The organism is Limnothrix redekei LRLZ20PSL1 (assembly GCF_043235035.1).
Lineage (GTDB): Bacteria > Cyanobacteriota > Cyanobacteriia > CACIAM-69d > CACIAM-69d > CACIAM-69d.
In genome coordinates this window covers 1-56836 of the sequence record NZ_JAZAQF010000016.1, presented here as the reverse complement: position 1 = coordinate 56836, position 56836 = coordinate 1, and the positions used below count along the sequence as shown (strand labels likewise).

The following is a 56836-nucleotide window of genomic DNA, read 5'->3' as shown; positions in this document are numbered from 1 at the left end:
GCTGGAGGAATGAAATGGAGGCGATCCGTTGGGTGACCCGATCGCGGTAGGGTAAGGGGCGATCGCCGCAAGCACGACCTTAAAAATCAGCAAGCAATTAGACAACCATTGGTGTTGAAACCCACCCCGATCGACCCCGCAGAGTTCAGTGCCGCCGTGTTGCGCGAAACGGCGCGACTCGGTGTTCGGTTGCCCAGGTTGCAGGTGCTAGCGGAGACCGGCTCCACCAATCAGGTGGCCTGGGAGCTGGCCCAAGCGGGGGCCCAGCCAGGGACGATCGTGATTGCGCTGCAACAGTCGGCAGGGCGGGGGCAGTGGGGCCGCCAATGGTCGTCGCCCTTGGGCGGGTTGTACCTCTCGCGCTATTTTGCACCCCAGTTGCTACCGGAGGACGGGGCTCAACTGACCTTGGCGGCCGCTTGGGGCCTGGGGCAAACCCTGCGAGATCGGGGTGTGCCGGTGGCGCTGAAGTGGCCCAATGATTTGGTGGTTCGGGGGCGCAAGTGGGGCGGGTTGCTGACGGAAACCCGATTGGTGGGTGGCAAGATTGCCCGCGCGGTTACGGGGTTGGGGTTGAATTGGGCTAATCCGGTTCCCGAGACGGGGATCAATGCCACGGAGTTGTTTTCAAAATTGGAGTTTCCAGAATTAGGGTCTCCAGAACGATTGCATGATCAATCAGATCAATCATCAGATCAATTAGTAGATCGCCCAGGTCTTTTAGATCCTTCAAGTCACTTAGATCCTTTAGGTCATTGGGCCGATCGCTCATCGAACTCGTCCAAGATCTCTGATGGCTCTAATTCGCTGCATGGGGCCAGTGCATTGGCGAATCAGGCGAGTCAACTGCCCCCCCCGCCCCTGTTGCCGCCGACTGATTTCCCTGCGGAGGGTGGGCCACCGATTCGATCGCTGGCGGAGTTGGCGGCCCTGGCGATCGCGGGTTTAGACCGGGGCGATCGACAGCTCCAAACGGGCGGCATCGAAAGTTTTCTGGCGGATTATTTAGAACTGCTGGAAACCTGCGGGCGATCGGTGCAAGTGGGCGATCGCACCGGAATCGCCGTGGGCATTACCTCGCGCGGAGAACTCCGGGTCAAGTTTTCCGATCAACTGGCTGCGGAATTACATCTCTCCCCCGGCGCGGTGCGCTTAGGCTACGCCCGATCGCCCCAATCGCCTGAATCCCCTGGCCCAGACGGTGGACAGGTTACGGGTTTTTTAAAGAATCCTTGAATAGTCTTTTCGATTTCCGCGAGGTTGTGTTAAGCGCTTTTGCTTTTTCCCTTGCTATCATGACTGAGGACTGAGCCAGAACCCCCTGACCCGTCATTGCCATTCCTGAAGAGAGCAGTAACGTCCTCAGGCTTTGGCAACTGTCCTGGCTCCAAAGCCCCGGTCAAAGGGTGCGCCAGCCGTTTTTGGCTGTGATTTCAGACCGTGGCTCAACATTTTCTGAACATTTTGGGCGATCGCGCCGTCTAAGGCTCAGTGGCGCTTCCCCAACGGCTCGTCCGCCCGAAGCCCACTGCGCTCCCTCTGGAACAAGGTCTTTCACGCTGCTTTTGCTGTCCCCGTCCCATTACGCCATGCATTGCGCTCCCAACCGCGCCATGAACCACCGCCCCAACTTTCCCACCCGTCTCCAACGCCGTCGCCGTCGCATTTTGCAAGGTCTCGGGTGGGTTGGCGCAATGACCAGCTTGCTCGGCGGACTGGCAACCCCAATCCGGGCGATCGACGCGGCCCCCAGCGGCGGTTCCGCAGACTTGGCCCCGGAAGCACCCGCTGCACCGCCGGAACCGAAGCCCGCCGCCAATCCCGATCGACCAGCCCGAATTGAGCGGCCCGCACCGGCCGTGGAGCGGACTCCCCAACGGGAACTGCCGAACGTTCCTCGCCTGGCCCCTTCCCCGGAAGAGCGCTCTACCAGCCGCGGCCCGATCGACCAGTCCAATGATTTCAACTTGGGAGCCACCCAACGCCAGGCCCCACCCAGCGAAATTCAATTCACAGAACGCTCCACCGGTTGCGCCAGTGTGGGCGGCCGCCTCAGCGCCGGTTGCACCGTGACCCGATCGCCTGGGCAACCCGGCCAAGCCGGCCACCCCGGAATTGTGGCCATTCCCACGGGCGATCGGGGTTCCCAGCTACAAATGGGCAGCCCCATGCGCCTTGGTTCCGTGGGCAGCGCCCTGCCTGCCCAATCGCCCATTTCCGTCAAAATCGGCCCCCTAACCGTGGGCTTAAACGGCGTGAACTTCGATGCCAACAGCTACTATTTCCGCAGCAGTCGCCCCAAGGGCCTGTTGGGCAATGGCAACCTGAAAATGCTGTTTCCGCTCACCAGCTTGGCTCCAATTTCCTCCTCCTTTGGCTGGCGGGTGCATCCGATCTTGGGCTACAGCCGCTTTCATGCGGGCACTGACCTTTCGGCTCCCTTGGGCACACCCGTGGTGGCGGTGTTGGATGGCAAGGTCTCGATCGGGGGCTTTTTGGGGGGCTATGGGCTAACGGTGGTGTTGGATCATGGCGACACGCAAAAGACCCTTTACGGTCACCTATCAGAAATTTTTGTGAAGCCGGGAGCTACGGTCAAGCAAGGGGAAGTGATCGGTCGGGTGGGCAGCACGGGCATGTCCACGGGGCCGCACTTGCACTTTGAAGTTCGTCAGCTCACGGCCCAAGGTTGGGTGGTGACGGATCCGGCGAAGTTCCTGGCAGGCGCAAGCAGCCCGATCGCCGCTGCTGACAAACCTAAAGATCCCTTTGAAGCGTTGATGGCCGCCACGATCGAGGCGGTGAAGTCTTCCTACAAAGTCCAATACGCCGTGATCGACGAAACCAAGGCCGCTGCTCAAGTGCAATAGCCTGGCGATCGAGCGATCGAGTGGCAGACCAAGCAGCCCAGCCCCACCCAGACAACTCGCGCAGAAAATATAACCTATCAGTAAATTTGAAGTGCCTCAGGTTTACTGATAAGTCATGTCAATTTTCAGCATCACGACTACAAACGATCGCCCCGCCCGATCGCCCGGTATTTCTGTATCCCTTGTGTCAAGATAGGTAAAACAACTTAACAAATTCCTCATCCAGATCGGTCAAGCCCAGGAGGTGCGAGCATGGTTGTCGCCACAGAACGTCCGCAAACCGAGAAGCGGTTGACGATTCAAACCGCCGAGATTGCCGCCCAAACCCTGACGATTCGATCGCTGGACTGGGATCGCGATCGCTTTGATATTGAATTTGGCCTGCAAAACGGCACAACCTATAACTCCTTCCTGATTCGTGGGGACAAAGTGGCCCTGGTGGACACCTCCCACGCCAAATTTCGCCAACTCTATCTGGATACCCTGAAGGGCGCGATCGACCCGGCCCAGATTGATTACTTGGTGGTGAGCCACACGGAACCGGATCACAGCGGCTTGGTGGCGGATCTGCTGGCCCTGAATCCTAATATCACCGTGGTGGCTTCCAAGGTAGCGATTCAGTTTCTGGAAAATCTGATTCACCAGCCCTTCAGCAAGCTGCTGGTGAAAAGCGGCGAGAGCCTGGATTTGGGCCAAGGGCATGTGCTGGAGTTTTTGAATGCACCCAATCTCCATTGGCCAGACACGATCTTTACCTACGACCATGGAACGCAGACCCTCTACACCTGCGATGCCTTTGGGATGCACTATTGCAGCGATGACCTGTTTGATGCGGATTTGGGGGCGATCGAGCCAGATTTTCGGTTCTATTACGAATGCCTGATGGCCCCGAATGCCCGATCGGTCTTGGGAGCCATGAAGCGGATGGATGCCCTCCCCGGCTACCACACGATCGCCACCGGCCACGGCCCCCTGTTGCGCCACAACGTGGTTGAACTCACCGGTCGCTATCGACACTGGAGCCAAACCAAGGCCGAAGCGGAAACCACTGCCGCCGTGTTCTATGTGTCCGACTATGGCTACAGCGATCGGCTGTCCCAGTCGATCGCCAAGGGGATCACCAAAACCGGCGTGGCGGTGGAAATGATGGATCTGAAAGCGGCTGATCCTCAGGAGTTGCGGGAGTTGGTGGAGCGATCGGTGGCGCTGGTTTTGGCTGCACCGCCCCAAGGGGAATGCGAAGCGGCGATCGGCACTATCTTGACCGTGGCCAACAACAAGCAGCGGATTGGTGTGTTTGAGTCTGGCGGTGGCCAAGACGAGCCGAGCTATCCCCTGTTCAACCGCTTCCGGGATTTGGGTCTGAAGCCAGCCTTTGACGTAATTCGGATTAGCACCAAGCCCCAAGCCTTCACCTACCAACTTTGCGAAGAAGCGGGCACGGACTTGGGCCAGGCATTGATGGTTAAAGAGACCGTCAAGCAAATGAAGTCCCTAGATTCCGATTTGGATAAGGCCTTGGGCCGCTTGAGCGGCGGCTTGTATATCATCACGGCCAAGAAGGGTGATGTGGCCAGCGCCATGTTGGCCTCTTGGGTGGTGCAAGCCAGCTTCCAGCCCCTGGGAATCACGATCGCGGTGGCCAAAGACCGGGCGATCGAGTCGCTGATGCAAGTGGGCGATCGCTTCGTGCTGAACATCTTGGAAGAGGGCAACTACGGCCACCTGATGCGGCACTTCCTGAAGCGGTTTGGCCCCGGTGAAGACCGTTTTGCCGGTGTGGAAACCCAGCAAGCCACTAACGGCTCCCCCATCCTCAGCGACGCGCTGGCCTATCTGGAATGCCAGGTCAGCAGCCGGATGGATTGCGGGGATCACTGGCTGGTCTACAGCGCCGTCGATAACGGTCGGGTCTCGAAGGAAGATGCCCTCACGGCCGTTCACCACCGCAAAGTGGGCAACCACTACTAACCACCAGGACTCCGGGGCGCGATCGGGTCAAGGGTTAATCAACAGCCGGTAGGGTGGGCAATGCCCACCTGACCCGTAGACCACTGGCTAATTCAACCACTCTCCTTAAACGGTGTTGCCCGTGCGATAGGGCGATGAATCGACCCGGCGCACCATGCCAATCACGCCCGGTTCGCCGGAAAAGTGAATCCGCTCACCGTACAAGTCGAGGCCAATCAACCGCCCCGATCGATGCAGTCCCGGCAGCAAGCAACTTAAGGGGCGCTGGTTGTCGCGAATGCAGTCTTCCAGCTTGTGAACCAGCATGGCTTGATAGTCCACGGGAATTAAATCCAGGATGGATTCAACCCGCGCCAATTCGCGCCGCCGATAGCCAAAAATTTGAGCAAAGCAGCGGTTAACGTAACGCAATCGCCCTTCAGCGGTGGTGATGTAAAGGCCGGTTTCTTCGAGGCCGCGGGCTTCGCTGGCATTGACCGCACTTTGGATGCTGCTGGGGAGAATGTTGGAGCTGGCGATCGAGTCTTCAAAGGGGTTCGCCAAGGAGGGCAAGGCGTTGGACTCGCCCCCAAAGGACGGCGCTTCGTGACTAAGAAGATCCTCTTTGCTTTCGTTTAGGGTGCTGGTGAGTTGGTCATAGAGCAAGGCGTTTTCTAAATTGAGGGCGATCGCATCGGCGGCAAATTGGGCCTGCTCCACACGCAAAGGAGTGAAGTGGTGCGGTTGGCTATGCATGAGAGTGGCCAGCGCCAACAGCCGTTTTCCGCGCTGGATGGGGATGCAAAGGGCCGATCGCACCGTGTAGGGTTGGTTGGGCAGTTGCAACCACCGCTCATCGGTCATGGTGTCCATCACGATCGCGATTTGTCGATGCTGAATCGTCCAGGCCGCCAGCCCTTCTTTCAGAATTTGGTTAACGATTTCTCGCTTTTGCTCCCGAATGGTGGAGCCTCGGGCCAACAAACATTCCGTGGCTTGCAGGTGCTCATCGAGGAGAAAAATACTGCCCTGTTCTGCCTGGCACAGGGATTGCAGGGCTTCCAAGATCTGTTGAGTCAGGGCCCGCAACACCAAGCCGGTGGCGGTGGTCATTCGGGCTGTCACGATCCAACTGCCCAACAGTTCCTGCTGAAGACGAAGGGCAGCGTTGTGGGCATTAAGGCGATCGATTTCAGCATTGAGTCTGGAAACCTCGGGACTGGCCAAGATGCCGGACCCATCGCGATCGCTCATAACCTTGCTCTCCCAACTCGCCGCCGTGAATGCCAACTCTAGCCAAGGTATCACTCATCCCGAATTGCGGGGCCCCGATCGCGGAACTGGCCGCTTTTCGCCACTGGGCATCACCACCAGCGGCTGCCAAGGGACGATCGGGCAGCGGATTGGGCAGGGTGCGCGGGGGTTGGCGGATGCTGGAGATGAGCCGATCGGGAAATGCCAAGCTTGGAAACGGCAAACTAACCCTATTGTGCTTTGGCTGAGAATCTAGCGCTTGAGAGTCTAGCGCCTGAGAGTCTCGCCGCTGAGGGGCTAATTTGCTGGCCGATCGCGATCCTTGGCGGGGGCGATCGTGTTTTCCATTCCCATTTTGGGTGAATTCTGGCAAAGGTGCTTGAACTTTTTCAGCATCTTTGGCAATATAAACAAGCTTGACCCACAAGCAACCAGGGTGACTGGCGCAACGGCAGCGCATCGGACTCTTAATCCGCTGGTTCTGGGTTCGAATCCCAGGTCACCCATTTTCTGAAGCAACATCCTGAGCCGCGTCTTGAATCGCTCATTCTGTTGCGTTATTTAAAGTGAAGGCCGATGGCGGCCCAGAGTCGATCGAGATTGATATTGACCGCCACATCGTCGGCCAGTGAGTCCAGCAACATATCCCGGTGCTCCCGGTAGTCGGGAATTCCCGTGGGCAAGGAAGACAGACCCCGTTGATGACGCAAACGATTGAGCCAAGCTCGCCGCCACGGACTGCTATCAAAAATGTCCGTGAGATAGGTTCCCCAAACCAGTTGGCTGCTGGACACCACGCCCAGTTTGGAATCATCAAAGAGGGATTGCACACTTTGGCTGTCCAAAATTTGGGTGTAGCTTTGGCGAAATTCGCGGCTGGTGACCGGTAAGCCCGCTTGGGGATAGTTGGAGGTGGCCTGGCGTTCTCGATCAATCCAGTCGCCCGTGGTGATGCTGGAGATGGGTAACAGATCCAGCCCCATCAGTTCTTGGGAAGCGGTGTCTAGCCCTTGCAGTTGCACCACCTGGCGACCCAGCATCTGGAATCCTTCGCCAATGCCCAAAATAGTGCCGCCCGCGATCGCGTATTGCTGAAGATCTTCCGCAAAGCCGGATTGGTGCAGGGCCTGGAGATCTTCGGCCAGGTTGTTCGATCGCGGCAAAACCACCGCGTCGGGATAGCCCAATTCTTGACCCAAATCAATGTAGCGCAGGGAAACCGTTGGCTCGGCCGACAACGGATCCAAGTCGCTGAAGCTGGCGATGTGGGGCAAGCGCACAGCGGCGATCGTGGTTTCAATGTCCGATTGACGACGACGGCGAGCAAACAGGTCGATCGACTCAGGCGAAGGGAAGAGGTTCTGGAGCCAAGGCATGACTCCCACCACGGGAATTCCGGTGCGCTGTTCCAACCAATCGCGACCGGGCTTGAGCCGATCGGGATTCCCCCGATATTTGTTGATGATGATCGCCCGTACCAGTGCTTTTTCGGTTGGATCCATCAGCTCCAATGTCCCGATCGCGCTGGCCAACCAGCCCCCCCGATCGGCATCCACCACCAACACCACAGGCGCATTCAGGGTTTGCGCCAAGTGCAAGTTACAAACATCCTGCCCCGTCAAATACGCATCGGCCGGACTGCCCACCCCGTCAGCCACCAACACATCAAAGGACTGAGTTAACCGCTCAAGGGATTGTTTGAGCACCGCCCAGACCCGTTCCGGAGACTGATCACCAGGACAGCGGGGATTGAAATCCGCTTGGGGTTCCGTGCGGGCCGCCCAGGCTTGCACCGCCTGAAAATAGGCGATTTGTTCCCCTTGGTTGGTGGTGTAGAGCATCGAGGAGGTGCTTTGGGCTTGGAAGGGAGCCACCTTCAGGCCCCGTCGATACAGCAGCCGACCGAGCGCTGAAGCCAACAGCGACTTCCCGGCCGCGCTACCTGTGCCGATGAGCAAAATTGCGTTGAGAGCCTGTGTGTCCATAACCGTTGATTAACCTTCAACTTCGGAACCGATAGACAATCGGTTATCCCAAATACTGCGATTACTGAAATGTTTTAAGGGGCAAGAGCCTTCGCCACGGCGGGGAAGGATTCATGCCGAGGTCTGCGTCGAAATCCGGGCCGCAACCGGAGGACAGAACTGAAAGATGAAACTGAGCAATGAAACGAGAGAGCGGAGCTTAGAGGGGCCACCGTCCCCAGCGCCACAAACCATTCCGCAGGCGATCGCCCCATCGGCCCTGAGTCCAGGCGACGGGATTCGCTTGCCACTGATCGAGCAATAAAAAACCTAGGGGCGTGAGTCGGAATCGATCGGTCAAACCTTGACCATCAACCTCCCGTCGTAACATCCCCACCTGAATCAACCACATCAGTTCGTTTTCTGCGGCCAATTCGCTCAAGGGCGATCGGGTCATTGATTGTTGCACAGCCGCCGCACCCACCAACTCCGCAATCGCCACACTGCGACTGCGCATGGACTCGTAGAACTTCACCCCAAACGGTGCACAACGGACAGCACGCGCGGCTCGATGCACCGTTTTCTCAGGATAGGTGATTTGGATTGGGTTCACCTGCTGATTTGCTCGCTCCGCTGTTTCCACGCCAATACCTCAATCCTTGCCTAGCTGTTGGTTAACCCTTGTGTTGGAAATGCTAAATCCTGGAAATGCTGAATCCTGGGAGTTTTAAATGCTGAAGAGTGTTGGAAATGCTGAAGGTGGGAAATGTTGGCGATGGGAATGGTTAAACTTGGACAATTTCGACCGTTGATGAACCCCTGCTGATTTCTATCTCCAAAGTACAGTGTCGTTGGATCTTGAGAATGAGAAATTCCGTCATTTAGAGCAGCCTAGTTAAGGATTGGTCGATCGCGTCAGTGGCCGATCGAATCCCGCAGTTTTCAGGCATCCCGGTCAATGATAGATGGGAAAAGGGATCGGCAAAGGAACTGAAGCTATGACTTTCCTCACCTCCGGGCGATCGCGCCGCTGGATTTACGGTTTGCTGGCCCTTTGTGCGGCCGTGATCACCACCCTCAGCACGCCACCGATCGTCCAAGCAGTCGATTGGTTAGACCTGCTCCGACGCGGCTTTGAAGTTTATCAACTCTCGAATCTTTCCGATGCCCAAGAAGTGGATTTAGGGCGACAGATCGATCGGGAACTGAGCCGCCAATTGCGATTGGTGAATAACAGTCCCCTCAATCGGCTGGTGGACTCGATCGGGCAGCGCCTCGCCGCCGTCAGCAGCCGCCCCAACATTCCCTACACCTTTCGGGTGGTCAACAGCCGCGATATCAACGCCTTTGCCACCATGGGCGGTTTTGTTTATGTCAATTTGGGGCTGATGGTTGCGGCCGAAAACGAAGCGGAACTCGCTGGCGTGATGGCCCACGAAATTGGCCACATCACCGAGCGCCATGTGGTTAAAAACCTGCGGAGCCGGGCCCTGTCGGACGGAATTTTGAGCGCCACGGGTCTCGATCGCCGCCGGGCCACCAGCCTGGGTGTGGAGTTGGCGTTAAATTTGCCCCGCAGTCGCCAAGCGGAATTTGAGTCCGATCAAGTGGGGGTGACCCTGCTGCAACGGGCCCAATATGCCCCGATCGGGTTGCCCAGCTTTTTACAAAAACTTCGTAGTCGGCGGGAACCGCCTGCCATCCTCAGTACTCACCCCAACAGCGATGAACGGGTGGCGCGATTGCTGCAACTGATTGGCCCCAATGGTAGCAATGGCATGGGGTTGGACAATGCGGAATATCAAGGATTTGTGCGATCGGCCCTGCGCTAGCGGCCCTGCGCTAAAAACGGGCACTGAAAACAGGCGATCGCCCCTAGAATCGACCCACCACGGCCTCTGGCATGATCGAAATCGTCGCTTCCGCCAGGGGCCGAATTCGGGTTTCACTGCGATAAATATTGACCTGGTAGACCATTTGCTGAGTGAGGTCAACGCCCGTCAACCAACCGCTGCGGGGGTGATAGGCTCCGGTGTCAATGTCCAGCCAGCCGGGCCCCCGAGCCAATTGCCCCGGTTCAATGCCCGGGAGCGTGAAGGTGATGGTGTGGCCCGTCACGATCGTTTTGTCGTTGAAGTAGGGCTGGGGGAAGCTGTGGAACGAGTCACGGATCCAACAAAATTGCTGAATGCCTTGCACATCTAAGGGCAAGGTGGGATCCACCCCCGCGTGGACGATCCAATAGTCACCCCAATCAACGTAAAGGGGGAGCGATCGCATCCAGTCAAAGTGAGCATGGGGAATTCCCGGCTCACCATAAAAATCTTGATAGCTCACCAGGGTCATTTGTCCACCGCTGAAAAGCCAGGCTTGTAGCGGTTGTTGCAGCACTTGACCCTCGTGCAAAATGTCCAGCAACATGCGTTCGTGATTCCCCAGCAAGCATTGGTAGGGGCTATGCATCACGAAATCCACCACCTGGGCACTTTTGGGGCCGCGATCGATTAAATCACCCACAAAGCAGAGCTGATCATCCTGACCAGGTGCAATCAAGCCCAACAAGTGCATTAAGCCATCGTATTGTCCGTGGACATCACCAATGACAATTTTTCGAGTCGCTGAAGTCGCATCCATACCTATTATCTTGACGTGCGATCGCCCCAACATGCCAGTTCACGATCGCGATCTGATGGGGGAGTTCCTCGCAGACCGCCGTTAATTCGACTTACAGCTTAGCGCCATCAGGTTTTGACCGCTTAATACCTGATCCGCGATCACCCGTGAGAATCGTCACAAGTTACGGTGATGGCTGTAGCCGATCAAGCCGATCGCGCTGCTGTTGTTCGATCGCGCTGTCGTTGTTTGATCGCAAGGGACAAGGGGTTTAAACCTCCTGTTTGGATGGGTTGGGGTTCGCAACATTAGCCATCACAGCCGGACTCGATCGAGCCGATAGCTTGTATTCAAACCTGCTTCCCGCTTCCCCTCGTCTTCAATCCGTTGATTAACCCAATGGCAGAAGCCCTAACTGCGGAAGTTCTAGTTGCTGAGGGCCTTCAGGAAATTTTGCAATTGCCCCAGGAAGCCTTGGCGCTGGGCCGCCGCATTTACGGCTGCGTTGGGGCTGTTGGTTTCTTGGCCGCCAGTGGCTTGCAGCAAGATTTCATCCAGGGCCTCGCCAGCAGGCCGTTGGGGACGGGTGGCCACCAATTGATAGTCAGCATTCTCGTCAGCGGGTTCCAGCCACACTTCCCACTGGCCCGGGAAAGCCCGGCGCACGGCTGCTCCTTCGATGGGGCGCAGATAATAGGCCGTGACAATTCGGTTTAAGAACCGATCGCGCAGTTGCCGGCCCGCGTAGCCAATGCCAATGATCGCCAGGTCTTCCATCCGAGGATTCAGGAAAATCACGGGTCGATCGCCCGCCTCTTGGCACAGTTGCTCCACCTGAGTCACTTCCACGGCCGACGGTTCAATGAACAAAAAGATGCCATCCTCCGGTTGCACCTTGCCGGTCATGGGAGTGCGCCCCGATCCCACATCGGTGATCCGAAAAGGGCGATCGCCCCAATCGCGCCGGGCCAAGGCGGCCGCCCCCGCGTCGGGGAAGAAGATTTTGAGCCGATCGCCCCAGGGTTCCAAGGCCGCGAGGAAACTTTCTGCCACAGGCATCACTTTCAGCTCCGGCAAAACCAGTTCCACCTGAATGAGCGTCAGCCCCTCATCCAAAGCGGCAAGGGTGGCACTGCGGGCTTGGGCGATCGCCTCGGCTAAATCCTGGGGAATTCCGCTCATGATAGGGGTTTCTATGAAAAAACTATTAAGCTACAAATACTGTTCTTTATACCGTTTTTGGCCGCTTTGCCACCGCCGCTATGGGAAACATCACGCTCAATCTGGTTGCGGTCGGGGTGTTTGTGGTCACCTTGTCTAGCCTGTTTGGCCCCTTGATTGCGCTCCCGGCGGAAGTGCCAGCCCTGTTCACCGCTGGCTTTTTGGGATTGGCGGCGGTCGATCGCTTTGGGTGGCAAGGTCGGGGCGGCACGTTGCTGGTGGACTGGTTTGCCAACCGATCGACTGCCCACCGCGATCGCATTTTGCACCACGAGGCGGGCCATTTTTTGGTGGCCCACTTGTTGGAAATTCCCGTTTCTGGCTATGCTCTCAACGCTTGGGAAGCATTTCAGCAGGGCTATCCCGGTTCCGGTGGGGTGCAATTTGCCGATCAGGAGCTGGCCCAATGGCTCGATCGCGGTGAAGTGCCGGCCCGCATTCTCAGCCACTACGCCACCGTTTGGATGGCGGGCATTGCTGCTGAACAGTTGGTGTATGGCAACGCGGAAGGCGGCAGTGATGATCGCCAAAAACTCCTGAGCCTTTGGGCCCAACTCAGCACCCAGGGCCAAGGCAACCGCCCCAATGCCACCGCCCAAATGAATTTGTCGATTTTGCGAGCCAAGACGCTGCTGCAACAGAATGAGCGGGCCTATGGTGCTTTGGTGGTGCAACTGCGCGCTCGGGGTTCGATCGACCAATGCAAGGCTGCAATCGACCAACACAAAGTTTCCCCGCACGATCAGCCCTCCCAAGCGGCCTAGGTTGGCTGAATCGCGTGAGTTGCGCAGCGGGATTAGTCTGGGCCGATCGGGAAGGCCCGCAATCGGGGGCTGGTGATCTTGAGATCCACCCGATCGCCCGGTTCCAGCTTGCACCGCCAGTCCGTGACCACTTGCAACCGCTCACCACTGGGCAATTGCACCAGGTAAACATATTCCCGTCCTAGGAATTGTCGCTCCATCAATTGGCCGTGGCCTTGGGGATCGGCTTCCAGGGTCACATCCGTTTGGCGAATCGCCAGCTCCACCCGATCGCCCGGGGGATCATTGCCCAGTTGTTCCGGCAAAATTAGCCCCAATTCCGTTTGCCAACCTTGGGCCGATCGGGTGGCGATCAGGAAGTTAGTTTCTGCCACAAACCCAGCCACAAACCGAGAATCCGGCTCCCAATAGAGACCTTCGGGGCTGTCGATTTGCTCGATTTGGCCCCGACGCATCACGGCCACCCGATCGGCGATTGCCATGGCCTCTTCCCGATCGTGGGTGACAAAAACGGCGGCGGCTCCGGCCCGCTTCAAAATGGCCCGCACTTCCTGGCGCAACCGTTGGCGCACCCGGGCATCCAAATTACTCAGCGGCTCATCCAACAAAATCAGGGACGGCTGCGGGGCGATTGATCGAGCCAGGGCCACCCGTTGCTGTTGACCGCCCGACAGTTCGTGGGGGTAGCGTTTTTCCAGGCCTTCTAATCCCACCAGGGCGATCGCCTCAGCCACCCGATCGTGTAAAGCCTGGGGAGCCTGTTTCCGCAATCGATCTAGCCCAAAACCAACATTTTGAGCCACGGTCAGGTGGGGAAACAGGGCGTAATCCTGAAAGACCATGCCCAGTTGGCGGCGCTCCGGCGGAACCCAACCGCCTGGCCCCGCCACGGGCCGCCCCGATAGCACGATCGCCCCTTCATTCGGCGCTTCCAACCCGGCAATAAGTCGCAGCAAGGTGGTTTTGCCGCAGCCGGAGGGGCCCAACAACGCCAAAAGTTCGCCCTGCATCAGGGTGAGCGTTACCTGATCGACCGCAGCCGGCCCGGTTTGATAGCGACGGGTTACGCAGTCTAAATGCAAAATGGCCAAATCCAAACGGGCGGCAGCGTCGGTCATGGTCGGGCAATCCACAAGGCAAGGGGCAAGGTCAGCCACAGGTCATCCTATGACGTTCGCTTGCTTCTTGCCAATCACTTGCAAGTGTCAGCGCAAAAATGGAGCCTGCGGATCCGATAGGTCTCGTGGAGGTCTCGTGGAGATCTCATGGAGATAGATCTCCACGAGATCTCTTGAATGCCGTGGACTTTAGGGGCGATCGAGTGGATCCAGCTCCTCCAAAATTCGGAACCGCACATGGTTGAGCGCCAAATCGCCCACCTTCAGCTCCGACAATTCCGCCAGGGGTTGCCCACCCACCTGAATTCCTTGGAATCGAGATCCCTTGGCAATTTCCACATGGTTCCAAGGCAGGGCCATGAAATAGCGAGTGGGATAGGGGCCGCCCTCTTGGATGTCGTCGGGGTTGGACTCCATGGGAACCCAACCGAACCCGGGAATGAAGAACTCTAGCCAAACGTGGTTGTAATCGGGGTAGAGTGCCACTTGGGTGCGATCGGCCGGCGGTGGGCACTTGTAGCGACCTACGGTGCGGGTGGCGATGCCGTTGAGCCGAGACAGGGCCAGCAACACGCCCACATATTCGCCACAACAGCCATAGCCGCGATCGAGCACTGCATCGGGCGGTTCAATGCTACGGCGAATTCGATAACCCAGGCGATCGTACACATAATTCCGAATGGCCAGCATTTGCCGCAGCAAGTTGGTTTCGGTGCCGATCGCTTCGCGGGCCGCCGCCTGCACCGAAGGCTGATCCATCGCCAGGCTATCGTTATCGACTAAATATTTTTCGGTGTAGTCTGCGGGCAATTGACAGTCCGCCAGGGAGGGCAACCGTTCCACGTCCGGCGGCGTGAGTTGGTAGCGAATACCTCGCACATCGATGATGGCCTTCCAGCCAAACAACCGTCCTTCACCCCGCTTGATCGAGCCAAATTTGAAGACCGCCACCTGCTGACCGTCGGGCAACCGTTCAATTTCAAAGGGCATCCCCACGGGTTCGACGCTTTGCACCGTTTGCCGATCGGTGTTGGCAGGCAAGGAAATGCGCCACTCCAAATCCTTCAACAGGCTGAAATCCACTCCTTCCAAGGGCGACAGTTCTTCCACATAGAACATCTCAATCCGGTAGCCGTTGGAAAGGGCATAGCCCCGATCGGGATAAAAGCCATAGTCCAGGGGGCCGATCGTCACCCGATCGCGGAACGCCACTTGCAGGGGTTCCGGATCGTTAGGGTTGTCGCGGATGTAGGGTTCTTCGCCCGAGTAGGCCACCCAGAGAGTTCCCGCCTGATCAAAAGCCAAAGCCGTGGGCGATTCGTAGGGGGTGAGAACGCTGAAATTCACCAGCCCCGTCGCCCGATCGAGACAATAAACCGTTTGCTCCAGGCGATCGCACACCCAAAGTTCTTCGCCCCGCGCCACCAAATTTTCTACCCCAATCCCGGGGGCATAGAACCGGGTAATTTCGCGCCCCTTGTTCAAATCCAGCACATAGATGCAGCCCGATCGCTGGGAGGACACGTATAGGGTCGATCGGTAAATCGCCACCCCTTCCACCCACTCGGGCAGAGTGTACATAGGTTTGGGTTCCCACTGGCCCCAATTGCAGGCGAGCACTTCCCGATCGCGCGTGAACCACACCGAGGGCACATCAGCCCCGGCCAACGGCGGCCCAATGGCCAGCCCGATCGCATCCAGAAAATCCCCAACCTGATAAGCATTCAGAACTTCAGTGCAGTCGGTTGCCAAGTCCACCAGCAGCAGATGGCCCCGGGCCGCATCCAAGGCCAGCACCTGATCCTGATGAATCGCCAGGCCACGCAAGGCATAGGTCGCCAAGGGACGACAAAGGCGATGGAGGCGATCGGGCGGGGCCGGGGAGTCGGTGGCCTCGGCGTTGGGGCGATCGGTGTCATGAGGCGATCGAAATGGCGACTGACGAGATTTCGCAAACACGGTTTTTAGGGGGCAGCCTCAACGGCGGCGGCGCGATTAATTTGTACGATAACCCGTTCTCGGAGACTGTATCAATTGCACCGGATTGGAAACCTTCCAATACTGACAGATAGGCTTGGGGTTTGCCATCGACCATTCCCAAAAACACTCCCAAATTTTCAGCAGACTTTTTAGAAAACCTTCAGAATCAATCGCAATCAATCGCTCCACGATTTTTATCATTGCGTGGTTTGTGTCATGCCTTCGCTGACCTTTTGGGGTGATCGAATCTTGAGCTTTGCCCCAGAACCTGCGCTGGAATCTAAATTGGAAGTTTTGCTTGAAAATTTCGCTTAGAAGTCTTGGATTCATGGAAATTTTGTATCAAAAAGATCAAAAAATTAAAAAATAGCCAAAAAAAACCAGCTCCCACGGCTTTTAAAAAAATGCGTTAGACTAACCGCCAGCGCCATTGTGATCGATCGCTCAAATGCTCTTGAGGTACAGATCATGGGACTTTCTCAAACAATCCAAGTGAAGCGACTCGACTCCATGAAGTCGGGAATGGCAGAGTTTTACACGCCCCAATCCTGCCATGAAACAATGTTGGTGCAAGTGCCGGCCATGGCGCGGGATGATTTATTTGTGCATCGGTTTCAGACCGATCAATTGTTGGTGGTGCGGGGCAATTTTGTGATGGTGGTGTTGCACAACCGTCGCTATCAATACATTCCTTTGAGCGATCGTGTGCCGGTGGTTTTAACCATTCCGCCCGGTGTGCCCCATGGTGCTTTGAATTTCAGCCAAGATCCCTGTTTGGTGGTGAATGCTGTGGTGCGTCACGGAGCAGCCCATCGCCTTGACTATCGACCCATGAAACCACCCTTTGCCTACGATTTGGCAGTGGCGGAACAATCCTTGGCAGCTCTGTTGAATTGTGTGGAAGCGGCGGCTTAATCGACCGCTCGAATCGACCGCTCGAATCGCCCGATCGATCGGTCGTTGGCTCGATCGCTTCATCAGGACTGACGCAACAGATAGATCACTTAGATCACTGATTTCAACGGGTAGATCACTGATTTCAACGGGTAGATCACTGATTTCAACGGGGTTCGGCTTCCAATTCCTGAAGCCTGGCTGCAATTCGTTCTCCAAAATCGGGATCGTTGTTCGCCAAGCTCAGGAGTTGCACATATTCCTGGGGTTTCAAACCCGCCTGCTCGATCGCCTCGAAAGCCTCCAGCTCAATTTCCTGCTCCAAGCGGTTGGCTTCCGGTTCGGTTTCCGCTTGGCGCAACTCTCCTTCCCGCCGCTCCAACAGGGCCAGCACTTGCAAATAGGCCCGCACGAATTGGGTCACCTTTTCGGCCGGCACGGCGCTGGCATCGGGTGAAATCGGGGCGGCTTCCACGGGCGCGGCCAGCGGGATCGGTTCCGTGGCGGCCCAGGCGGGGATCAAGGCGCTGCCCCAAAGCCCGCTGACTAAGCAGCCGATCAACCCGATCGAGAGGAAAAGTTTGCCCACCGATCGCCCGGCTTGGCGAAGGCGATCGCCCCAAGGAAGGCGCGAAAACTGGCTCGATCGATTGGCCATGGCTTTGTCTGCGGTTGTGCTGATGGGCTGGAGCTGCCGATTGGTTCTAGCTGATGAAGCTGGGCCGTTTATTTGAGCCGATCGATGGCGCTGAGATTGCTGTTGATCGCCCTATCGATCGACCGGATGTTGGCCATAGTGTGGCAATACCGTAGACCAATGGGGCCGAATGTCCTTTGCCCAATCCTGTTGGGCCAGTTGCAAAAGGGCGATCGCGTCTTGGCCCAAATCTGCCTCCGCCGTCACAGTCAGACAGGGAGCCGGTTGCTGGGCGATCGTGGTTTTCCACTGTTCCGGAGCCAAGACCCGATCGCTCAAATGGGTCACCAAGCCCGCCGCCGTGACCTCATAAATGCCCCCATGCCATTCTCCTCGTCGGGCCGGCATTTGCACCGCCAACCATTCGCCCGGTTGGGCCCGTTGGCGCTGTCGCCAGGCCGCCGCCGCCAGGGTGGAATAGCCAAACAGCGGGAGATCCAACTGTTGCGCAAGGGTGCGGGCCGCCACCACGCCAATGCGGGTGCTGGTGAAACCGCCGGGGCCGATCGCCACCGCCAAAAGCTGCACCGCCGACCAAGGCAGGGGATACACAAACTCCGACAGTCGATCGTGGAAATCGCTGGATAGTTTTGTGCCCAATTCCCAAACCCGCCCCACCATGTCACGGGGCGAGTCTCCCTTGGCCAATCCCAACTGGGCGCTGGCGGTGTGGATAGCGATGCCCCAACGGTTCCCCTCAGTCATGCGGCAATCTTGTGCTCTTGAAATGCTGTTGAAATGCTCTTGAAAGCTGATGTTGAAATGTTGAAAGACTGTTGAAGTTCTAATCTTGCCAGCTTCCGGCAAAGATGCTGCCTGCGGCCCGCGCGATCCGCTCCAAGTCTTCATCCAACAGCGGCGGCCAGCTCACCCCCTGTCGATCACCCTGTTCGTAGGCCTCGCGACTTTCTACCGCAATCCGATAGAGCGGCCCAGCCAACTCCCGGCTGAGGCTGGGGGTTCCTTCCAAAGCGTTGTAGACCATTTTCAGGGCCAACAGAATGGAGGTAACTTGTCCGGGAATTGGGGGTTTGCCTGCCTTCAGCCGATTCAAAAATGCATCGGCATTTTCAGAACTCGCGTTGCCTTGGCCAATCAAAAAGCCGCGGGCGGTTTCGTAATCCATAGACAGGGTTGGGTTGAATCAGTTGAATCAACAGATAGCGTTCATGCCAACAGGGCCAATTGTTAATTAACCCAAGGCACCGAGAAATGGGCCGGGACGATCGAGCAAGGGTAAACCAGCCGATAGAATGGTTGCACCTCAAGATATTACTGAAAACAGCCCCCATCGATCGTGCTAGACCTGAAGCTACTGCGTGCGAATCCTGATGATGTACAAGCACGCCTGAACCACCGTGGCCAATACGATATTGCTCCGATTTTGGAACTCGATCGGGCAGTGCGTGACTTGGAACAGCGGCGCAATGATCTCCAGGCCCGCAGCAACGAAATTGGCAAACTGGTGGGCCAAAAGATGAAGCAAGGGGCCGATCCCCAGGGGGCAGAAGTGGCGGCCCTGAAGGAAGAAGGCAACCAACTGAAGGCCCAATTGGCAGAGCTGGAACCCCAGGAACGGGACTTGAAAGCGCAAATTGAAAGCGCCCTGATGACCATTCCCAACTTGCCCGACCCCACCACCCCGATCGGGAAGGATGAGGACGACAACGTGGAAATTCGGCGGTGGGGCGAGGCATTGATCCCCACGCGATCGGACATTTTGCCCCACTACGAAATTGGCGAAAAGTTGGGTTGGTTGAACTTTGAACGGGCCACCCGCATTGCCCAAAGCCGATTTGTGGCGCTGATTGGCGAAGGGGCCGCCCTGGAGCGAGCGTTGATTAGCTTCATGCTCGATCGCCACATTGCCGCCGGTTATCAGGAAGTGTTGCCCCCCATTCTGATTAACTCCGCCTCGTTAACCGCCTCGGGCCAGTTGCCCAAGTTTGCGGAGGAAAGTTTCAAGTGCGATCGCGATGATCTGTGGCTCGCGCCCACCGCTGAAGTACCGGTCACCAGCCTTTACCGCGATGAAATCTTGACCGATGATCAGTTGCCGATTTACCACTGCGCCTACACGCCCTGTTTCCGGCGCGAGGCCGGCAGCTATGGGCGCGATACTCGCGGACTCATTCGGTTGCACCAGTTCAACAAAGTGGAACTGTTTAAGTTTGTGTCACCGGAAACCTCGGAGGCAGAACACCAACAATTGCTCCAGGATGCAGAGGGCGTGTTGCAGGCCCTGAAGCTGCCCTATCGGGTGTTGCAACTTTGCACGGGTGATATGGGTTTCTCGGCCCAAAAGTGCTACGACTTGGAAGTTTGGCTGCCCTCCCAAAACAAATATCGAGAAATTTCCAGTTGCTCGAACTGTGGCGATTTCCAAGCCCGTCGGGGGAATTTGCGGTTTAAGGAGGCGGGCAAAAAGGGAACCCAATTCCTGCATACCCTCAATGGTTCCGGGCTGGCTGTGGGCCGAACGATGGCGGCAATTTTGGAAAATTACCAACAACCGGATGGGTCGATCGCCGTGCCGGAAGCCCTGCAACCCTACCTGGGCGGCAAAACGGTGCTGGGAGCGGCAACCCGTTAACCGCTCAACACAGCACCACCGCAGCGCCACCGTAGCACCACCGCAGCAAGGGCGGAGAGGCCATCACAGTACAATCAGGAAACCGATCAAACCGGAATCTTGGTTAGCGGCTATTGACCGTTGATTAACCCTGATTCAGCATTGGGTTCATCAAAATTGGGTTCGTCAACTATGGCAGGCGATCGAACGGCACAGTCTGGCTCTCTTGATCCCAAAATGACCTACTACGACCTTTTGGGGCTGCATCCCTCGGCGGATGTGATTGAAATTCGGCGGCAATATCGCGAACTGAGCAAGGCCTATCACCCGGACACAACCGAGTTGCCGCTCCCGATCGCCACGGTCAAATTTCAAGAGTTGAACCAGGCCTATGCGGTGTTGAGCAATCCCGATCGCCGGGAGCAATATGACCTCTCGATCGGCTATTCCCGCTGGACGGTGGTGCAGCCCTGGCAAAATTTGCAGCCCCCCAGTTCCTTCGAGTCTTCCAATTTGTACTTGGATCCGACCGATCGCCCCCTATCCGGCGGGGAACTGTTTGCCCTGTTTACGCTGGGCCTGTCCTTTGTGGGCTGTTTGGCGTTGGTGTTGGTGGTGGGAATTTTGCGGGGAGAAATTTCCCTCACCCAAATTGCTGGATTGTAGGTTTGTTGACATCCTCCCCGTCCTAAAGGAGCGGGGATTCCGGCCCTAGGCAAACAACCGCAGTTGCTCGACTAGACCACGGGTTGACGCTTCATCGACTGCTACCAGCGAACTGGATTTACGCTGGCCTCCACGTCCGTTTTGAGTCTCGGACTGCCCGCCCGCGACTTTGATGTTGATGGCGGCATTCACATCGCGATCGTGAATTGCCCCGCAGTGCATACAGACCCACTCGCGTACATCAAGGGTTTTCTTGCCACCCAATTGGCCACAAGATGAACATCGCTGACTGGTTGGCTCCCATCGGCTAATCACCTGGAAATCCCGCCCGTAGCGGATCGACTTGCCCTCGATCATTTGGCGGAAGCTGTACCAGCCAGCATCAGAAATCGCCCTTGACAATTTGCGATTTTTCACCATGCCCGACACATTCAAATCTTCCAGAACGATCGCTTGGTTCTCGCGAACGATTCGGGTCGATAGCTTGTGCAGGAAGTCAGTTCGTTGATCCTTGATGCGGGCGTGAATCCGGGCCACCTTGCGTCGGGCTAGATATCGGCGCTTGCTGCCCTTAACCTTGCGGCTGAGGGATTTTTGAGCGCGGCGCAATCGCTTCAGGGATTTGGCTAGAGGCTTGGGACTTAGTACCTTTTCACCCGTGGACAGAGTGGCGAAGGTTGTTAATCCTAAGTCGATACCAACTCCATCATTGATAGCCTTCAGAGCGATCAGATCCACTTCACAGACAAACGATGCAAAGTAGCGATCAGCTGCATTCTTGATGATCGTGACTGATGATGGATCCGATGGCAGATCCCGCGACCACTTGACCCGCACACAACCGATCTTGGCTAGGTAAACTGAGTTGGGTTTAACCGAAAAACCGTTAGTTGTGAAGCGAATGGATTGAGTTGAGTGTTTCTTTTTGAACTTCGGAAACCCAATCTTGCGACCTTTCCGCTCACCCTTCAAGCTTTTGAAGAAATTGCGAAAAGCCAGATGGGCATCTTGCAAGGATTGAACTAACGGCACAGATGCAACTTCTGACAACCATTCACGTTCAACGGTTAGCTTGGCTTGGGTGATCACCCGTTTCTGAATTTCAGTATCGCTAACTTTCTCCCCTTGCTAATAGAGTTCTTGACGCAATCGAATTGCATCGTTGTAGACCACACGAGCGCAGCCAAATGTTTTTGCCAGCATTAATCTTTGCAGGCGATTGGGATAAATTCGGTAGCGGAATCGTGCTTTTATAATTAACACTATAAGCGGGGTTGGTCGAAAAAGCCGCCCTAGAAGGGCGGGGCTTGTACCCTTTATTTTGGTCAAGTTCCCAACACCAACCCAGCCCGGGGACTTGCTACGATGATCGGCACGGTATCTCTCGGCGGCCCGATTTGACTGGATGAATCGATCGCCCATCGAGCTGGTGGCGGCCCGAGCTGGGTTGTGAGGGGTGGGTTTCCTGCCCGATCGACCCGCAGCCACGGCCAACTCCAGCCCCCGATCGCTGATTTATTCAGCGGAGATCCGATTGCTGATTTCAGACTTCCCTATGGATAGTGACGGTAGTAGTCGTCCGCTCGAACCGCTTCTGCATTCTGCCTTCCCTCTTTCCCATCCAATCGCAGACCAAAAAGGATCGCCTGCCCTAAAATCGCCCCAAAATTCGGCCTCAGCCTCTGTCCTAAAATCGGCCTCGAAATCTAGCGATCCTCCGTCCCCCGTTCTGTTGTCGCGTCCGGCGATGTTGACGGAACCCCCCTCGGCGGTTTGGGCCCGCTGTTTGGGAACGACGATCGCCCTGTTAACCCTGACCTTGCCTTGGATGGCGGTGGTTTACTCCAATTGGGATGCGATGCCCTCCACTGCCCTGCCAACGCCAGCGGTCTTCCGTGCGGAACAGCTAATGCCTTAATCGCTCAAGCGAGCTTTGGGCCTTGGATAGATTCGCAAATTGGACAGATTCGCAAACTGGACAGATTCGCAAACTGGACAGATTCGCAAACTGGACAGATTCGCAGTGCTCAGGATCCTGAGTGTCGATCGTTCTGAGCGACCAATTCCGCCGCCCGATCGCCGGTTGCTACCCCTGGGGTCGCGCTCCATGCAATTATTGGAGGGCCAAAAGGGGCGCTCCGATCGCGCCCGGTGTCTGTCAGGATCGATGCCCAACCCTTGATCGCCTGAGGGTTAAGAAGCTGGGCCCCAATCCAGCCATTGCAGGGAGTCAATGATGATGGACGATCGGGCGCGATCGACTGGAGTTTGCTCTGGCGCAAGCAAGTATTCAAGCAAGCTTTTAGGATCGAGACCATGGATCTGTCGCGCATTCCTGCCCAACCGAAGCCCGGAATTGTGAACGTGCTGGTGGAAATTCCCGGTGGCAGCAAGAACAAATACGAGTTCGATAAGGATATGCAAGCCTTCGCCCTCGATCGGGTGTTGTATGCCTCGGTGCGCTATCCGTTTGACTATGGCTTTATTCCCAACACCTTGGCGGATGATGGCGATCCCCTCGATGGGATGGTGATTATGGATGAGCCGACCTTCCCCGGTTGCGTGATTGCCGCGCGTCCGATCGGCTTCTTGGAAATGGTGGATGGGGGCGATCGGGACGAAAAGATCCTTTGTGTTCCCGCTGCGGATCCCCGCTATGCCGGTGTGAACTCCCTGAAGGACATTCACCCCCACCGCTTGGAAGAAATTGCTGAATTCTTCCGCACCTACAAGAACCTGGAAAAGAAGGTGACGGAAATTCTTGGTTGGCAAGAGGCGGACAAGGTGGCGGCGCTGGTTGACAAGTGCGTGGCTGCTTACCAGTAATTGCGCAGTTAACCTGGCCTAATTCAAGTGGGTCTAATTCAAGTTGACTGCATTCAAGTTGGCTGAATTCAAGTTGGCTGAATTCAGGTTGACTTAACTGCTGAAGTTGACTCAATTCAAGTTGGTTTGATTTGGCTCAACTCGTGCGGCTCAACTTTGGCTGAACGAGTTGCTCAACAGCTCAACAGTCGTTGTGGACTAGTTGCCATTCAACGGGCGATCGGGGTGATGGAAACGAACGGATGGGCGATCGGGCGGTTGAAATCCTGGGCGAGTCTTTGGACGTTTAGCCTTTTGGGTGCGATCGCCCTGTGGGGCTGCGGGTCGGCGGGCCCTCAGTTTCAAGGGGGATCCTTGCCGCCGGCCGCTGAATTCAACAACTCAGCCGGTTCCGCCGAAAGTCGTCCTTCCCCGATCGCCCAACCGGGCCCCGTGCGGGCATTTTTTAACCACAATCCTGCTAGCCAATATCGCGATCCCTACCGGGGCATTGAGCGATCGGGCGATGACCTTGAAGGGCGAATGGTGCAGTTGGTCGAAAGTGCTCGATCGACCGTGGTGGTGGCCGTGCAGGAATTGCGCTTGCCTCGGTTGGCCCAAGCCTTGGTCGATCGCCACCGGGCCGGCCTGCAAGTCCGGGTAATTTTGGAAAACAGTGCCCGCCGTCCCTGGAGCAGCTACAGCCCGGAGGAGTTGGCGCAACTGAGCGATCGGGAGCGATCGCGCATTGAAGATTATTTCCGACTGGGCGATCGCAACGGCGATGGAACCGTCAGCGAGGCGGAGGTGCTGGCAACCGATGCCATGGTGATGTTGGCCCAGGCCGGCGTGCCCACCCTCGACGACACCGCCGATGGGTCTAAGGGATCGGGCCTGATGCACCACAAGTTCATCGTGGTGGACGGCAATCGATCGATCATCACCTCCGCAAACTTCACCCTCAGCGATGTCCATGGCGACATGGGCCGGCCCGCCAGTCGCGGCAATCCCAATAATCTGTTGGAAATTGACAGCCCCGTGGTGGCCGGTTGGCTGCTGGAGGAATTTGGGCTGATGTGGGGAGATGGGCCGGGCGGCCAGCCCGACAGCCGCTTTGGCACAAACAAGCCCCTGCGCCCCCTGCGATCGACCCAAGTGGGTGATGCCACCATTGGCATTCAGTTTTCACCCATGAAAACCGCCGTTCCCTTTGCCGAACGCACCAATGGAGTGATTGCGGCCACCGTGGGCCCAGCCACCCGATCGATCGATGTGGCCCTGTTTGTCTTTTCTGAGCAGGCGATCGCGGATGCCATGGAAACCGCCCATCGCCGAGGAGCCAAAGTGCGTGTGTTGGTGGATCCCAGCTTTTTGGCGCGGGACTATAGCGAAGCGCTGGATCTGTTGGGGGTGACCCTGCGCCGCAGAACCTGTGAACTGGAACCCAATCAGCGGCCTTGGAACCCGCCGATCACCACCGTTGGTTCCCCGGAGTTGCCCATGGGTGACCTGCTGCACCACAAATTTGGCTTGGTGGATGGGCAAACGGTGGTGACCGGTTCTCACAACTGGTCGGCGGCGGCCGATCGCCTCAATGATGAAACCCTGTTGGTGGTCAAGCACCCGATCGTGGCGACCCTGTTTCAGCGGGAGTTCGATCGCCTCTGGAGCAACGCCACCACCGGCCTCACCCCGAAGCTGAAAGAGCGCCTCGCAGCCGATCGGGCCCGCTGTGGTTCCTAGGGGTTGCCTCAACCCATTCAGTAAATTCAGCCTATTCAGCAAGTTCAGCGCATCCCGAGCTTATTCAGCGCTTGACCCAGCCCGTTGCGGTTCTTGCGGCTTCCTCCATGCCCCGATCGTGACCCATCGAAAACCCGATCGAAAACAATCACGAATTGCGTTTTAGGCGGATTGGGCCAATTCCGCGTGAACTTCAGAAATGGGGAAGACAATCAGAGCTACCAGCAGCCCCAAACCTGAGGCTATGCTCAAAGCACGATTTCTTCCCGGTTTAGTTGATTTCTGATGGCCCCACCCATGAATGCCGTCCCCACTGCATCGATTATTATTCCCGCCTATAACGGGGCAAAAACCATTGCTGAAACGATCGAATCCGTCCTGAATCAGACTTTGCGGGACATCGAAGTGATCGTTGTAAACGATGGTTCCACCGACAACACCTCCGACGTGGTGCGGCAATTCACAGACCCCCGCCTGAAGCTGATTGAACAGGAAAATGCTGGTGTGGCCGCTGCCCGCAATCATGGGGCCATGATGTCCCGAGGGCGATATCTAACCTTTATTGATGCGGATGACTTGTGGACACCGGACAAGGTGGAAGATCAGGTTAATGCCCTTGAAGCCAACCCAGAAGCCGGAGCCGTTTACAGTTGGATTGATTGGGTAGATGAAGAGGGAAATTATATTCGTGACGGGGGCTTTATTGACACGGAATATAACACCTACTTACAGATTTTATTGATTGACATTGTGCAGTCGGGATCAAACACAATGATCCGACGCGATGCCTATTTTGAACTGGGAGGCTACGAAGGATCGCTGCACCCGGCCGAGGATTGGGATTTTTGGTTGCGCTTGGCGGAGTCCTATGAGTTTATTTGTGTGCCGAAATTACAGGTACACTATCGCCAGGTCAGGGGTTCTGCCTCCACCAATGCAATCAAGATGGAGCAGGTGAGCTTGGCGATTATTAACCGAGAGCGCCAACGCCTCAGTCAAAATCCAGCCGATCGCAAGCGTTTTGGCAAGCTGGTGCAAATGACCCTGAATAATCGCTATAAATTTCTGCTTTATAAAGCGATGGATGGGGGAATTCACCGCAACCGCGCTTTTTTGGCCCTGCGCTATTTGGCCTATTGGATTTGGCGCGATAATTGGGAATTTGTGCGGGAAAACCGTGATTGCACAATCAAGATTTTGACCAAGATTTTGGTCTTTATCTTTTTGCCCAATCGGTTAGCTTGGAAGTTTGTTTATCGCTACCGATCGCACTTGGAAATCGAAAAGGCAGTGCTCTGGACAATTAAGGTCAAACTACCCGAGTTCTATGAAAAATTGCCGCCGGAAGATGTGCCGATTCGAGTCAGCCAAAAGCGCTTGGCCCGATCGCGATCGACCGCCATGGACTCTTCTCGACGGTAGGGAGAAGGGGGCATGGTGCGGATGATGTTGTCTAAGTCCACCAGCACCTCCAGGGCCGTTTGGTAGCGATCGGCAACGGCCGGTTGCAAGAGTCGATCGAGCACCAAGCCCAACCCTTCGCTCACCGAGTCAGACACCGGCAAGTGCTTCCGTTGGGACGCATCTAGCGAATCTCCATTGCCCGACAGCTCATCTCGCCATTGGGCCAACTGTTCTCGCCAAGGCCACTGGCCCGTTAGGGGGTTGTATAGCTCCTCCGGTTCCACACCGGTCAGCAGAAATACGCAGATCGCTCCCACGCTGTAGAGATCGCTGGCGGGATAGGCCTGGCCGCCGCGCAATTGCTCATCGGGGGCATAGCCAGCCGTGCCGATTTTCGTGCCGGGGCGGCTTTGGGTGTTGGCTTCCAGCACTTTGGCCACGCCGAAATCGATCGGGACAATTCGCTGATCCCGTTGACGACGAATCAGGTTCAAGGGCTTTAGATCCCGGTGAATCGTGCTGCGATCGTGCACAAATTGCAACACGGGCAGCAAATCTCGCAGGAAAGCCAGCAGCTTGGCTTCGCTGAACGGGCCCGATCGTTGCAATTCCCGATCGATGGTTTCCCCGGCGATGTATTCCTGCACCAGGTAGAGGTAGCCCCCTTCTTCAAAAAATCCCAACAGGGCGGGAATTTGGGGATTGTCGCCCAAATCTCGCAGCCGCAGGGCCTCGCGGGTGAACAGCTCAATCGCCTTGTCGCGGCCAGCGGGGGTTTTGGCACTGGGCAAGAACTGCTTAATGGCGCAGGGGGTATCCAGCCGATCGCGATCGATGCCCAGGTAGGTACGTGCAAATCCACCACGGCCCAGGGGGCGAATGGCGCGGTAGTGCCCCCGCAACAGCAAGGGAGCACCGCAATTGAGGCAAAAATTCCCCTGATCGGGATTGTGCGGGCGATCGCACTGAGGGTTTAGGCAAAAACTCACAGCCAGGGATTCAAGCGAGGAGAGATACGAAAATGATTGATTTGATCAAACTCGATGATTTCGGTGCTTGTCATGATTCTTAACCATAACGTTCAGAAAATCCCGCTAATCTAACGATCGAGTCACCCAGCGATCGAGACAGGATTTTGCTTTGGCCGTCTTTCGCCGTGGTTAAGTGCTGCCCTGTGTCGGCAACCGTCGCAACCTAACTGTTTTCAACCTAACTGTTTTAGGGGCCCGCGTTCGGTAGGGGGTGTGGATTTCTCCCCCGCTGCCTTTGCCCAGGAACCGCACAAAATTGGCAAACTGGTATTCGCAGACTTCTCAACTTCTTTAACATGAGCGTCAATTTAGCAACCAAGCTACGCGAAGGCACGAAAAAATCACACAGCATGGCAGAGAATGTCGGCTTCGTGAAGTGCTTTCTGAAAGGCGTAGTCGAAAAAAGCTCCTATCGCAAACTGGTGGGCAACCTCTACTTTGTCTACACGGCAATGGAAGAGGAAATGACGAAGCACAAAGATCACCCGGTTGTTGCACCGATCAACTTCCAAGAGCTGTATCGCAAGAGCAGCCTGGAGCGCGATTTGGCTTACTATTACGGCTCCAATTGGCGCGAAGAAGTGAAGCCTTCGACCGCCGCCCAAGACTACATTGCTCGGGTGCGGGAAGTGTCGGCCACGGCTCCCGAACTGTTGGTGGCCCATTCCTACACGCGCTATTTGGGTGATTTGTCCGGTGGGCAAATTCTCAAGAACATTGCCGTGAATGCCATGAACTTGACCGATGGCCAAGGAACGGCTTTCTATGAGTTTGAAACCATCTCTGATGAGAAGGCTTTCAAGAACCAATATCGGGCAGCGTTGAACGAATTGCCGATCGATGAAGCCACGGCCGATCGCATTGTGGATGAAGCCAATGATGCGTTTGGCAAGAACATGAAAATGTTCATGGAATTGGAAGGCAATTTGATCAAGGCGATCGGGCAAATGTTGTTTAACACCCTGACCCGCCGCCGCAGCCGGGGCAGCACGGAAGAGCTGGCCACCGCTGAATAGGCTAAGTCAATTGGCTTGATTGGGTAACGGACACTGGGGACAATTTATTACAATTTTCTCAGGAAACCAGCACCCAGATTCAGGGGGCGATCGGGCGATCGTCCCCTGAATTGTTTGAGCGCTTGGCCTGTTGAAGAATGTGCAGACCAGTGGCTATTCCAGCACCTTAGAAGATGTTTGAAAAGAGGATATTTGAAAGGCCTCTTACAGCCCTGATCAAGCCTCAGTCGTCGTGGGGGCAAGGGGCTTAAGCCCCTTGTCTACATTGATCAACTTGTCTACGTGGATCGCTGGGGCAAGCAGTGCATTAATTTTGGCTTTTTAGATATGCTCCTAGGTCGATCGATTTGGCAGTTGCCAGCATCTTGCCTTCAAGGGGCCTGAAATTGCCTTAAAACAATTGCCTCAAAACGGCCTGAGTTTGGGCTGCGGTTTTGGCCCAACTGAACTGACTGGCGCGATCAAGGCTGCGTTGATGTAACTCCTGCCAAAGTCGGTCATCGGTGGCCACCTGCACCATCGCATCGGCAATGGCGCGGGGCTGCTCCGGGTCAATCAACAACGCCGCATCACCCGTCACCTCCGGCAACGAAGCCAGATTGGAGGTGATCACGGGCGTGCCGCAGGCCATGGCTTCCAGGGCCGGAATCCCAAAGCCTTCCCAGCGGGTGGGAAAAACCAGCGCGATTGCCTGGTTCAGCAACACCGGTAATTGCTCGATCGGCACATACCCTAAAAAGCGCACCCGATCGCCCAAACCCAATTCCGCAATTTGGGCCGCCAAGGCCGGTTGATAGCGCGGGTTCATGGGCCCAGCAATCCAAAATTGCCAATCATTGGCCGGAGCCGCCCGCAAAAATTGGGCAAAGGCCGCGATCGCCCCCGGTAAATTTTTGTACGGATCGTTGCGCCCCACATAGAAAAAATAGGAGCGGCGCGGCAGGTTTAAAAATCGATAACGATCGGCATTGTGGGCTAACGGAGTGACAGTAATTTTCTGGGCAGGAATTTGGAAAAAACGGCCCAAATCATCGGCCGTGGCCTGGGAATTACAGAGCAAATGGGTGGCCTGTTCGGCAACGCGGCGCACATAATATTTGCTGTAAAGATGCAGGCGCGATCGGGGCGGAAAAAACCGCAGCGGAATCAAATCATGCACCATCACCAGGGTGCGCAGGGCCCGAGTGCCAAACTGAATTGGGGCCTCGGGAACCGGACAAAACAGCAGCTCAACACCCGATCGACGGCACAGTTGCGGCAAGCGAAATTGCGTCCAAAACAGTCGCCGTAGATGACCCTTTGCGCCTAAATCTGAGGTCATGTTGGCGGGCACAAGCTGGTTACGAAACCCCACCATTTCCCAAGGGCTAAATAGCAAAGGATCCCGCGATCGCAAATAGGGCAACAGTTCGATCGCGTAGGTTGCCAAGCCCGTTGGTTCGGGAATCGCAAAGCTCAAATTAATCGCAAGGGTCATGATGCAAAAACGGGCAAGCGGGAAAATTGCCCCCGGGTTCATTGGGGCCAGAAACCAAAAGCACGCCCCAGAATCGGAGCGTGCCCTTGGTTATACAGTAGTTTGCGGAATTAAAAGAGTGATCGCTAAAAAAAGGCGCGATCGGGCATTCAAGAAAGGAATTGAAAAAGCAATTAAAAGGAAAGAAAAAACAAACAACTGAGTTTTGATTGCGCTTTAAAAACCACTCCGAAGAGCGTTTTTATTCAGATTGTTATGGTTTGTCGGTGGCGAATCACCAAGCCCCTTGATCAAGATGCCTTGACCAAAGCACCTTAGCCCAATTGCCGCGATAGCATTTTCTCGACGGTTTCTTGGGTTTCTCGCAGCAAGCGATCACGGTTTTCTTCCGCTTGGCCCGATGAAGGAACCAGGTTTCGCGCTTGCAAACTCATGTGCAATTGCAATTCGGCTACATAATCGCTGAAGCTTTCACGAACCGGTGCATCGCTTTTGTGGGTCAACATCGCTACTGCCAGAGAAGTAAAACGGCGTGATTCAAGCAGGTTGGCAAGCAGAGCCACTGTCTTCAAGATCTCACCAATTTCTAATTGATGCGGTCAACCAGCTTGATCATTAATTTACGAAATTTACGATCAATAGTTTACCGATCAATTGGCATTACCCATCAGTTTTAGGAAGCGCTCATGATTAATCTGCGATTAAATTGCGATTATCTTGAACTGATCTTCCGATGTTAATTTCAGCAAGCGAATTGACCGAAATTAAGGTTCCGAATGGGTGGGGAGATATTGATGGCGGTTGGCGCTTTGCTAACCGAGAAGAAAGTTATCACGGTGCGTTTCGGGCGGCCTCGTTCGTGCAAGAAACCTTAACTTTAGAGTTAACATTTCGTTGACAACGCTGCTCAAACGCCGCTGGCCAGGGGGCGAAAACTCCCGGCCGTAGCACAATAGCCGTAAACCACTACTCATCCCCGATCGACCAAGGTGGAGCCATCTCAAGACATCAGCCCCAACAGCACCGGCCCTCATGACACCAACGGCGAAGTCATCAACCACACGGAGACCAACCACACGGAGACCAACCACACGGAAACCAACCACACGGAGACCAACCACGCAGAGACCAACCCGGTGACCTCGGCGCTGGCCGCGGCGGACGGGCCCAATTTGCCTCCTTGGTTGGAGCAAGCGGCGGCCCAGTTGCTGACCACCCTGGGGCCCCAGGCCGATTTGCTCGATCGCCAGCCAGAAGCCCTGGCCGCGGCCCTCCAATGGCTGGGGCAACAGGGTTGGTTAGCCCTAAAAGTGCCCATCGAGTGGGGCGGCAAAGGCCTGAACGAAGAGGAATATGGTTGGTTTCGGGAGCAACTGGCTCGCTGTTCCGGTGCTTTGGCCTTTTTGCAAGCCCAGCACCAAACCGCAGCGGCGCTGATTGCCTCCGGAGACAATGACGACCTCAAGGCCCTCTACTTACCGGCGATCGTGCGGGGCGATCGACAATTGGGCATTGCCTTTTCGCATCTGCGGCGGGCGAATGATCCCCCGATCGAGGGGCGTGCCGTGGCCGGTGGCTGGGAAATTACGGGCACGGCTCCTTGGGTGACCGGGGTGGGGCACTTTCCCGAGGCGGTGTTGGCTGTGCCGACGACGGCCGGGGTGCTGTTCGGCATTGTGCCGCTGACGGCGGTGGAATCGGGCGATCGCAACATTCAGCCGAAGCCGCCCATGGTGTTGGGAGCCATGAACGCCACCCACACAGCAGCAGTCATGTTCGATCGCTGGCTCATTCCCGAAGCGGCCGTGATCGGCCTCAAGCCGATCGACTGGATTCAGCAACTCGATCGCCGGAACGCCCTGCAAGGGGTGTACTTCGCCCTCGGTTGCACCCAAGCGGCCCTCGATCGGCTAACGGTGCTGTTTCAGGAAAAACGCCTACTCACGATCGCCGTTGCCCACGACACCTTGCGCCGGGAGTTTGACCAATTGCGGCAACAGGTCTATGGCCACCCGATCGACAAACCCTATGCCCAAAAACTGCAACTGCGGGCCCAGGCGATCGCCCTGATGGGCCGAGCCACCCAAGTCACCCTCGTGGCCCAAGGGGGGCGAGGCATTCTGGCCACCAACCCCGCCTATCGATTGCAGGGCGAGGCTAGCATTTTTGCCACCAGTGGCCAAACGCCCGATATTTTGGCGGCAACGCTGGGGGCGATCGTGGGTAAATCGCCAATGGCCATTGATTAACGGTTATGGATTAATGGGCATTAATTAATAGGCACTGATTAATGGGCATTAATTAATAGGCACTGATTAATCGCCCTTTCATCCATAATCAACCACAATTCAATCGAATGACTGTGGATGAGAGTCATTTTCAGGAGCACTATGGCGCGATCGGGCTACACCTTACCGGTATTTGCGGCGGCAGCAGCCCGGGGGGCCCTGTTGCGGTTGCAAGGCGATCGCCAGGCGGTGGTCACCCTGGATCTGTTGGACGGACAAACCGCAGAAATTGCGCTGGAGTCGATTGCCCCGTTGGATGAACGCACCGCCTTGGCCATCACCCGCAGCGATCCGGGCGATAACCTGGATCTGACCAGAAATACTCCCGTTTGGGCTTGGGTGCAATTGATCGATCGCATCGATCGCGAAGACCTGCCCCTCCGGCTGGAGGGAGGCGAGGGAATTGGGCAAACGGCTGAGGGGCCGGCAATCTATCGCTTTGCCCGATCGCTCCTGGAACATAACCTGTTGCCCCTGGTTCCGCCCGATCGCGTGGCGGTGGTACGGTTGATTTTGCCAGAGGGGCGCGACTTAGCCAAACGCACATCTAACGAGGCTTTTGGGGTTTTGCAGGGGCTGTCGCTCCTGGGAACCAGTGGCATTTCCCAGCCCCACACGGCGACGGATCAACTGGATGCATCGCGCGATCGACTGGCAGCGGTTCTGGCCCACGATCGCCATGTGATTTTCTGCATTGGCAGCAACGGACAGCAGGTGGCCGATCGCCTCGGATTGCCCGCCACCGCCCTTGTGCCCGTAGGGAACTGGATTGGGGTCATGTTGGTGGAAGCAGCCTTGCGGGGAGCAGAATCGGTGTTGCTACTGGGATATCACGGCAAATTGCTGAAGCTAGCTGGGGGAATTTTCAACACCTCCAGCCACATTGCTGACGGCAAATTGGAAATTTTGGCAGCGGCGGCCCTGCGATCGGGAGGAGATGCCACCTTGGGGCGATCGATCCTAGCCAAAAGCACGGTGGCCGAAGCGGTGCAGGATTTGCAGCGGTTGGGCTGGAGCCAGCGCGTTTTGGGGCAACTGGCCGCCGCCATTAGTGAGCGATCGGCCGCCTATGCCCAAAAATACGCCGATCGCCCTTTGGCCGTGGCCGTGGCCCTGTTCGATCGGGCAGGCAACATCCTGGCCACGGGCGGCCCTTGCGATCGCTGGTCGATTCCAACAATTCCAACAACTGATGAGTTGATTAACTGATGAGTTAATTGGTTGATGAGTTAATTGATTAATTGGTTGATGAGCTGATTAGCTGATTAACCGCCCGCTAAGGGGTGGCTTCAAACCAATGGCAACCCGCACAGGGGCCACTGGGATTCACGGCACAACGCAACTGGGGTGATCGGGCATTGAACCGACAGCTCAAATTACCAATGACGTAGCCCGCTCCCGGAATGTGGGTCAGTTCCGGGGGCTGAGGCCCCGAGAAGGACGGCCGGGGCGATCGGGTCGTCAGGCGGGCCCGGGCAACCGTGGTTTGTACCAGGGCTTCATAGCGGCGGACGGCCCGCAGGGACAACAACGGTGGCAGCAGGGCGATCGAGAACAGGATCAATAGCGCCAAAGCAGTAACCATCGATAACGAAGCAAGGGGTGGCACATCATCCGATCGATAGCACGCTTTTGGGAACTTGTCCGGTGGTTGGTTCCTGGCCCTGGCCTCGATCACGCCAGTCTCGATCGCACTGCCGATCAGGCACTGACGATCAAGTGCGGTTTTTTGTCCGCTGGCTCTGGCTAGGGTGTGCGCCAAACTCGCAGCAGCTCATGGCCACCCCGCTGAAATTCGTAGGTGGTGGGCAAAATTTCCACCCGCAGGCCCCGATCGACCAAGTGATCGATCGTGGGTTGCACATGGGGCGATCGGGTCACCTGATAGTTTTCCAGCAACGGAAACACCCGCACTTCCTGCGCCACCCGGGCTAATTCCACGATCGATTGCTGATGAAATTCCAGGGAAAATTGAGCGGAATAGGTAAAGAGCAAATGGGAGCAGAGCGCTAACTCAAACTCCCCATCCCCAAAGGGCAACTCTGGCAAGCAGCGTGGTTGGTAGCGCTGGTCTTGCAATCCAGCGGGAAAATCCGCCAAAAATTCCCCCATTGCTTGCAACCGATAGTCCGCCAAAGCTTCCGGCGTGGGCAATTCCGCAGACCACACAAACCAATCGTGGTTTTCGTGCAATCCCGCCACGATTTTGGGACAGGTTTCCTCAATCCGTTGGGCAATTTCCGCCGCCGAAAACTGATAGATCGGGTCGCAGGAAATCACCCGTTTTCCCAACCGATGCATCGTCGCATTAAAGCTGGCCGGCCCACCGGCACAGTCGAGGATCGATCGCTCCAAATCCTCCCCCGTGAGGGAAAACATTTTCCGATAATCCTCAAACGATCGCCCCCAAGGCACCACCTGCGTCAGTTGAAAGGCCATATTTTGTTCACCTTTTGCTCACCCTTTCCATCACCATTTGCATCATTTCAACGGCCATGATTCAATTTTTAGACCCCAGCTTTTAATAGGCTCGTCGTCACCGCGTTCGGGCCTGTCAGGTTAAACTGTTTGGGTAATCTGCAAGCACGTTGGAGTTGTAGACGCTCTGTGACCGCTCGTTTACCCGTCGTCGAATCCGCCTCAATTGTTGATCCTCGCACGGCCAGTACGGCACAGGTTCCAGCGCCCCCGGGAGGCTGGCGCGGCCTGATCGAAACCTATCGCCGCTACCTCCCCGTTACCGACTCCACGCCCGTTGTCACCCTACACGAGGGTAATACACCGTTAATTCCCGTCCCGTCCGTGGCCGATCGGATTGGGCGTGGCGTGAAGGTTTACGTGAAATATGACGGTCTGAATCCCACCGGCAGCTTCAAAGACCGGGGGATGACCATGGCCGTGACCAAAGCCAAGGAAGCCGGAGCCAAGGCGGTGATTTGTGCCAGCACGGGCAACACCTCCGCCGCTGCTGCTGCTTATGCCCGCCGGGGTGGCCTCAAGGCTTTTGTCTTGATTCCCGATGGCTATGTGGCCTTGGGCAAGCTGGCCCAAGCCCTGCTCTACGGCGCTGAGGTGCTGGCGATTCGGGGCAACTTCGATCGGGCGTTGGAGTTGGTGCGTCAAATGGCCAACGACTATCCGATCACCCTGGTGAACTCCGTGAACCCCTATCGGCTTCAGGGGCAAAAAACCGCCGCCTTCGAGGTGGTGGATGCCCTGGGCGATGCACCGGACTGGCTCTGTGTGCCCGTGGGGAATGCCGGGAACATCACCGCCTATTGGATGGGCTTCTGTGAATATCACCAGGAGCAACGGTGCCAGCGGTTACCCCGGATGATGGGCTTCCAAGCGGCCGGGTCTGCGCCGTTGGTGGTGGGCCGTCCGGTTTTGGATCCACACACAATCGCGACGGCGATTCGCATCGGCAAGCCCGCCAGTTGGGATAAGGCTCTGGCGGTGCGGGATGCCAGCCAAGGCGGTTTTGAGGCGGTCACCGATGAAGAAATTCTGGAGGCCTACCAACTGCTAGCGGGCGAAGAAGGCGTGTTCTGCGAACCGGCTAGCGCGGCTTCCGTGGCGGGGCTGCTGAAGGTGCGCGACCAAGTGCCCGCTGGGGCCACGGTGGTCTGCGTGTTGACGGGAAATGGGTTGAAGGATCCGGACACGGCCCTGAAAACCTCCCAAAACCAGTACCACCAAGGGATTGAACCGGAGTTGGCGGCGGTGGCCCAAGCGATGGGTTTCTAGGACGGGTTTCTAGGGCGAGTCGATCGCCCGGCTTGCCCCTCCCGTGAGTCGTTAGTCTGGCGGGGGGAATTAACCGGGGGCCATATCTTGCGAATCGGCTATTTTTGGGGCGTTGGTCATGGGGCCAGCGCCCTTTGTATTTGGTCAAAAACCGCCGCCCAATCCCCAATTTTGGGCTGGCGAAAGAGTCGGGCCGTGGGATACCAACGAGTGCGATCGGTGTTCAGCAGCCAGCGCCAATCGGGCACGGCCGGCAACAGAATCCAAACCGGTTTGCCGATCGCCCCGGCCAGGTGGGCCGTAGCGGTGTCTACGGTGATCACCCCATCCAGTTGGGCGATCGTGTGGGCCGTGTCCGCAAAATCCGTGAGTCGATCGCCCAAGGCGGGAATGCCCCGATCAGCTAGCCAGGCCCGCTCTTCGGGGCTGGTTTCCGTTTGCAAACTCAAAAACTGATAACCGGGCGATCGTAACAGGGCCGCCCATTGGGCCAAAGCGGTCGATCGCTTGCGGGCTGTGGCTCCTGTTTTGCCGGAAGCCCAAACAAATCCCCACCGTTGACCCGCTGGCGAGGCAATTGGTGAAGGTTCCGGCTCGATCGCCCCCTGGGTTGACGGTGGAAACCCTGGAAACGACTGCGGCGACTGAAGCGATGGGCCTAACTGAAAATAGGGAATATCCGCTGGAATGGTGGCCGGCGTGGTGCCAAAGGCGGCCGGCAAACTCATCAACGGCGACCAATAATCAAACGGCGGTGGCGTTTCCCCCCGGATCACCACCTGCGCCACACCCGCCACCGTCCCAAACAGCCGAGCCAGGGGCCTCGGACATTCCAGCAGCACCCGCGCTCCTCGGGCTGCCAACAGGGGAGCATAGCGCACAAAGTTCAGCGCATCCCCAAAGCCCATATCTGAATAGAGCAGAATGGTTTTGCCCGCCAGCGGTTGCGCTCCCGTCCAAACCGGTTGAGGAAAGGGAACCGGCGGCAGCCCTCGCGCCGTTTCCACACAAAACCAACGGTGCTCATAGTCCACGAGGCCCTGCTCCCATTGGCCGAGGGTCATTTGCACCATGCCCCGATTTGCGATCGCCTCATGGAAATCCGGCTCGATCGCCAAGGCCTGGTTATACTGGGCGATCGCGTCCTCATAGCGCCCCTGTTCCCAAAGGATATTGCCCAAGCTGTGGCGGGCTTTGGCGCATTGGGGCAACGCTGCCACCACCTGCCGAATATGGATTTCGGCGGGAATTAGGTCGCCTAGCTTTTCCAAAGCATTGGCCAGGTTGCGATGGGCATCCCAATGATTGGGATCCAGGGCGATCGCCCGTTCATATTCCGCCACGGCCGCCGGGAGTTGTTGGGCCTGTTTGAGGGCCGCTCCCAGATTGACCCGCAAGCCCGGATCCGCCGGCCGCAGAGAGATCGCCCGTTGATAGCAGTCGATCGACTGGAGCCAATGCCCCGATCGGTAATAGGCAATTCCTAAATTCTTCCAAGTGGCCCCATCGTGGGGGGCCGCCGCCGCCATCTGTTGCCACAGGGCGATCGCTCCCGACCAATCCCCTTGGCGGGCCAAACTCAACGCCCGATCGTGCATCACCGCCCCATGATCAGGAACGCATTGCCATCACCGGCCACCCACAGGCCACCCACCGTCATTTCTCGATCGCCACCCAAACCTTGCAACTATCTCGCAAAAGCCTAGAACCGGCCCATCGCTTGCTAATTAGTAATCGTATTCCACGAAATCCGCCGTCCCCGGTTCCCGGCGCACCGTCTGATCCTGACGGGCCCGAGGTAAATAGGTAGGAACCACTCGGATGGGGTGGAACGGTTGCGGGCTGTGGGGGGGTGCGCCATAGCCCCCTCGATTTTGCCGGGCCATGGTGGAAATTACCCCCGCCATCACAATGCTGCTGACCGTCAACACCATGCCCCCCAGGGCCCAAAGGATGCCGTTGCCCCATTGGCCCGGGGGTTGCTGTTCACCCCGGTTAGCCGCAATTTGCGCCAACTTGTCATCCAGAGCCATGGAAGTGAGGTTTTTTTCCTGGCCCTGCACAGCAGTGCTCAGTTTATCCACTGCCGCCGTTAGACGCTCCCGGTCTTTGCGGTCTTCTCGCAAGTCCGCTTGAATTTCCTTCAGTTGGTCTTCGCTTTTCCGCAGCCGCTCCTCCAGTTTGGCGATCGCGCTGTCGCCTGTGGGAGGGCTGGCCGTCGCATCAGCAGCACCATTCGCAGCGGCACTGGGGCGAGCGGCGGACAAGGCCGTGGGTGGCGGCGAGGGCAGCATGGTCACCGTGGGGGCCGGGGGCAGTTGGCCGCCCCCTTCAAGCAGGGGAACCCCACTGGGATTTTCCGACAACCCGGGAACCGAGGACGGAGGCGCGCCCACCGCAATCCATCCCTTCGCGACCGCAAATGCCAGCGATCCCGTAATGGCGCAGCCTGCTAAAAACGCTACTCGACCCTCGGCCATACTGATGCCTGTCTAAAACTTCTCGCCAATGCTAACTGACAATCCTGCAAAAGGGTAGACGGTCTTTTGCAGACCCAATGGGAATTTCCTGGGTTATCGCTCGGGAAATTCCCGCAGCCGAGTTCACTTCAGGGGCTGGCTCGATCGGGGCCCGATCCCGATCGCCCTCCTTGGCTCACTCCAACTGCAACAGCTCCGCGATCGCCTGGCCTTCCTCCGTGGGTGTAGCAGGCATCACCTGTCTGGCATCCGTAATCAGCCAATCCAGGGCCGCCGCCTGCACATCGATCGTCGCGCCCGTCTTATCCACACAATAGCGACCGAACACCAATTTATCCACCAGCCGCACGCCCGGGCCCAGACGGGAATATTCAAAAATCACGCTGTTTTCCACCGTGGCCCCGCTGCAAATGTGGCAGTTTTGCCCGATCGCCGTGGGGCCAATAATTTTTGCCCCATCATCAATCCGGCTCATGCCCCCGATATACACCGGCCCCTGGATCTCCACCTTGTCCCAGTTGACCGCCACATTCAGCCCCGTATAAACCCCCGGGCGCACCTGCCGTCCAGGAATGGCCACGTTTTGCACTTCCCCTAACAGCACACTGCGAATGGCCCGCCAGTAGTCCGGCACTTTTCCAATATCCACCCACTGGAAATCCATGGTGATGCCATAGAACGGCGCACCCATTTCCACCAACTTGGGAAACAAGTCGCCCCCAATGTCATACTCACAGCCCGGGGGAATGTAGTTGAAAATTTCCGGCTCAAAGATATAAATCCCAGTGTTGATGCTGGTGCTGAGGGCTTCTTCCACAGCGGGTTTTTCCTGGAATGCCTTGATCCGGCCGTCCGGATCCGTCAACACCACCCCATAGCTGGACACCTCATCTCGGGGCACGGATTTCATGACGATCGTGGCTAGGGAGCCTTTGGCCTTGTGGAATTTGACGGCGGCGGTCAAGTCCAAATCAATCAGCGCATCGCCACAAAGCACCACAAAGGTGTCATCAAAGAAGGGGGAGAAGTCTTGGATTTTGCGCAGGCCACCCGCAGACCCGAGGGCTTTGCCAATCAGCTCGCCGTCTTCCACAAATCCTTCAAAGGAGTAGGCAATTTCGACCCCAAATCGCTGGCCATCGCGGAAATAGTCTTCAATTTCCTTAGCCAAGTGGCTGACGTTCACCACCACTTGATCAAAGCCGTGTTGGCGCAAAAGCTCGATCAGGAATTCCATCACTGGCTTTTGCAGGATGGGGATCATCGGCTTAGGCACGGTGAAGGTGATCGGCCGAACACGCGTGCCTTTGCCTGCCGCAAGGATCATGGCTTTCATGGTTTAGCTGGCTTCTCCCCGGGAATGCTTCACGTTTTATTTAACGGTGCGATCGTCGGATCAGCAAGCCAAGGGAAATGGGCGAGGCTTGCCGGATTCTGACGTGGTTTATTTGGTTTTCGACACTGTAGCGCTTGCCATGGGGTTCGCGAAAGAGAGGATGTGATCGATCGAGTGGCGATTGCCCAGGTGTTTGGCAGAAATGGCGGCCAGTTGCGGCGCTGCGGAAATGGGTTTGATGGAAATCGGGTGAGTTTTTGTGGAATCTTGGCCCGAAACTGAACCGGACTGGATCTGAGCTGAATTTGAGCGGAATTTGAGCTGAATCGGAATTGGATCGAGACCTGAATTTGAATTGAGTCTGCGATTGGAGCTGAATTGGGAACTGTTGGGCAAAGGCAGGGAAGCGAATGGCGTTGGATGCAGTTGTGTTGGGGAAGTTATACGCCACCTTGGCCGGTGGGGTGGGTTTGGGGGTTTTGTTGGGCCGCTGGCTCCCGGCGCGGGTGTCCGGGGCGATCGGGCAAGGGTTGTTTTGGGTGGGCGTGCCCCTGAGCTGCGTAGCCTTTTTGCGCCAAACCGATCTGAGCGGCCAGGCCTGGCTGGCTCCCTTGGTGGCTTGGGGGTCGATCGCCCTGGCCGGTTGTCTTGCTTGGGGATGGCTGCACTGGCAAGGGGTGACCGCCCCCCAACGGCGAGCCAGTTTTTGGCTGGGGAGCATGTTTGGCAACACGGGTTATTTGGGCTTCCCGATCGCCCTGGCCTTGGTTGGGAGTGGGCAATTTGCCTGGGCCCTGTTTTTTGATGTGGCGGGCACAACTTTGGGGGCCTATGGGGTGGGTTCGGCCCTGGCGGCCCGGCTGGGGGGCCAATCGAGCGACGGTTGGGGCATGGTGCGGGCGGGCTTGGTGAATCCGACGGTTTGGGGGGCCCTGGCGGGCTTGGGGTCGCGATCGATCGCCCTGCCCCAGGTGATCGATCGGGGACTGACGGCCATCGCTTGGACTGTGGTGGCCCTGGCCTTGGTGCTAATTGGAATGCGGCTCAGTCAGTTGCGTTGGGGCAATGCCACGGCTCCGGCGATCGCCCTGTTGGTCATCAAAATGGCGATCGTGCCCCTGGTGGTGGGGTTGACCCTGCGGGGTTGGGGATGGCAGGGGCCAACCCTCTTGGTTTTGGTGTTGCAGATGGCCATGCCCCCCGCCTTTGCCTGTTTGGTCATTGCCGAAGCCTACGACCTCGATCGGGACTTGGCCGTGTCCAGTGTGGCCCTAGGAACCGTGGTTTTGCCCTTTACCCTGCCCCTCTGGCTTTGGCTGTTTGGGGCTTAGGGGATGGCTAGGAGCGGTGACCCGTCACGATATAGGAGGCGCGTTGGGCAATATTGGTGGCATGGTCGGCCATGCGCTCAATGTGGCGAATGGTCAGCACCATCAGCAACACCGGCTCGATCGGCCCCGGCACATCCCGCTGCGTGGCCAACAGACCATAGAGGCGATCGTAGGCCTCATCCACCACATTGTCCGCCGCTTGGAGCCGGGCCCCCGCCTCGGGATCTGGCTCCACCAACGCCGCCAAACTCATGCCCAACATGGTTAGGGTTTGGCGAGCCATGGCTTCCACCTCCTCCAAATGGGGATGGGGCCCATAGGGAAACAGGCGCACCGCAATGTCCGCCAAGTCCTGGGAATAATCGCCAATGCGTTCCAAGTCCCGCACCAACTGCATCAGGGCACTCAGCCAGCGGCAATTTTCCGCCACCGGAGCGTTCAGGGTCATGGTGACCACGCAGTCGAGTTCAATTTGGCGATAGAACTCATCGATGCGGTCTTCGAGGGCATTAATCCGCTCGATCGTGGACAGGTCGCGGGCAAACAGGGCTTGCTGAGTGAGGCGAAACGAATCCTCAACCAGCGCTCCCATCCGCAGCACATCTTGGCAAACTCGCTTGATTTTGCGTTCGATCGCCGTCGGTTTGGTGGCCGCACCCGAAGCAGTGGAAAACAAAGATCGTTTCACGTCTACAGCAATCATGGAACCTTCATAAACGACGGAATGAATCAACAGCTCGTCCCAACCCCACTTTAGAAACCGTGATGATTGGCTCAGGGTGATTTTCTTTTGAATTTAGGCATTGCTCAGCAGTGAAATCACCAACCAAGTTCTCTTGAGAACATTCACTTCAGGAAATCAAAATACCAACCTCCAAGAAGCCTTAGAGCCGCATTGATCGATGAGAGAAGGTGTTGAAAAATGGGTAAATCACTGATAGCGCAATTTAAGGAAAGTAAAGGTTCAAAACCAGAAATTGCATCATAAATTCTTAATGAATTGCTGGCTATTGGTTTTGAGGTTAGAAGGAAAAAGTCACTCTAATCGAGGTCCCTTGAACTTGACTGCCATCATGTTGATCAGAACTTTGAACAGCACTGGGGACAGGGCCGATCGCGCCGTGAGTTCGGTTGCCCAAAAGGGGCTGAGGCAGAAGCTGTTGGGCAACTTTCGGGAAATTTTTGGGAAGTTTCTGGAAAATTTCTAGGCAACGATCGAGACTGAAACGAGGAAATGTCTGATCAAATCTCAATCAATTTTGATACTGATTGCGATTTTAGATCGCTCGGAAAGATGCTAAGGAATAGAAACAGAATATTGATTGGAGTGACTCATGACTCATGATGTTGTCTGATCAGAGGTTCGTGAAAGAACAATTTACGAAGGACTAATCTAGGATTAATCTGGGTTGTCATTGGATGAGTTTGCGATTGTCTGACAGATAAGGATTGGAATAAAAATGCCTCGGTTAAAAGGGGAATGGAAATGGGAAATTAATGGATGCATGTCAAAAGATTGCCTTTCCTTTATATCTTATATTTTCTTAAGGTGGGGGTTCCAGCTCAGAAGTTTAGTGGGAATTTAACCAAATTTTAGTGGGCTGATCTGCCGCAGTCCCCGGGATAGTTACTCCTAGGATGATTGTTCAGAAGTCTTGCACCAATTGGGGTGCTGTTGGCTACCAAACAGCTCGATCGCCCCGGTTGTTGGCGTTTTCGGGGATTGCTCCCCATCGTCAAGCGCTACAAATCATCCAGGGGTTGGCGGATGGCCCGAATCGGCAGGGCTACCCGCAGCCTTGCGCCGCCGGTTTTGGGGTCGTTGCTGCCGGTAATTTGTCCCCCATGGGCGATCGCAATTTGCCGGGCGATCGCCAGCCCCAGGCCGCTGCCGGTGCTGGGGAGTTGGGGCGCAATCATGGCATCGGTTTCGCGGGTGCGGGAAGCATCGCCGCGATAGAGCCGCTCGAAAATGTGAGGTAAATCCGTAGGCGAAAATCCGGGCCCCATATCAATCACGTCGGCATAGGCCCAGGTGGCGATCGGGTCGTTGTCTGGATCGGAGGGGGGGGTGGCGGCTTGGGGGTTGGGCTGGGCCGCCGGAGCGCCCCAGCGCGGGTCAGACTCCGAGGCGCGATCGCCCGATTGGCTCGCCCAGCCCAACTCCTCCGCCAAATCTTCCGCCAACTCCCCGGGCGGTTGGGGCAAGGTCAAGGCCGGCGCATCTTGGGAAATGTGCAGCCAAATTTGCCCACCTTCCGGGCTGTACTTAATCGCATTGTCCAGCAAATTCAACAGCAGCCGATGGAGCTTGGCCCGATCGCCCTGGAGCCAGAGATGATCTAACCCATCCCGATCGAGCACCAGCGCCACTGATTTTCGTTCCGCCAAGGGTTCCACCGACTGCCAAGCCGCCTGGGCCACCTCCACCAAGTCCAACACCTCCAAGCGCAAAATTTGCCCCGGATTCTGTTCCATTTGGCTCAAATCCAGCCAATCTTGCACAAATCGCACCAGCCGTTTCACTTCTGGCATGGCTCGATCGACCCAATGGCTCAGGGGCGGCTCCAGTTGCTTTTGCAGGGTTTCAAACACCAACTGAATGGACGTGAGGGGCGTGCGCAACTCATGGGCCAAGTCATTAATCCACCGGTTGCGACTGCGGGCCAAGTCCACCATCTGCTGGCAATTTTCCACAAAGATCGCCACGTGACCATGGGGCAGCGGAATCCCCCACCCTCGCAGGGCCAACCCCACCCCCTTGGTGGCGGCTCCCGGCCCCGGCAAGGGGGGATCGATCGTCCCGTGGTCGCTCAACTCCGGGCCCTCCGTCGATTCCGTTGACTCCGGCCAAGGCTCTCCATAAAACGTCCAGTCCCGTTGGCAAGTGAGCCGGCCCCGCCGGGTTTGTTGCACCAACTGATCCAAATCGTAGGAGCGCACCACCTCAATCAAGAGGCGGTCTTGGTTGGGTTGCCACTGACGGATGGCGAACAGCTCCCGCGCCCGGTCATTGCACCACCGCAGGCCGTCATCGCGATCGACCCACAGAAAGGCGATCGGAGCCGCTGCCAGGGCCTTCTCCCAAATTTCGAGCTGAGACTCCAGGGCCACTTCCCGATCGAGCGCCGCCACCACCCCGCGCCGCACCAAGGACTCCAGCCCCAACGGAATCGCCACCTCATCGGCCAAAATGGGCGCAAAAAGCTGCATCAGGCGAGAACGCAGCCGCGCCTGTTGCCACACCCCAACCCCTAGCCCCAGTCCTAAACCGACTAGGACACTAACCAAATCGATAGCCAAAGCCGCGAATGGTGACGATGTATTCAGGCGTACTGGGATCTAGCTCAATCTTTTCCCGCAGCCAGCGGATATGCACATCAACGGTTTTGCTGTCGCCAATGAAGTCAATGCCCCAAATGCGCTCCAGCAACTGTTCCCGAGACCAAACTCGCCGGGGATGTTGCACAAACAATTCCAGCAGTCGAAATTCCTTCGGCGACAGGTTCACTTCCTGAGTCCGCACCACCACCCGGCATTCCTGGGGATAAAGTTCAATATCCCGATAGCGCAGCACTTCTGGCTGGGCCGCGCTCACGATCCGATTGCGCCGCAGCAGGGCCCGGCAACGAGCCACCAACTCCCGCATACTGAAGGGCTTCGTGAGGTAGTCATCGGCCCCCACTTCCAGCCCCAACACCCGATCGGTCTCGCTGCCCTTGGCACTCAACATCAAAATCGGCACGGGATCTTGGCGCTGGCGCAACAGCCGACACAGATCCAGCCCATTCACCCGGGGCAACATCAAATCCAGAACAATCAAATCGGGCGGGCGGTTCATGTCGCCAGGATTGTTGAGATTCAACAGGTTCAAGGCCGCAGCCCCATCGGCCGCCACTAATACTTCATAGCCTTCGTCGCGCAGGGCCGCGGCCACCATATCGCGGATTAGTTCTTCGTCTTCAACAATCAGGATGCGGCTGGGTTGCCCCGCATCCAGGGGATTAAATTTCAGGGCGCGATCGCTGGCCAGCATACGGTGAAATTCTTGAGGAACAGATTCGGCGGTGATGAATCGATCGAGCAGTTCGGTGGCGTGAGCGAAACCCCGCAAAGCACCAGAACAGCGCCAAACTAGCGCTAAAACGGCGCAAATATAACGTTAGGAAATAAGCTTCCTGATTTATTTCGTATTGCGGTATACGATTTATATCTCCACGATACCAAGGTTCCCGCCGGCCGGCGATCGCCCCCCTGTGGAATTTGTAAAAATTTCCTGACGGTTTTTTTGGCTCAGAAAATGCCCCCTGGGCGTTGGGTTGTCCAAATTGTCCCAGAAAGTGCCAGGGCCATTTCCTCAGAAAATTCGTTGAAGTTGTGGCTAATGGCTGCTTTTTCCTTAGCCATTTCTTTAAGAATCAACCATAGTCAACCAAAATCGATGGGCGATCGGGATGGTGATCCCATGCCATTCCCGATGGATGCTGGCGGCCGGCCCTACACGGCCCCTGCTGGACTATTGACCCAGACTAATCATGGCAACGAATCCCCACGGTGCAAACCCGATGGCGAATCCCACGGAGCCTAAAGCTGTTTCCCATGGTTCATGCCGTGATTCATGTTCCCGTGGTTCATATTCCCGTGGTTCATATTCCCGTGATTCATGTTCCCGTGATTCATGTTCCCGTGGTTCATTAACCCGTTGCCCGTGGAATCCGTCGCCGTCGATCGCCCGCATTGGCCACCATTCGGGAACCAAGCCCCCAACCAGGTCTGCATCTGACCAATCTCCTGGCTTTGGGTGCGAATCACATCCTGAGCCATTGACTGCACTGGCGGGTGTTTCACCAATTGACCTTGAATCAGGCTTTGGGCCATCATCACCGCCCCTTGGTGGTGCATCACCATATCTTGCAAAAACTGCTGATCCAGCGCATCGCCTTGCAAGGGTTCCAGGGGACGCATCATGGGCTGATAGGTCTGGGTGCTGGTTTGGTTGGGATACCAGGTTTGCAGCCATGTTTTCATTTGGCTCACTTCCCGGCTTTGGGCATCAATAATCGCCTGGGTAAATTGCCGCATTTCCGGCCGTTGGGTGCGATCGCGCACGAGCTTGGCCGTGTCGATCGCCTCCTGGTGGTGCGGAATCATGTGACTAATGAATTCAAACTCGCTGCTCACCTGCATCGAGTGCATATGATGCGCCATGCCGCCGGCCGCGTCCCCACCGGGAGGACAAAGGGCGGGGCTAGCCTGGGCGGTGGTGGTGGAGCCTGGGGCCGTTGCGGCGGGTTGTTGGGCCCGCCATTGGCTAAATCCCCAACTCCCGATCGCGGCAGTGCTGGCGATCGCGAGGGACAATCCCGCGAGCCATGGGCCTTGTTTACCAGTCCATTTCATTGAATCTTGCTCCTACTTTCTCCTGAATTGATCAAAATTCATCAAAACCAAGACCGATCGGGTCAGAAATGCCCGATCGACCAGGGGTTACCTTCAGCATAGGAGTTGGAATCTGAATTGCGGGCGAGGAAACGGCGTGGTGAAGAGGCGTGGTGAAGAAAAGCTAAGGAAAGCCCACAGCGACCCGCGTTGAAGTCTAGAACGGAGCCGTATTCTGCAATTTTGGGATGTACCCCCCATGTCGGACGATTTGTTTAGCTTTGTGGTCACCAACAACACAGACCAAGCCATCCTGGAAATTTGGGTTTCGCCCGATGATGAGGAGTGGTCGCAGTTCGATTTGCCAGAAGAGGGAATTGCTTCTGGAGAGGGGGCAACGGTCACCTGGGCGGAACATACGAATGATTCGCCCTGTGAGTGGTACATCAGCTTTGTGTTTGAGGATGAGTCGGAAAGCGAAACGGTGTTGGTGAATTTCTGCGAGGAGCCGAATATCACGGTCGGCTAGAACGCGCGTTAACCGATCCACAACCTGGGGCGATCGACTGAAACCCGCATTTTTCGCGGAGGTTGTGGATCGGTGGATCGGGCAAACCGACCCTTGCCGATCGCTTGGGCCGCCATCATTCTCTACACGATCGCTTGCTGTGGCTCCTTGGTGTCACACCGCGATGGCCATGCCCATTCCCGATCGGCAATCCTGAGGTTTTGTTCTTTGATCCGATCATGCAAACCATGCGATCGCTGTTCCTGAGCCTGGCCTTGCTCTGCCTTGGCACGCCCGCCCTCGCCACCACCTGTGAAGAAAGCTTCGACAAAAAAGGCGATTTCTTCAACGGTTCCGCCTATTTTGCCCGTGTGCAAGTCCAAGGCCTATCCGTCGAAAGGGCCTTTTTTCAATTGCGGGTGATTTTGGCCCGCGAAGGCATTCGTACCCTCAGCACCGACGTGGCCGGCGGCATGATGCGAGCGGAAAACCCCGCCACTGCCTTTCAGCGGGCCTTGCCGATTGATGTGTTTGCTTTGGCGGAAAACAACCAAACCACCGTTGAGATGGTTTTCACGCTGCCCAGTGGTGTGACTGCCAGCCGCGAAACCGTCAAGAAATATATCTGTGGGGCCCTCAATCAGCTAGAACCGCCTGCCCCAACTCCATAGGCCAGGGCCAGGGCGATCGCCATTTGCCGAAACCTCGCGACCAACTCCGGCGGTTCAAGTACCACCGCATCGCTCCCATACCGCCGCACCCATCGCTCAAACTCCCCGAGCGATCGCCTCGGTAGCTTCACGGAAAATTCCAGCCCACTTGGCTCGCCACTCGTCCCCGACTCCCAGGTCAACCGTTGCGTGGGGTGGCGGCGATCGCCCTCTGCGATGAACCGCGCGGTGGGTGGCCGAAAGCGCACCACCACCAACTGCAACGGTTCCTGGCCCGCCAATTCCCGTATTTGATCCGCTGCTTCGCCCAAAAATAAGCCCCAACCGGCCGAGAGCAAACCCGTTGCTTTGCGCAGCCGTTGCCGTTGGATCCGCAAGCCTCGGGGCGGCATCGGCAACCACCGCACCTCCGCACTCAGCCGATCGATCCGGCGCGTGGCAAACTGACCTGAATCCAATTTTTCGTAGAGCAAATACCAGCCCACGTCATAGAAAAGCAGTTGCAAGGGATAAAGCCGCTCCCGCTCTCCCCGATCATCCAGTTGGGGTGAGCGTGCCACTTTCAGTTCGATCGCCTGGCCATCCAAAATGGCCTCCTCGATCGCATCCAGTTGCTCCACCAAGCGATCCCAGCCCTGGCCCTGCTCTAGGCGGGTGATGGGATCCTGTTCGCTGACGGGCCGGGAGAGCGATCGCCGCAAGGGATAAGTTAACCGCCCCTCCTGGTCTTGATCCCAGCTTTTCAGGCGGCTTTGGATGGGGCCCAAGCGCTCCCCCACTTTGGGATCGCCCAGGTCGATCGCCAACAGCCGCAACCCATTCAAGGCTGTGGTCAATTCCGCCACCGTCAGGGCCCCCGCCCCCAAGTAATAGCCCCAGCGATACATCCGCTCGCCCAACAGGCCATAGTCGCGCAGGGTGGCCAAGTCCTTCCGCAAGGTCGGAATCGAGGGGTAATCCTCTGGGAAGGGCCGCCCCAAGGCCGCCGCCCGATCGCGCAGAGCCGCCGCGATCGCCTCCAATCCTCCCGCCGCGATCGCCCCGCTGCCCGGCTCCTGCGCCAACAGGGCCACCAACAACATCAGGCGATCGAACGCGATCGGTTCCTCATAGCCATGGCGCGATCGAGTCGCCATTAACACATCTCCAGCCGCCCGCCTAATAGAAAATAATATTTTCGGGTGCTAGGGGTGATCGTGCAAAACCCAATAATACAAAGACTTACAAGCATTCATTTTGCTTAACGAACAATATTAAAACTTACACCGGACTCCTGCGATCAATCCTTTAAGATAGGAGCCAGGACACAAGCGTGAACATCATGGCGATCGCCAGCCGGACTTATGGGTAAAGCACTTGGGTGCTTTTGCAGACGTTTCATCAGCCTCATGCTCAAGACGATGCGATTTTCATGAGGTCACAAGGCTTTCAATATGACTTCAGAACCAACGATGTCTGATTCCGCCCCCATCTACACCGCGATCAGCTTTGCGCCCGTACAAGGGTTTATCGAGAAGTCTCGCAAGCTGCGTGATCTGTTTGGTGCATCGCAAATTTTGTCTTATCTGAGCCAACAACTAATCCAAGACATCATCCACGATTCAGCCAGCAATTCAGGCGGACAGAGTACTGAGGTGATTTCGCCAGCCTGCATCGATCACCAACGGGGTATGCCCAATCGCATCCTCCTGAAAGGGCCAAAAATTAAGCGCGATACTGTCAAAAAGAGCTTGCTGAAGAATTGGCAAGCACTCCTCAAATCTTGTCGCTGCTGGGTTGAGCAAAATCTGCCGGATGAGGCCTACTGTTGGTCGCAGCCTATCCCTGGCGATCGGCGTGGGGCAGGTGAGTGGGAGCGTTGGGGTCTCTATGCCTGGGAAGTGTTTTGGGGCTATGGCACAACACCCCAATCCGCGATGGAGGACTTAGAAAATCGTAAGCTCAAACGCGATTGGATTGGGATTAATTGGGTTGGTGAAAGTTCGAGTATTGCGGGAGCCGATGCGATCGCCTGGCCCGGATTGGGCAAACCTGACAACAATCCAGGGCGATCATTTTCAGACAGCGAAAGACAGGATATTGAGCGTTTTTATCTTCGCTTAGCCTGGATTTTAGATGATTTTAAGCGCCGCCATCAATCATTTCCTTCTGATCAAGAACTGAAGGATCACTTTGCTAATCCAGATAATGACGGCGGGAAATTTGTCAGCCCCCGCGAACGCTTGAGCATTCCTGAGCTGGCAAAACGCCTTGTGACTTTTGAGCCATTAGCCCTTGATATTGGCATTCATCATCCCGAAACGTCGTTTCGCGATATTTATCGCGAGCCGAGTTATTGGACAGGTTGGTTTATGGGCGATGGTGACAAGGTAGGTGACAAACTCACTGATCTAGCCAATCGCCATCCGGATAGCCCCCAACAGCGTGATCACAATCTCCAACGATTTTCAACCTTGATGCGAAATTGGGGGCAAGAATTTGCCAAAGCAAAAGACTTATTTCCCGAGGGCAAGGGTCGTGTAATTTATGCTGGTGGTGATGACTTTCTCGGTGTGCTTTACAGTGAAGAATCCAGTGATCGAAAGCAATCGCCACCAAAAGTTCAGCCGATTGAAGCTTGGAATTGGCTAAAAGCGCTTCCCAATCAGTGGCAGAAAATCCAAGCAGACACACAGCATGAATTGGGATTTAAGCTGACTTATAGTGTGGGGTTTGTCTGGGCTGGTCATCAGGTTCCGCAGCGCGATATTTTGCATCACTGCCGAGAAGCGGAACAGCGATCAAAAGCCCTAGGGCGCGATCGAGTCACCATCCGAATTGTGTTCAACAGCGGTCGGTTTGTGCAATGGACTTGCCCCTGGGATGAACTAGCCATTTTGGATAGCTATCGCGATCGCAATCAGAAAACAGGTTCTGAAGCGAACTGGAGTCATCTCTACAGCGATTGGGCTGCTTTAAAAGCTCGCCACGCCATTAGCTTGGACTCTCCTAGCAACAACAGCGACATTGCCTGCGAACTATTTGATTTTTACTTCAACGGCAAGGCTAGACAAATATTCGAGAACTATCGACAAGGGAACCCTGGAGGCTGGGATACGTTGTGTGGAGAAATTGAAGATCCACAAGAACTAGACTTGGCAATCGTGAATTGGATGGATGAATTGATTCAAGTAGGTTGGCAATTATGTCGCAATTCAAATCCCTAATCACAGTTTCTCCTTTAGGCTTCATGTATGCCAGCGCTGGTGGATTTCTGTCGCCAGAAAACTTGGTGGGCAAGTCCAACTACAAATTTCCTCCTGATTCGGCAGCGATCGCTGGTCTGATTCTGAACGCTAATCGATCGCAATGCTTTGCAGATCCGCAAATCCTAAAGCAACAACTTACGGTTGCAGGGCCATTCTGGGCATATACAGATCACCCATTTGAATTTTATGTGCCTATGTCTCGTCACCAAATCATTGATAATAAGGCATCAGATGAGTGGTCATTGCAACGCAAAGAACGTCCTGAAAGTCTAGGGGAAACAAGAGATCCTCTCCCTGATAGTGATTACCTGAATCAATATCGATGGCATCGTTCCAAGCAAGACCTCAAGCCCGCATCATCAGCTACTTGGCAGTTGATTGATACTTGGGGTTGGTCTAGAGATGAAATTAGGCAAGATGCTCGATACTTAAAAGCTACACCTTGGCAATCGACTTCTTTTCTACATCCTCGGATGAAAGGGGATGAATGCCATGTTTTAGAAAAGAATGGTTTGTTCCTGGAAAATGTCGTCCAGATTCCTGAAGATATCTGCTTAGTGTATTTAACCAACCTGGAAACTTTAGAACTCAATGGTTGGCATCGTTTTGGTGGAGAAGGGCATTTGGTAGAGATTGCGAATGAGCCAATTGATGAGCAGCATCCATTGAACAGGTTGCTAGCCCAAAAAATTTCCCGCGCTTTTGCCTTAATTACTCCGGCTGCTTGGGGATCAAATAACCTTTCCTATCGCTATCCACAACACCCAACTTTTCCGAAGCGCGATCTCAAGCTGTTGATGGATAAACCTGTGCCCTACCGCTATCGAGTTGGTCAAAACAAAGATGACCCTCGCAAAGGACGGCGATTGGGGCGAGGTCGGTATGCCGTTCCCAGTGGCAGTGTTTATGTTTTCCGAGAGCCTTTAAACATGACCTGGTGGGAATTTCCCGAAGAGTGGTTTCCCAAGGAAGGATTTTCACTCAAGCAATTGGGCTGTGGTCTCTGTTTACCGGTTGAAATTCAAGGAGTTCCAGAATGTACCACAAAGCGTTCGGCATAATTGAGACCCTAGCGCCACTGCATGTGGGGGCAACGGCAGGCGAAGAAACCGGTAATTTGAACCTGATCTTTCGGGATCAGTTCACCCAAACTGGCATCATTCCTGGCAGCTCGATTCGTGGCCGCTTTCGGGCAGAGATGCGGAGTTCAGAAGAAGAAGACCCCGATCGCACAGCCACTAACCGCTGGTATGGTCATGAAGCTGTAGATGGTCAACCCGATGGCGGAACTACTGAAGCCTTGGTGAAGTTTGAATATGCTTCCTTAGTTTGGTTTCCGGTCTTTTGTCCAGGACAGCCAGTTGTTTGGGTCAGTTGCCCGTCTCTGCTCAAGCGCTATCAACGGATTACGGGCATCAAAGCCGACGTACCTGCACCCTACACTGCACCAAAAGGGTTGCAAGGACGACAAGTTCAAGGCCGAGGAAAAATTCTGTTCTTCAATCTTGGATTTTTGGAAATTACGAATACGGCTGATTTGTCTCCTTGGGTGCCTGTTGATCTTGATCTAGATCGAAACAAGCTCGTGGTGGTTGATGACAATGATATTTCCATGCTGCATGACATGGCGCTTTATCGCCAAAGCCGCGTTAAGCTCCTCGATAAGGTGAAGAAGGTTGACACGGAAAGGGGGGCTTTCTTTAACACGGAAGCATTGCCAGAGGGCTGCGTTTTGATTTTTCCAGTTGCCTTAAAAGAAAAGGGCTGGAAACCCTTTGGAGACCACAAGGAATCTGAAATCTATTTTGGTGGACTCGAATCGATTGGCTTTGGTCGCTGTCGTGTGCTGCTTTTGGGAGGTGACCAGTAATGACTTGGAAGTCCTATGAACTCGATCGCATTGCCCAGAAGTTAGTATTGGCAGCCCGTACTCGCGATCCAAAATCTTTGAATCAATCCCACAAAATGCGTATGTCCGTGGCCTATGGACTAGAGCGATTTTGGGGTGAGCACTTGCGGCTCAAGGGCAAGGAAGAGCAAAAGTCTAAGTATTGGAAAGAAACCTGGGATGAATTTTGTGGAGTTATGTCGCAGGTAGATATCAATCTGCCGAAGGATGCGATCAACCCCCAAGAAACCAGCAAGATTCAGCATGTTTCTAAGCAGCTTTGGGACTTACCCATTGAAGATCAACGAGTGGCGATCGCCGTTTTGACACAGCTTTGCGATTGCTTGGTTTGGTGGACTCAGCGTTACAAAATTGGGAAGTTAGATGATGCCAGCGATTCCTGATAGTTATAAAAAAGTGCCCATGATGTTTCGCGCCCAGATTGATGGGCGATCGCAACTGCAACGCCTTGACTCTGAAAAGAGGTCGGGTAAGCCTAAAGAAGGTCAACTCCAAGATGTTGAAGTATGGGTTGACGAGTGGGTTGACAAGGCTGAACAGATTCCTGCTCAGGATGCTCAGGACAAGCAAACACCGGTTTATAGTGCCAAGTCCTATCAAATTTCCTGGCGATTTGTTACTAATGGTGGCCAGGATGATGGGATTATTCGGCCGGTTTTGGGGAAGGCAGGAATCCCGTTCTATCCAGGCAGCAGCATGAAGGGAGCATTTCGGAATGCTTGCGAACAAGCTGAGGCTTCAGGAGTGGTTGCAGCAGGCAGTACCGATCGCTATTGCGGCAAAGAAACAGATCTCCACCCTGGCATTCTGCGCTTTCTTGGGGCTTACCCAACCAATGATTGGACGGAGGGCCTAGTTGACCTCGTTCATCCTCAACAAGGGTGGCAGGTGAAAGCTGTGCCAACCAATCAAAAGCCTACTGGCGAAAGTGCCTACGCCTTAGTTTCGCTCTATCAACCAACATTGCGTTTTGCTATTTCCAGCAATCGACCACTATCGGATGCTGAGTGGCAAACCATTTGGACAATTTGGGAGCGAGCACTATCCGTTGGCTTGGGTTCTAAGACTGCTACGGGCTATGGACAGCTTGCACAAGTTTTATCGGTCAAACCGAGAAAAGTTTTATATTCAGTCAGCCTTAAAGGTCAAGGTCAGGCTGCCAAATTAATCGATGGCTCGGGTGAGTTTCGCCATAATATCTTTCGTGCTTCTTTGCGTGGTCATGCTCTACGCTTATTTGGCGGCTTAACAGATGCCAAGACCGCCGATCAACTAGTTGAAGATCTCTTTGGGGGAATTCAATCTGGTGAACCAACTGTGGGGTTTCTGGGACTTCAGTTTCGCGAGTCAAAACTAGAAATCGAGTCGTTTGGATCAGGAAGCTATGCTCAACCTGCTTACTTAGTGGAAGGAAAGTTGAATTGGCTTTTAAACCGTCCTCTTGCTAATGCCAATCAGGAAAATGCATTGATGAAGCTAGTTACTAACTTGATGCGCTTTGCCATGCTTGTGGGCGGCTTTGGAAAGTCCTGGCGGCGGGCCGATCATCGTGAATTTTTTGAAGACTATTATGAAGATAGTTATAAGGCTTTGATTGGTTGCCATTGGCAATGGTTAGACGAGCAAAGCCAGCTCCGAAATACGACGTTTGCCAGTGTTGAGCGGATTACTCCGTTTTTAGATAATGTTCGGGCTGTGACCTGTCAGTGGATGGAGCTGCAAGGAATTACTGTTCGCTCTAATCAGTGGGCTAAGGATTGGCGGGAAGCCTGGCATCCCAGTAATGTCCAAGTGTGGTCGCGATTAGCTAGTAGTGCCGAAGATTCTGTTGCAGTTTATTGGTTTCACAAGCCATATCAGCCAGCAATTCAAGGAGTCCAATCAGAGGGGTCGATTTACAAGAAACCTTTTACAGGGAAAATCGGCACTATTAGTCGAATTATCCATCGTATGTATCCTGTAATTCGACTAGTCCCAGATCCTAATAGCCCAGGCAAGAAGATTCCCAAGAAAACCATTAAATATCTGGAAGTGCTAACAATTTTTCCAGATGACTCTCAAGAATGTAGAGACTTTTTAGCGTTCTTGAGTACAAATCCAGATGAATTTCAGCAAGTATGGGGAGATGTTAAAGCATGAAAATTTGGATTTTGACGATCGGTAGCAGCGATGTTCAGCTCAAGAGCGACGAGGCAAACCAAGACGCAGGATGTAGCAGTCAACAGTTCAGTGGACGTATGTGGACTCGTTGGTTTACCAGTATCAAATCTGACTGCTATGGGATTCCTTTTCTTGTGGCTAGTAATGAGTCAGATGCATCCTATCGTGTTCCCTCCCGAGTCTTGGGCAGGGTTTACCAGAAGCAGCTAGATTTACAAGACAACATTTTTAATTATTTGACCTTTCCTTTATTGGAAGACTTCACTCAGAAAGTGCAGCAGTCTAGCGAACTAAGTCAAATCGTTCTAGTCTTGACTGATCAGTCCAAGATTTTTGCAGATAATCGGACTGAACGAGGGGAAAAGAGTCCCTATTGGCAAGATACCTATGAACTGCTCCCAATTTTGAAGCGCTACTTTAGCGAGCAGTTGCCTAATGCCCAAGTAGTAGAGCCAATTGTTTTGCAACCGGAGACTGTTGCTGACAGTTTGGATAATTGGGACTCAGTGCTAGAGCTGGTGCGCCAAAAATTTGCTGTTTTGAATAGCGATCTCTTGGTAACTGATAGCGAACTTGAGGCGGTGTACGTGAGCCACCAGGCTAGTACACCGGCTATCTCCTCGGCTGTACAGTTTATGGCCTTGTCATATTTTGGTGATCGCGTTCGCTTCTTGGTCACGAGCGAAAATCAAAGCAACCTCAGGACAAGTAATAATCCTACAAAATCAGCACAGCTTATCAAAAGTTCTAGCTACTTGCGTGGAATTAAAAAACAACAAGCGAGAGAGCTGCTGAAGTTTGGTAATTATGCAGCAGTTCAAGGATTACTCAATTTTGAATTATCTAAAGAACTGACTCTATTGCTGGAGGCTGCAATTCAGTGGAATTTTGCAGAATTCGATAAATTCTTTGACACACTTACATTGATTCCTGACTTTCATGACTTGGCTCTTCAAAGAAAGCAATTGTGGTGGTCAACAGCCTATGAGTCTGCTTATCTAGCCGTCAAGCGCTTAGAGCGTGTGGATACGGTGGAAGCTATGTTCCATAGCTTTCGGGCTGTTGAAGGGCTATTACGAAAATGGGCAGATCAAGAATTTCCGTCTGAATCAAGATCCATCACTGTCGAACTTGGAGCTGGAAGAACAAAAGATTTTAACCGCTATGGAAAAGGTTTATATTTTGCTATTGACTTCAAGAAACGAATTAATGAATCAAGAGACTTAGATATATGGACTTTTGGGAATCATGTATTTGATAGTAGAAATGATCTGTTCCATAAACTGTCAGGATTAAAAGACAAAGGGTCAGTTTTTAAGGCATGGAAAATTGATCCTAGAGACTCTGATCCTGAAAGCTTGTGGAAAGAGCGTGTTTTGAATTGCTTGAATTTCATTTCTGGTCAGAAATTTAAATCAATTGATCAAATCGATGATGACTATGAAGTTGCAAGCCTGATGATTTTGGTTCATCAAAAATTAGAGCGAGAAGTTGATGGGCTGTAACTCTTGACATAGAAGCTTTGACGAACAAATACCATCTTTTATCCCCAATAGCTAATTGCGGGATCGAGACTTTTTGACTTGTGCTTTGCATCAACCTTGGAGGAATCTAATAGACCTCTTGCACGAATAGAATAGCGGTGTAGAAAGTCGCTGTCACCACCCTCGGGAGATGCTCTACGAAAGCCTCGCCTCGCTACCCCCATCACAGTTCCGCCGTGCCTGTGGCTTTAGTCGT

Annotated in this window: 51 protein-coding genes, 1 tRNA gene and 1 pseudogene; 29 read left to right on the top strand and 24 right to left on the bottom strand. The window is 55.4% G+C overall.

All coding sequences use genetic code 11. The features are described from left to right. Nucleotides 1–111: 111 nt before the first annotated feature. From VPK24_RS03280 to VPK24_RS03270, 3 genes are all read left to right on the top strand, one after another. Nucleotides 112–1236 carry a biotin--[acetyl-CoA-carboxylase] ligase gene (locus tag VPK24_RS03280; RefSeq protein WP_393010672.1) on the top strand — a complete coding sequence of 375 codons (1125 nt, stop codon included), beginning with the start codon at nt 112–114 and terminating at the stop codon, nt 1234–1236. 191 nt (nt 1237–1427) lie between these two features. Then, entirely contained in the window at nt 1428–2870 is a 1443-nt protein-coding gene (locus VPK24_RS03275) for a M23 family metallopeptidase (protein ID WP_393010670.1), read from the top strand. Between the two features lie 252 nt (nt 2871–3122). Next, complete coding sequence (locus tag VPK24_RS03270) at nt 3123–4841, top strand: diflavin flavoprotein (RefSeq protein ID WP_393010668.1); 1719 nt, start codon at nt 3123–3125, stop codon at nt 4839–4841. Nucleotides 4842–4946: 105 nt separating this feature from the next. Here VPK24_RS03270 and VPK24_RS03265 read toward each other — a convergent pair whose 3' ends face one another. Beyond that, entirely contained in the window at nt 4947–6074 is a 1128-nt protein-coding gene (locus tag VPK24_RS03265; protein ID WP_393010666.1) for a GAF domain-containing protein, read from the bottom strand. On the opposite strand from VPK24_RS03265, the gene VPK24_RS03260 reads away from it, so the two are divergent. Together VPK24_RS03260 and VPK24_RS03255 are read left to right on the top strand one after the other, a co-directional pair. After that, nucleotides 6049–6330: a hypothetical protein gene (locus VPK24_RS03260; RefSeq protein ID WP_393010664.1), complete on the top strand. Its 282-nt coding sequence runs from the start codon at nt 6049–6051 to the stop codon at nt 6328–6330. The two genes, VPK24_RS03265 and VPK24_RS03260, sit on opposite strands and share 26 nt — an antisense overlap. A gap of 178 nt (nt 6331–6508) precedes the next feature. Beyond that, nucleotides 6509–6580: transfer RNA gene (locus VPK24_RS03255), tRNA-Lys, on the top strand. 51 nt (nt 6581–6631) lie between these two features. On the opposite strand, the gene VPK24_RS03250 is transcribed toward VPK24_RS03255, so the two are convergent. Next, nucleotides 6632–8059 carry a cobyric acid synthase gene (locus tag VPK24_RS03250; protein ID WP_393010662.1) on the bottom strand — a complete coding sequence of 476 codons (1428 nt, stop codon included), beginning with the start codon at nt 8057–8059 and terminating at the stop codon, nt 6632–6634. Between the two features lie 199 nt (nt 8060–8258). Beyond that, the gene (locus VPK24_RS03245; protein WP_393010660.1) at nt 8259–8681 is read right to left on the bottom strand and encodes an Npun_F0494 family protein; all 423 of its coding nucleotides are present in this window, start codon (nt 8679–8681) and stop codon (nt 8259–8261) included. 355 nt (nt 8682–9036) lie between these two features. Here VPK24_RS03245 and VPK24_RS03240 point away from each other — a divergent pair, with 355 nt between their 5' ends. Continuing rightward, complete coding sequence (locus tag VPK24_RS03240) at nt 9037–9870, top strand: M48 family metallopeptidase (protein ID WP_099533093.1); 834 nt, start codon at nt 9037–9039, stop codon at nt 9868–9870. A 43-nt stretch (nt 9871–9913) separates the two neighbouring features. On the opposite strand, the gene VPK24_RS03235 is transcribed toward VPK24_RS03240, so the two are convergent. Together VPK24_RS03235 and VPK24_RS03230 are read right to left on the bottom strand one after the other, a co-directional pair. Next, entirely contained in the window at nt 9914–10672 is a 759-nt protein-coding gene (locus VPK24_RS03235; protein ID WP_099533092.1) for a metallophosphoesterase family protein, read from the bottom strand. Between the two features lie 405 nt (nt 10673–11077). Beyond that, on the bottom strand, nt 11078–11833 hold the full coding sequence (locus tag VPK24_RS03230; protein ID WP_393010657.1) for a DUF1995 family protein: 756 nt from the start codon (nt 11831–11833) through the stop codon (nt 11078–11080). A gap of 80 nt (nt 11834–11913) precedes the next feature. Here VPK24_RS03230 and VPK24_RS03225 point away from each other — a divergent pair, with 80 nt between their 5' ends. Further along, nucleotides 11914–12636, top strand: a complete 723-nt coding sequence (locus VPK24_RS03225) for an ATP-dependent Zn protease (protein ID WP_393010655.1) — start codon at nt 11914–11916, stop codon at nt 12634–12636. A gap of 32 nt (nt 12637–12668) precedes the next feature. Here VPK24_RS03225 and VPK24_RS03220 read toward each other — a convergent pair whose 3' ends face one another. After that, nucleotides 12669–13754, bottom strand: coding sequence for an ABC transporter ATP-binding protein (locus VPK24_RS03220; protein WP_393010653.1), 1086 nt, complete (start codon nt 13752–13754; stop codon nt 12669–12671). A gap of 189 nt (nt 13755–13943) precedes the next feature. After that, a complete protein-coding gene (locus VPK24_RS03215; protein WP_393010693.1) occupies nt 13944–15596 on the bottom strand; it encodes a transglutaminase domain-containing protein in 1653 nt (550 codons plus the stop codon). 606 nt (nt 15597–16202) lie between these two features. Here VPK24_RS03215 and VPK24_RS03210 point away from each other — a divergent pair. Continuing rightward, the gene (locus VPK24_RS03210; protein ID WP_190529184.1) at nt 16203–16649 is read left to right on the top strand and encodes a dTDP-4-dehydrorhamnose 3,5-epimerase; all 447 of its coding nucleotides are present in this window, start codon (nt 16203–16205) and stop codon (nt 16647–16649) included. A gap of 145 nt (nt 16650–16794) precedes the next feature. On the opposite strand, the gene VPK24_RS03205 is transcribed toward VPK24_RS03210, so the two are convergent. The 3 genes from VPK24_RS03205 to VPK24_RS03195 all read right to left on the bottom strand — a co-directional run bounded on the left by VPK24_RS03205 (nt 16795) and on the right by VPK24_RS03195 (nt 18451). Then, nucleotides 16795–17286 (bottom strand): DUF4168 domain-containing protein, encoded by a 492-nt coding sequence (locus VPK24_RS03205; protein WP_393010651.1) that lies wholly within the window; start codon nt 17284–17286, stop codon nt 16795–16797. Nucleotides 17287–17397: 111 nt separating this feature from the next. Then, entirely contained in the window at nt 17398–18030 is a 633-nt protein-coding gene (gene tsaB / locus VPK24_RS03200; protein ID WP_393010649.1) for a tRNA (adenosine(37)-N6)-threonylcarbamoyltransferase complex dimerization subunit type 1 TsaB, read from the bottom strand. 79 nt (nt 18031–18109) lie between these two features. Beyond that, nucleotides 18110–18451: a Dethiobiotin synthetase gene (locus VPK24_RS03195; RefSeq protein ID WP_393010647.1), complete on the bottom strand. Its 342-nt coding sequence runs from the start codon at nt 18449–18451 to the stop codon at nt 18110–18112. A gap of 171 nt (nt 18452–18622) precedes the next feature. Between VPK24_RS03195 and serS the strand changes: the two genes are divergently transcribed. Together serS and VPK24_RS03185 are read left to right on the top strand one after the other, a co-directional pair. Next, nucleotides 18623–19918, top strand: coding sequence for a serine--tRNA ligase (serS, locus tag VPK24_RS03190; protein ID WP_190354487.1), 1296 nt, complete (start codon nt 18623–18625; stop codon nt 19916–19918). Between the two features lie 171 nt (nt 19919–20089). Then, nucleotides 20090–20563, top strand: a complete 474-nt coding sequence (locus VPK24_RS03185) for a J domain-containing protein (RefSeq protein WP_099533082.1) — start codon at nt 20090–20092, stop codon at nt 20561–20563. Nucleotides 20564–20608: 45 nt separating this feature from the next. Here the strand turns inward: VPK24_RS03185 and VPK24_RS03180 are convergent. Next, nucleotides 20609–21817, bottom strand: a pseudogene (locus tag VPK24_RS03180) (RNA-guided endonuclease InsQ/TnpB family protein). Between the two features lie 493 nt (nt 21818–22310). Between VPK24_RS03180 and VPK24_RS03175 the strand changes: the two are divergent. The 4 genes from VPK24_RS03175 (at nt 22311) to VPK24_RS03160 (ending at nt 26533) form a co-directional block, all read left to right on the top strand. Then, nucleotides 22311–22481, top strand: coding sequence for a hypothetical protein (locus tag VPK24_RS03175; RefSeq protein WP_393010644.1), 171 nt, complete (start codon nt 22311–22313; stop codon nt 22479–22481). Nucleotides 22482–22879: 398 nt separating this feature from the next. Then, nucleotides 22880–23389, top strand: a complete 510-nt coding sequence (locus tag VPK24_RS03170; RefSeq protein ID WP_099533103.1) for an inorganic diphosphatase — start codon at nt 22880–22882, stop codon at nt 23387–23389. 156 nt (nt 23390–23545) lie between these two features. Next, nucleotides 23546–25111 carry a phospholipase D-like domain-containing protein gene (locus VPK24_RS03165; RefSeq protein ID WP_393010642.1) on the top strand — a complete coding sequence of 522 codons (1566 nt, stop codon included), beginning with the start codon at nt 23546–23548 and terminating at the stop codon, nt 25109–25111. Nucleotides 25112–25408: 297 nt separating this feature from the next. Next, the gene (locus VPK24_RS03160) at nt 25409–26533 is read left to right on the top strand and encodes a glycosyltransferase family 2 protein (protein WP_393010640.1); all 1125 of its coding nucleotides are present in this window, start codon (nt 25409–25411) and stop codon (nt 26531–26533) included. Here VPK24_RS03160 and VPK24_RS03155 read toward each other — a convergent pair. Then, nucleotides 26437–27504: a protein kinase domain-containing protein gene (locus tag VPK24_RS03155; protein ID WP_393010638.1), complete on the bottom strand. Its 1068-nt coding sequence runs from the start codon at nt 27502–27504 to the stop codon at nt 26437–26439. The genes VPK24_RS03160 and VPK24_RS03155 overlap by 97 nt on opposite strands. Nucleotides 27505–27842: 338 nt before the next feature. On the opposite strand from VPK24_RS03155, the gene VPK24_RS03150 reads away from it, so the two are divergent. Next, nucleotides 27843–28562: a biliverdin-producing heme oxygenase gene (locus VPK24_RS03150; protein WP_099533078.1), complete on the top strand. Its 720-nt coding sequence runs from the start codon at nt 27843–27845 to the stop codon at nt 28560–28562. A 391-nt stretch (nt 28563–28953) separates the two neighbouring features. Here VPK24_RS03150 and VPK24_RS03145 read toward each other — a convergent pair whose 3' ends face one another. Then, nucleotides 28954–30039 (bottom strand): glycosyltransferase family 4 protein, encoded by a 1086-nt coding sequence (locus VPK24_RS03145; RefSeq protein ID WP_393010635.1) that lies wholly within the window; start codon nt 30037–30039, stop codon nt 28954–28956. Between VPK24_RS03145 and VPK24_RS03140 the strand changes: the two genes are divergently transcribed. Then, the gene (locus tag VPK24_RS03140) at nt 30038–30241 is read left to right on the top strand and encodes a hypothetical protein (RefSeq protein WP_393010633.1); all 204 of its coding nucleotides are present in this window, start codon (nt 30038–30040) and stop codon (nt 30239–30241) included. The two genes, VPK24_RS03145 and VPK24_RS03140, sit on opposite strands and share 2 nt — an antisense overlap. Nucleotides 30242–30353: 112 nt before the next feature. Here VPK24_RS03140 and VPK24_RS03135 read toward each other — a convergent pair whose 3' ends face one another. Then, on the bottom strand, nt 30354–30545 hold the full coding sequence (locus VPK24_RS03135; protein WP_099533076.1) for a hypothetical protein: 192 nt from the start codon (nt 30543–30545) through the stop codon (nt 30354–30356). Between the two features lie 483 nt (nt 30546–31028). Here VPK24_RS03135 and VPK24_RS03130 point away from each other — a divergent pair, with 483 nt between their 5' ends. Together VPK24_RS03130 and cbiD are read left to right on the top strand one after the other, a co-directional pair. Beyond that, a complete protein-coding gene (locus VPK24_RS03130) occupies nt 31029–32288 on the top strand; it encodes an acyl-CoA dehydrogenase family protein (protein WP_393010631.1) in 1260 nt (419 codons plus the stop codon). A gap of 141 nt (nt 32289–32429) precedes the next feature. Then, nucleotides 32430–33536, top strand: a complete 1107-nt coding sequence (gene cbiD / locus VPK24_RS03125) for a cobalt-precorrin-5B (C(1))-methyltransferase CbiD (protein ID WP_393010629.1) — start codon at nt 32430–32432, stop codon at nt 33534–33536. 67 nt (nt 33537–33603) lie between these two features. Here cbiD and VPK24_RS03120 read toward each other — a convergent pair whose 3' ends face one another. Both VPK24_RS03120 and VPK24_RS03115 read right to left on the bottom strand, forming a co-directional pair. Then, complete coding sequence (locus tag VPK24_RS03120) at nt 33604–33912, bottom strand: DUF6464 family protein (RefSeq protein ID WP_393010627.1); 309 nt, start codon at nt 33910–33912, stop codon at nt 33604–33606. A gap of 161 nt (nt 33913–34073) precedes the next feature. Next, on the bottom strand, nt 34074–34766 hold the full coding sequence (locus VPK24_RS03115; protein WP_393010625.1) for an SAM-dependent methyltransferase: 693 nt from the start codon (nt 34764–34766) through the stop codon (nt 34074–34076). 204 nt (nt 34767–34970) lie between these two features. Here VPK24_RS03115 and thrC point away from each other — a divergent pair, with 204 nt between their 5' ends. Next, nucleotides 34971–36074, top strand: a complete 1104-nt coding sequence (gene thrC, locus VPK24_RS03110) for a threonine synthase (protein WP_099533102.1) — start codon at nt 34971–34973, stop codon at nt 36072–36074. A 116-nt stretch (nt 36075–36190) separates the two neighbouring features. Here thrC and VPK24_RS03105 read toward each other — a convergent pair whose 3' ends face one another. The 3 genes from VPK24_RS03105 to VPK24_RS03095 all read right to left on the bottom strand — a co-directional run bounded on the left by VPK24_RS03105 (nt 36191) and on the right by VPK24_RS03095 (nt 39890). Further along, on the bottom strand, nt 36191–37672 hold the full coding sequence (locus VPK24_RS03105) for a tetratricopeptide repeat protein (RefSeq protein WP_393010623.1): 1482 nt from the start codon (nt 37670–37672) through the stop codon (nt 36191–36193). Between the two features lie 129 nt (nt 37673–37801). After that, nucleotides 37802–38554 (bottom strand): hypothetical protein, encoded by a 753-nt coding sequence (locus tag VPK24_RS03100; protein WP_393010621.1) that lies wholly within the window; start codon nt 38552–38554, stop codon nt 37802–37804. Nucleotides 38555–38729: 175 nt separating this feature from the next. Further along, entirely contained in the window at nt 38730–39890 is a 1161-nt protein-coding gene (locus VPK24_RS03095; RefSeq protein ID WP_099533069.1) for a sugar phosphate nucleotidyltransferase, read from the bottom strand. Nucleotides 39891–40300: 410 nt separating this feature from the next. Here VPK24_RS03095 and VPK24_RS03090 point away from each other — a divergent pair, with 410 nt between their 5' ends. After that, nucleotides 40301–41221 (top strand): AEC family transporter, encoded by a 921-nt coding sequence (locus tag VPK24_RS03090; protein WP_190354476.1) that lies wholly within the window; start codon nt 40301–40303, stop codon nt 41219–41221. A gap of 7 nt (nt 41222–41228) precedes the next feature. Here the strand turns inward: VPK24_RS03090 and phoU are convergent, their stop codons facing one another. From phoU to VPK24_RS03075, 3 genes are all read right to left on the bottom strand, one after another. Further along, nucleotides 41229–41924 carry a phosphate signaling complex protein PhoU gene (phoU, locus tag VPK24_RS03085; RefSeq protein ID WP_190354475.1) on the bottom strand — a complete coding sequence of 232 codons (696 nt, stop codon included), beginning with the start codon at nt 41922–41924 and terminating at the stop codon, nt 41229–41231. Nucleotides 41925–42964: 1040 nt separating this feature from the next. After that, nucleotides 42965–44524 (bottom strand): sensor histidine kinase, encoded by a 1560-nt coding sequence (locus tag VPK24_RS03080; RefSeq protein ID WP_393010618.1) that lies wholly within the window; start codon nt 44522–44524, stop codon nt 42965–42967. Further along, on the bottom strand, nt 44505–45254 hold the full coding sequence (locus tag VPK24_RS03075) for a response regulator (RefSeq protein ID WP_099531549.1): 750 nt from the start codon (nt 45252–45254) through the stop codon (nt 44505–44507). Before VPK24_RS03075 ends, VPK24_RS03080 begins: the two co-directional genes overlap by 20 nt. 351 nt (nt 45255–45605) lie before the next feature. Here VPK24_RS03075 and VPK24_RS03070 point away from each other — a divergent pair, with 351 nt between their 5' ends. Beyond that, the gene (locus VPK24_RS03070; protein ID WP_393010616.1) at nt 45606–45809 is read left to right on the top strand and encodes a hypothetical protein; all 204 of its coding nucleotides are present in this window, start codon (nt 45606–45608) and stop codon (nt 45807–45809) included. Here the strand turns inward: VPK24_RS03070 and VPK24_RS03065 are convergent. Next, nucleotides 45806–46621 carry a DUF305 domain-containing protein gene (locus VPK24_RS03065; protein WP_393010614.1) on the bottom strand — a complete coding sequence of 272 codons (816 nt, stop codon included), beginning with the start codon at nt 46619–46621 and terminating at the stop codon, nt 45806–45808. The two genes, VPK24_RS03070 and VPK24_RS03065, sit on opposite strands and share 4 nt — an antisense overlap. A gap of 238 nt (nt 46622–46859) precedes the next feature. Between VPK24_RS03065 and VPK24_RS03060 the strand changes: the two genes are divergently transcribed. Both VPK24_RS03060 and VPK24_RS03055 read left to right on the top strand, forming a co-directional pair. Continuing rightward, the gene (locus tag VPK24_RS03060; RefSeq protein ID WP_099531546.1) at nt 46860–47129 is read left to right on the top strand and encodes a hypothetical protein; all 270 of its coding nucleotides are present in this window, start codon (nt 46860–46862) and stop codon (nt 47127–47129) included. A gap of 218 nt (nt 47130–47347) precedes the next feature. Continuing rightward, a complete protein-coding gene (locus tag VPK24_RS03055; RefSeq protein WP_190529155.1) occupies nt 47348–47779 on the top strand; it encodes a hypothetical protein in 432 nt (143 codons plus the stop codon). Here VPK24_RS03055 and VPK24_RS03050 read toward each other — a convergent pair. Then, the gene (locus VPK24_RS03050) at nt 47749–48915 is read right to left on the bottom strand and encodes a helix-turn-helix transcriptional regulator (protein WP_393010611.1); all 1167 of its coding nucleotides are present in this window, start codon (nt 48913–48915) and stop codon (nt 47749–47751) included. The two genes, VPK24_RS03055 and VPK24_RS03050, sit on opposite strands and share 31 nt — an antisense overlap. Before the next feature lie 315 nt (nt 48916–49230). Here VPK24_RS03050 and VPK24_RS03045 point away from each other — a divergent pair, with 315 nt between their 5' ends. The 6 genes from VPK24_RS03045 to VPK24_RS03020 are packed head-to-tail and all read left to right on the top strand — an operon-like array spanning nt 49231 to nt 56601. After that, entirely contained in the window at nt 49231–50985 is a 1755-nt protein-coding gene (locus tag VPK24_RS03045) for a type III-B CRISPR-associated protein Cas10/Cmr2 (protein WP_393010609.1), read from the top strand. Then, entirely contained in the window at nt 50964–52088 is a 1125-nt protein-coding gene (locus VPK24_RS03040; protein ID WP_393010690.1) for a type III-B CRISPR module-associated Cmr3 family protein, read from the top strand. The genes VPK24_RS03045 and VPK24_RS03040 overlap by 22 nt, the downstream gene beginning before the upstream one ends. Then, the gene (locus VPK24_RS03035) at nt 52064–52897 is read left to right on the top strand and encodes an RAMP superfamily CRISPR-associated protein (protein WP_393010607.1); all 834 of its coding nucleotides are present in this window, start codon (nt 52064–52066) and stop codon (nt 52895–52897) included. The genes VPK24_RS03040 and VPK24_RS03035 overlap by 25 nt, the downstream gene beginning before the upstream one ends. Then, nucleotides 52897–53319 carry a hypothetical protein gene (locus VPK24_RS03030; RefSeq protein WP_393010605.1) on the top strand — a complete coding sequence of 141 codons (423 nt, stop codon included), beginning with the start codon at nt 52897–52899 and terminating at the stop codon, nt 53317–53319. The genes VPK24_RS03035 and VPK24_RS03030 overlap by 1 nt, the downstream gene beginning before the upstream one ends. Next, a complete protein-coding gene (locus VPK24_RS03025) occupies nt 53303–55075 on the top strand; it encodes an RAMP superfamily protein (protein WP_393010688.1) in 1773 nt (590 codons plus the stop codon). Before VPK24_RS03030 ends, VPK24_RS03025 begins: the two co-directional genes overlap by 17 nt. After that, nucleotides 55072–56601, top strand: coding sequence for a hypothetical protein (locus tag VPK24_RS03020; RefSeq protein WP_393010603.1), 1530 nt, complete (start codon nt 55072–55074; stop codon nt 56599–56601). The genes VPK24_RS03025 and VPK24_RS03020 overlap by 4 nt, the downstream gene beginning before the upstream one ends. The last annotated feature ends 235 nt before the right edge of the window (nt 56602–56836 follow it).

What these genes read in the sequence shown, in the direction of transcription:
- VPK24_RS03270 (WP_393010668.1), top strand. Translation starts at nt 3,123, where the DNA reads ATGGTTGTCGCCACAGAACGTCCGCAAACCGAGAAGCGGTTGACGATT.
- VPK24_RS03150 (WP_099533078.1), top strand. Translation starts at nt 27,843, where the DNA reads ATGAGCGTCAATTTAGCAACCAAGCTACGCGAAGGCACGAAAAAATCA.
- VPK24_RS03265 (WP_393010666.1), bottom strand. Translation starts at nt 6,074, where the DNA reads ATGAGCGATCGCGATGGGTCCGGCATCTTGGCCAGTCCCGAGGTTTCC.
- VPK24_RS03050 (WP_393010611.1), bottom strand. Translation starts at nt 48,915, where the DNA reads ATGGCGACTCGATCGCGCCATGGCTATGAGGAACCGATCGCGTTCGAT.
- VPK24_RS03105 (WP_393010623.1), bottom strand. Translation starts at nt 37,672, where the DNA reads ATGCACGATCGGGCGTTGAGTTTGGCCCGCCAAGGGGATTGGTCGGGA.
- VPK24_RS03030 (WP_393010605.1), top strand. Translation starts at nt 52,897, where the DNA reads ATGACTTGGAAGTCCTATGAACTCGATCGCATTGCCCAGAAGTTAGTA.
- VPK24_RS03055 (WP_190529155.1), top strand. Translation starts at nt 47,348, where the DNA reads ATGCAAACCATGCGATCGCTGTTCCTGAGCCTGGCCTTGCTCTGCCTT.
- VPK24_RS03140 (WP_393010633.1), top strand. Translation starts at nt 30,038, where the DNA reads ATGATGCAAAAACGGGCAAGCGGGAAAATTGCCCCCGGGTTCATTGGG.
- VPK24_RS03040 (WP_393010690.1), top strand. Translation starts at nt 50,964, where the DNA reads ATGTCGCAATTCAAATCCCTAATCACAGTTTCTCCTTTAGGCTTCATG.
- VPK24_RS03230 (WP_393010657.1), bottom strand. Translation starts at nt 11,833, where the DNA reads ATGAGCGGAATTCCCCAGGATTTAGCCGAGGCGATCGCCCAAGCCCGC.
- VPK24_RS03135 (WP_099533076.1), bottom strand. Translation starts at nt 30,545, where the DNA reads ATGTTGACCCACAAAAGCGATGCACCGGTTCGTGAAAGCTTCAGCGAT.
- VPK24_RS03210 (WP_190529184.1), top strand. Translation starts at nt 16,203, where the DNA reads ATGGGACTTTCTCAAACAATCCAAGTGAAGCGACTCGACTCCATGAAG.
- VPK24_RS03250 (WP_393010662.1), bottom strand. Translation starts at nt 8,059, where the DNA reads ATGGACACACAGGCTCTCAACGCAATTTTGCTCATCGGCACAGGTAGC.
- cbiD (WP_393010629.1), top strand. Translation starts at nt 32,430, where the DNA reads ATGGCGCGATCGGGCTACACCTTACCGGTATTTGCGGCGGCAGCAGCC.
- VPK24_RS03205 (WP_393010651.1), bottom strand. Translation starts at nt 17,286, where the DNA reads ATGGCCAATCGATCGAGCCAGTTTTCGCGCCTTCCTTGGGGCGATCGC.
- VPK24_RS03115 (WP_393010625.1), bottom strand. Translation starts at nt 34,766, where the DNA reads ATGGCCTTTCAACTGACGCAGGTGGTGCCTTGGGGGCGATCGTTTGAG.
- VPK24_RS03035 (WP_393010607.1), top strand. Translation starts at nt 52,064, where the DNA reads ATGTACCACAAAGCGTTCGGCATAATTGAGACCCTAGCGCCACTGCAT.
- phoU (WP_190354475.1), bottom strand. Translation starts at nt 41,924, where the DNA reads ATGATTGCTGTAGACGTGAAACGATCTTTGTTTTCCACTGCTTCGGGT.
- VPK24_RS03020 (WP_393010603.1), top strand. Translation starts at nt 55,072, where the DNA reads ATGAAAATTTGGATTTTGACGATCGGTAGCAGCGATGTTCAGCTCAAG.
- VPK24_RS03185 (WP_099533082.1), top strand. Translation starts at nt 20,090, where the DNA reads ATGGCAGGCGATCGAACGGCACAGTCTGGCTCTCTTGATCCCAAAATG.
- VPK24_RS03170 (WP_099533103.1), top strand. Translation starts at nt 22,880, where the DNA reads ATGGATCTGTCGCGCATTCCTGCCCAACCGAAGCCCGGAATTGTGAAC.
- VPK24_RS03095 (WP_099533069.1), bottom strand. Translation starts at nt 39,890, where the DNA reads ATGAAAGCCATGATCCTTGCGGCAGGCAAAGGCACGCGTGTTCGGCCG.
- VPK24_RS03195 (WP_393010647.1), bottom strand. Translation starts at nt 18,451, where the DNA reads ATGGATTACGAAACCGCCCGCGGCTTTTTGATTGGCCAAGGCAACGCG.
- VPK24_RS03025 (WP_393010688.1), top strand. Translation starts at nt 53,303, where the DNA reads ATGCCAGCGATTCCTGATAGTTATAAAAAAGTGCCCATGATGTTTCGC.
- VPK24_RS03045 (WP_393010609.1), top strand. Translation starts at nt 49,231, where the DNA reads ATGTCTGATTCCGCCCCCATCTACACCGCGATCAGCTTTGCGCCCGTA.
- VPK24_RS03220 (WP_393010653.1), bottom strand. Translation starts at nt 13,754, where the DNA reads ATGACCGACGCTGCCGCCCGTTTGGATTTGGCCATTTTGCATTTAGAC.
- VPK24_RS03235 (WP_099533092.1), bottom strand. Translation starts at nt 10,672, where the DNA reads ATGGATGCGACTTCAGCGACTCGAAAAATTGTCATTGGTGATGTCCAC.
- VPK24_RS03120 (WP_393010627.1), bottom strand. Translation starts at nt 33,912, where the DNA reads ATGGTTACTGCTTTGGCGCTATTGATCCTGTTCTCGATCGCCCTGCTG.
- VPK24_RS03225 (WP_393010655.1), top strand. Translation starts at nt 11,914, where the DNA reads ATGGGAAACATCACGCTCAATCTGGTTGCGGTCGGGGTGTTTGTGGTC.
- VPK24_RS03160 (WP_393010640.1), top strand. Translation starts at nt 25,409, where the DNA reads ATGAATGCCGTCCCCACTGCATCGATTATTATTCCCGCCTATAACGGG.
- VPK24_RS03090 (WP_190354476.1), top strand. Translation starts at nt 40,301, where the DNA reads ATGGCGTTGGATGCAGTTGTGTTGGGGAAGTTATACGCCACCTTGGCC.
- VPK24_RS03175 (WP_393010644.1), top strand. Translation starts at nt 22,311, where the DNA reads ATGTTGACGGAACCCCCCTCGGCGGTTTGGGCCCGCTGTTTGGGAACG.
- VPK24_RS03100 (WP_393010621.1), bottom strand. Translation starts at nt 38,554, where the DNA reads ATGGCCGAGGGTCGAGTAGCGTTTTTAGCAGGCTGCGCCATTACGGGA.
- tsaB (WP_393010649.1), bottom strand. Translation starts at nt 18,030, where the DNA reads ATGACTGAGGGGAACCGTTGGGGCATCGCTATCCACACCGCCAGCGCC.
- VPK24_RS03065 (WP_393010614.1), bottom strand. Translation starts at nt 46,621, where the DNA reads ATGAAATGGACTGGTAAACAAGGCCCATGGCTCGCGGGATTGTCCCTC.
- VPK24_RS03060 (WP_099531546.1), top strand. Translation starts at nt 46,860, where the DNA reads ATGTCGGACGATTTGTTTAGCTTTGTGGTCACCAACAACACAGACCAA.
- VPK24_RS03070 (WP_393010616.1), top strand. Translation starts at nt 45,606, where the DNA reads ATGGCTGCTTTTTCCTTAGCCATTTCTTTAAGAATCAACCATAGTCAA.
- VPK24_RS03240 (WP_099533093.1), top strand. Translation starts at nt 9,037, where the DNA reads ATGACTTTCCTCACCTCCGGGCGATCGCGCCGCTGGATTTACGGTTTG.
- VPK24_RS03145 (WP_393010635.1), bottom strand. Translation starts at nt 30,039, where the DNA reads ATGACCCTTGCGATTAATTTGAGCTTTGCGATTCCCGAACCAACGGGC.
- VPK24_RS03260 (WP_393010664.1), top strand. Translation starts at nt 6,049, where the DNA reads ATGCCGGACCCATCGCGATCGCTCATAACCTTGCTCTCCCAACTCGCC.